We start from the raw sequence: 56,492 nt of genomic DNA, 5'->3' as shown, positions 1-56,492 counted from the left end.
TGAGGATAGGCCCCGGGTACGCGTTGCGGTGCATCCGGGGCTTCCGGCCACGCAGACACAACACGCAGACACAAAAAGGGCCCGGCACCGCGTGAGCGGGCCGGGCCCTTTTTCGCCCGGGATCAGGCAATCGTGCCGGGAGGCGCGATTACTTGATCTTGGCTTCCTTGTACATCACGTGCTTGCGGACGACGGGATCGAACTTCTTGATCTCCATCTTCTCGGGCATGTTCCGCTTGTTCTTGGACGTGGTGTAGAAGTGGCCGGTGCCGGCGGAGGACACCAGGCGGATCTTATCGCGTGCGGACTTGGCAGCCATCGTGAAGCCTCCTTAGACCTTTTCACCGCGGGCACGGCAGTCCGCCAGGACCGCGTCGATGCCGCGCTTGTCGATAATGCGCATGCCCTTGCTGCTGACGCGCAGGCGTACGAAACGGTTCTCGCTCTCCACCCAGAAACGGTGGGAGTGCAGATTGGGCAGGAAGCGCCGCCGCGTCTTGCGGTGGGCGTGCGAAACGTTGTTACCGGTCGCCGGGCGCTTGCCGGTCACCTGACATACTCGGGCCATCGGGGGACTCCGGAATTTGGGTCTACCAGAAAGACGGCGGACTATAGCGCAGCCCCGGGGCCGGTGCAAGGGAAAACCGGGTCTGCCGCGGCGCGCTCAGTTGGCCCCGGGGGCGCAGTGGGCCCGGACCCGGGGCGCCACGCCGCATTCGCGGGCCCAGGCCAGCGTCGCATCCAGCGGCATCGGCCGGGCGATGCCGAAGCCCTGGGCCGCGTCGCAGCCCCATTGTTGCAGGGTGTCCAGGGTGGCGGCGTCCTCGGCCCCCTCGGCCACCACCTTCAGCCCGAGATCGCGGGCCAGGCTGATGCTGGCACGGGTGATCTGGGCATCCACCGCGTGTTCCAGCATCTGGCGCACGAAGGCCTGATCGATCTTGAGGGTGGTGACCGGCATCCGCTTGAGATAGGCCAGCGAGGAGTAGCCGGTGCCGAAGTCGTCGATGGCGAGCGCGAGCCCGGCGGCGGTCAGGCGGTTGAGGGCGGTGATCACCTCGTCCGGATCGGCCATCAGGGCGGTCTCGGTGAACTCGAGTTCCAGGGCGCAGGGGGGCAGGCCGGAGGCGTGTACCTGTTCCAGCAGATGATCGGCGAACGCCGGGTCGAGGAAATTGCGTGCGGAGATGTTCACGCTGACCGGCATGGCCAGGCCGTGCTCGCGCAGGGTGGCGAGGTCCGCGAGGGCCAGGCGCAGGACGCGGCGCGTCAGCTCGTGGATCAGTCCGGTGCGCTCGGCCTGCGGGATGAAGTCGCCCGGCGAGATGCGGCCGCGCGTGGGGTGTTCCCAGCGCAGCAGGGCCTCCAGCCCGATCAGCTGCCGGGTCTCCAGGTCCACCTTGGGCTGGTAGTGCAGGTGCAGCTGGCCGTCGTCCAGGGCGCCCTGAAGCTCGCCGAGGAGCTCGACCGTATGCAGGCTGTGGTCGTCACTGCGCCGGTCGTAGCTGCGGTAGCGCCGGCCCGAGTGGCTCGCCTGGTGCATGGCCATCCAGGCCTTGGTCAGCAGCCGGGTCGGCTCGTCCTGCTCGTGGAAGGGGAAGGAGGAGAGCCCCGCGTGGGCCCCGAGATAGACCGGGATGTCGAAGACCTCGAAGGGGGCCTGCAGGGCGTCGATCACGGCCTGGGTCACCGCCAGGGCCTCCTTGCGCCCGCGGTGCGGCAGGATCAGGGCGAAGTGGTCGTCGTGGATATGAAACACGTCGGCCCCGGCAGGACCGGCCACGCCCTGCATGCGGTCGGCAATGCCGCGCAGCAGGGGGCGCTCGGCGGTCAGGCCGAGGGCGCTGATGCTGTCCTGGTAGTTGTCCATTTGCAGGCTGATCACGAACACCCGTGTGGCGGCGGCCTGCGGGGCCTCGGCCTGGCGCATCAGCTGCCGGACGTACTGTTCCAGCGACTCGCGGTTGGGCAGGTTGGTTACCGGGTTGGTGTAGGCCTGCTCCAGCAGGCGGGCGGAGTGCCGCCGCAGGGTGTCGAAGAGCCAGCCGGAGAAACCGCCCAGCACCACGTAGATACCCGTGCGCGTAAGCCAGTTCAGGGCAGGCTGGGCCGCCCCGGTGGCGGTGTCCAGGGGCATGAAGGGCCCGAGGAGCAGGCCGGCCAGCAGCCCGAAGGCCAGCCCGCCCCACAGGCCGAACAGGGCCGCCCCCAGCAGCACCGGGATCAGGATGAAGTTGAGGTAGGCGGTGGAGGTGCCGCCGGTCTGATAGACCAGCAGGGTCACCAGTGCCATCAGGAGCGCGGCGGCGGCCGCCCCGGCGATCCTCCAGCGTTTGTGGATGCCTTGCGAGCGCCCATGCGACCAGGCGTGGTACGGGGATGCCCCCATTCCGGTTCCTTCGGCTTGCGCCATGATGTCGTGATCCCCTTATAGACGTTTCTCGCGCGGGCGGGGGCATAATCCGGGCCGATGCATCCGGGCGGCGGGTCGCTGTTGCCCGTCGCGGGGGCTTGGTAGCATCCGGGGATGGTACGGACTTTATTCTCCAGGACGGGGCGGCATGGCTGATCGGCGGTTGCAGGTCTTTCTAACGGTGGCGCGGCTGTTGTCCTTCACCCGCGCCGCCGAGGTGCTGCACATGACGCAGCCGGCGGTGACCTTTCAGGTGCGGCAGCTGGAGGAACAGCTGGATACCCGGTTGTTCGATCGCAATCACAATCGGGTGACACTGACCGATGCCGGGCGGCTCGTGCAACGCTATGCCGAACGCATCTTCGATACCTACGGCGAGCTGGAAGCCGCCCTGCGCGAGCTGAAGGGCGCGAATGGCGGGGCGCTGGTGATCGGGGCCAGTACCACGGTGGCGGAATACATGCTGCCGGCCCTTCTGGGGGCCTTTCGTCGCGAGCATCCGGATATCGGCATCCGCCTGCGGGTGGGCAATACCGAGAGCGTGGTGCTCATGGTCGAGGAGGGCAGCGTGGATCTCGGTATTGTCGAGGCCCCGGTGACCCACCGCAGCCTGCAGGTGCAGCCCTGCCTGGTCGATCAGTTGCGCCTGATCGTGCCGCCGGATCACGAACTGGCCACGCGCGAAAGCGTTCGCGTCGCGGACTTCATCGAGCGTCCATTCATATGCCGCGAGGAGGGTTCCGGGACCCGCGAGGTCATCATGGAGTACCTTGGGCGCGCCGGGTACGACCGCAGCAGCCTGCGGGGTTGCATGGAGCTGGGCAGTTCGGAGGCGATCAAGGGCGCGGTGGTGGCCCGTATGGGGCTCTCGGTGCTGTCCGAGGCGGTGGTGGCCAAGGAGCTGGAACTGGGCGAACTGGTGGCACTGCCACTGTCACCGCCGCTGGAACGGCCGATCTCCCTGGTGCACGCGCGGCAGAAGTTTCGCGTGCCCACGCTGGAGGTGTTGATGCAGTTCCTGCGCGGATACTGCACGGCAGAGGAAAACAGGGGCTGAAGTACGCGGTGCGGTCCGCGATACCGGGCGACCGCGCCGCCGTCATGGGTCCTGTTCGCCGGTCGGAGTGACGCCGCCGCGAGCCGGCCCCGATCCGTGTTTTCCTCACCCGGACCCGAATACAAAATCAGGATTGACGCGACATGAAGAACTACTGCGTAGTGCAGCATACCTATTCCGAGTTTCTCGGACTGATCGAGTCACAACTGGAAAAACGCGATATCGGTTTTTCCTACTATCGGCCGTTCGTGGGGCAGGACCTGCCCGGTTCCGCGGCCCAGTTCGACGGGCTGTGGCTGCTGGGCGGCGCCTGGCCGACCGCGGATCACGAGGAGAACCCGCAGGTCCCGGACGAGCTGTCGCTGATCGACATCTTCCGCCGTTCGAAGCGCCCGGTGGTCGGGATCGGCATGGGCGGTTTGCTGGTGGCCGAGCAGGCCGGTGGTACCGCGCACGAGGACCCGATGTATCGTGCGCGCTTCGTGACCGCGCACAAGACCGCGGCGGGCGAGGGCGACGAACTCGCCGAGGCCCTGGATGGCCGACGGGTACTGCAACTGGTCAATGGCCGGGTCGACCTGCCGGACGGCGTGCAGCCGGTACTGGTGGACGACGACGGCGACTGGCTGGCGATCCGCCCGGATGAACTGACCTATGGCATGCTGTTTCGGCCCGAGATGAAGCCCGGGATGCTCGAGGACATCATCATGGAGGCGCGCCACAACCCGCCCCCGAATATGGGCGAACTCCTGGGCGAGGCGCGCATGGAATGGGGCGAGATGCAGAAGGTGACCGAGGACGTGATCGTGGCCCTGGTGAAGGCGCTGGGCCTGATGCAGGAACGCCGCAAGATGCCGGTGTTCAGCCTGAAGATCGAGGACGAGGGATGATTCCACCGCTCGGCACGGGCAACGAAGGGGGCCTGCCCGGTGGGGATCTCGGGTCGGTGCTTGGCGGCGCACGCAAGAAGGGCCGTGAGGACCCGGCGCGGGCGATCGCCGAGATCGCCGCGCGGCTGTCGCCCGAGGACCAGGCCAGCCTGCTGAAGTTTGCCCGTTTTCTGGAGCAGGAATCGCCGGCCCCCGCACCGGAGCCGGTGCCCGAGCCGGAGCCCATTCCGCGGCCGGAAAACGAGTCGGTGATCAAGGCCATGCGCCGCCTGTCGGCGACCTACCACATGCTGGATCGCTCCAAGCTGCTGAACGAGACCTCGGCCCTGATGGGACAGCACGTGATGCAGGGGCGCCCGGCGGTGGAGGTGATCGACGAGCTGGAGGTCGTCTTCCGTACCCATTACGAGAAGGCGGTGGCCCAGGATCCGACCCGTTCCGCGGACGGGGATGACCCGGAGGCGGGGGGCGCGTCGCGATGATCGACATCCTGCGTCAGTGGTACCAGCGTCATTTCACCGATCCGCAGGTGGTGATCCTGGCGTTTCTGCTGCTCGCGGGATTCCTGGTCATCATCTTTGCCGGGCGCATCCTGGCGCCGCTGCTGGCCTCGCTGATTATTGCCTACCTGCTGGAGGGGGCGGTGCGGAGACTGGTCCTCTGGCACATCCCGCGTATCCTCGCGGTCACCTGCGTGCTGCTGGCCTTCCTGGCACTGACCGTAGCGGCGCTGTTCAGTGTGGTGCCGCTGATGTCGGCCCAGGTCACCCAGCTGGTGCGCGAACTGCCGGGCATGATCTCGGAGGGCCAGAACCTGCTGCTGCAACTGCCCGAGCGCTACCCGCAACTGATCACCGACGAACAGGTCCTCGAGCTGATGGGGGCCATCCGCGCCGAGGCGACCCTGCTGGGGCAGCGCGTGGTGTCCTTCTCGCTGTCCTCGGCGCGGCACATCGTGGACGTGGTGATCTACCTGATCGTGGTCCCGCTGATGGTGTTCTTCATGCTGAAGGACCGTGACCTGATCCTCGGTTGGGTGCGCGGGTTCATGCCCCGGGATACCCATCTGGCCAGTCAGGTGTGGCGGGAGGTGAACCTGAAGATCGCCAGCTATGTGCGCGGCAAGTTCATCGAGATCGTGATCGTCTGGGCGGTCACCTTCCTGACCTTCAACTGGTTCGGGCTGGAATACGCGGTGCTGCTGTCGTTCATGGTGGGCATCTCGGTCATCATTCCCTATATCGGCGCGGCCGTGGTGACCATCCCGGTGGCCGCGGTCGCCTATTTCCAGTTCGGCCTGAGTTCCGAGTTCGCCTGGGTACTGATCGCCTACGGGGTGATCCAGTTCCTCGACGGTAACGTGCTGGTGCCGTTGCTGTTCTCGGAGGTGGTCAACCTGCACCCGGTGGCGATTATCGCCGCGGTGTTCGTGTTCGGCGGCATCTGGGGGCTCTGGGGGGTGTTCTTCGCCATCCCGCTGGCGACCCTGGTGCATGCGGTGATCAAGTCCTGGCCACGGGCCCAGCAGCCGCCGCCCGAAACCCCGACGGACGGCGAGGTCGGTTCGGCCGAAGCCGTCACCAAGTAGCCTGAAATCCCGGACCTCCGCCGCGCCCGCCCGCGGGCCCGGCGGCTGGTTGGTCCCCATTCGATAACAAGAAGAACGCATGACCGGAACCGAGATCCTGATGAACGTGACGCCCCAGGAGAGCCGTGTGGCCCTGGTGGAGAACGGCGTCCTGACCGAACTGCACCTGGAACGCACCCGTCGCCGCGGGATCGTGGGCAACATCTACAAGGGCCGGGTGGTGCGCGTGCTGCCGGGCATGGACGCGGCCTTTGTCGACATCGGCCTGGAGCGCACGGCCTTCCTGCACGCCTCCGACGTGGCGCCGGTGGAGCGCGAGGAACTCAACGGCCATGCGCTGTCGGGCGGGGAGGCCCCGGCGGCCGCCGCGGGCAACGGGACCGCCAATGGCGGCGCGGCGCCGGCGCGCGAGGGCATCCGCGAACTGCTGCGCGAGGGGCAGGACGTCCTGGTCCAGGCGGTCAAGGACCCGCTGGGGTCCAAGGGCGCGCGCCTGACCACCTACATCACGCTGCCGTCGCGCAACCTGGTGCTGATGCCGAACCAGTCGAATGTCGGGGTGAGCACGCGCATCGAGGACGAGGGCGTGCGCGCGCGGCTGCGCGAGTCCATCGAGCAGCTGCGTGACGAGCTGGCCCCGCAGCACGGCTTCATCGTGCGCACCGCCGCGGAGCTGGCCGACTACGAGGCCCTGTACAACGATACCGCCTTCCTGAAGAAGGTCTGGGACAGCCTGCAGGAGCAGGCCGCCAGCGCGCCGCCGGGGACCGAGGTCTACGCCGACCTGCCGCTGGTCGAGCGCATCCTGCGCGACATGGTGGGAGTGGATATCGAGCGCATCCGTATCGACTCGCGCGAGACCTATCAGAAGGTCTGCAGCTTCGTCGAACGCTACCTGCCGGAACTGATCGGGCACATCGAGCATTACCCCGGCGAGCGCCCGATCTTCGACCTGTTCAACGTCGAGGAGGAGATCCACCGCGCCCTGGAGCGCAAGGTGGAGCTGAAGTCCGGTGGCTACCTGATCTTCGACCAGACCGAGGCGATGACCACGGTCGACATCAACACCGGCGGCTTTGTCGGTCATCGCAAGCTCGAGGAGACGATCTTCAAGACCAACCTGGAGGCGGCCCAGGCCATCGGGCGCCAGCTGCGCCTGCGCAATCTCGGCGGGATCATCATCATCGATTTCATCGACATGCAGGACGACGAGCACAAGCGCCAGGTAATCCGCGCGCTGGAAAAGGCGCTGGAACGGGATCACGTGAAGACGCAGATCTGCGACGTCTCGCCACTGGGGCTGGTGGAGATGACCCGCAAGCGTACCCGCGAGAGCCTGGAGCACCAGATGTGCGAGCCCTGCCAGGTCTGTGGCGGGCGCGGCTACCTCAAATCGGCGGAGACCGTCTGCTACGAGTTGTTCCGCGAGATCCTGCGCGAGGTGCGCCAGTACGACGCGCGCGAGCTGCGGGTCCTGGCGTCGCAGAACGTGATCGACCTGCTGCTGGACGAGGAATCCGCCGCGCTGGCGGAGCTGCAGAGCTTTGTCGGCATCCCCATCCGCTTCCAGGTGGAGACGCTCTACACCCAGGAACAGTTCGACGTGGTCTTCGTCTGAGCTATACCTAATCTAGATGCTCGCCCGGTGCGGGCGATCGTCGCCAGCGGGGAGGGAGAGACACCAAGGTGAAGCACGCGTGCGGACCCAGCATGGATCGGGGTCCCGGTCGGCCGGGCAGGCCGCGTTTTGATCGGGTGGGTGAAAAATGAGCATCCGTTCACAAAGTGTACGGGTGGCCCTGGGGATCCTGCTGGCCCTGGTGCTGGCGCTGGTGATCGCCATCCTGGCATTGCGCCTGGCGTTGCCGCACTGGGACGGCCTGCACGCCTGGGTGGAGACGACCGTCAGCGAGCAACTGGAGCGCGAGGTCTCCGCCGCGGGCATCGAACTGGGCTGGGCCGGCTGGTCCCCGGCGCTGGTGGCGCGGGAGGTCCGGGTGGCGATGCCCGAGGGCGAGCCGGTTGCCATCGAGCGCCTCGGGATATCGCTGAGTGCCGGGGCCAGCCTGCGCAGCCGGCATCCGGCGCTGGCGGTGCGGGTCGAGGGGATGGACCTGCGCCTGGTGCGCCATGCCGATGGCCGGTTTTCCCTCCACGGGCGCGAGATCGGCATGGGCGAGGGGCGGCTGCTCACCATCCCGGTGGCGCAGTGGCCCGATGTCGAGGCGGAGGCGATCCGGCTGATATGGGAGGACCGCGGCGCGGGCCTGGAGTCCGCCGCGCGGCTGGACCGGGCGGCCCTGCGCACGGCGCACGACGGCTCGCTGCGGCTGTTTCTCGACGGGGCCCTGGACGCGCCGGACGCGGGCGGGCATTTCGTGCTCGGGTTGCAGGCGCCGGCGGCCGATCTGCGCGATGCGCGTTTCTTCCTCGAAGCGGATGCGGTGGACCTGACCGCCTGGCAGCCGTGGCTGGCCTACCTGGGCTGGCCCGCGCCCGAGGGCACCGCGACACTGCGCCTGTGGGGTGCGCTCGACGATGGCCGCATGGCCTGGCTGCGCGGGGATCACGAGACGACTCTTAGCCTGGCCGGGGAACCGGACGGTCCGGCCATCGGCCATCGATTCGACTGGCGGGTCCGGGACGGTCGGCACCGGTCGTCCTGGAGCGGGACGCGGCCGGGTTCCGGGGACCTGCGCCTGGCCTACCGCCTGGAGGGCGAGCCCCGCGAGCTGGTGGTGGATGCGGTGGAGCTGGCGGCCCGCGATGTCGACGTCGAGCCCTACGCGCCCCTGCTCACCCTGCTGCGCCAGGCGGCGCCCGAGCTGGCCGAGCGTATCGCCGACCTCCATCCGCGCGGAACACTGGACCTGGCCCGGTTCGAGGCACGCCGCGAGTCGGACCGGCTGCAGCCGGTCTGGGCCGAGGCCGATGTGCGGGATCTCGGCTGGCGCGCCGCCGGGCACGGGCTCGGGGTGCAGGGGGCGGCGGGCTACCTGCAGTGGCGTCGCGGCGGCGTGGAACTGCTGCTGGACAGCCGCGACCTGGAGATCGATCTGCCGCGGGTACTGGCCGAGCCGGTGGTGCTGGACACCGCCCGTGGCCGCCTGCGCGCCGAGCGTGACGACTCCGGGCACTGGCATCTGGCGGGCGAGGGCCTGAATGCCGCGAATGCCGACGCCGCGGTACGCGGGCGCATGCGGATGCGGCTGGACGGGCACGCGGCCGGCCCGCGGGTCGATATCGCCATGGACATCCTGCGTGCCAACGGCGACCGTACCGCGCGCTACCTGCCGCTGTATCACCTGCCGGAGAACACCTATCAGTGGCTGGTGGACAGCATCGTGACCGGGGTCTCCACGGGGGGCGGCATGGCCTACCGGGGACGCGGAGAGGACTTCCCGTTTGCCGACGGCGAGGGGGTGTTCGACCTGTGGGCGGATGTCGAGGCGGGCATCCTCGACTACCAGGAGGGCTGGCCCAGGGCCGAGGGCGTCGGCGGGCGGCTGCTGTTCCACAACGCGGGCTTCCGCGCCGAGGACGCGCGGGGCCGCATCCTCGACACCGAGGTGCATGCCACCCGGATCGGGATCGAGGATATGGAGAACGCGGTCCTCGAACTGGAGGGCACGGCCGACGGTGATGCCGCCGATCTGCTGACCTATCTGCGTCAGGCCGACCTGCTGGACGAGGCGGCGGAACTGCGCGATCAGGCGCGCCTGACGGGCCCGACCCGGCTGGGGCTCTCCCTGACCCTGCCGTTGCAGGAGGGGCGCATGGACCAGACGCGGGTCGCCGGCACGCTGGATCTCCAGGGCACGCGCGCCGAGGTCCCGGGCTGGCCCGCGGTGCTGGAGGCCGTCGAGGGCCAGGTCCGGTTCGATACCGCCGATCGCATCGCGGCGGAGGATGTGACCGCGCGTGTCCATGACGAGACCGTCACCCTGGGGGCGGACTGGCCCCTGGGTGGCGAGACCGCACGGCTCACGGCGCGCGGGAGACAACCCCTGGGGCCCTGGCTGGAGGATTTTCCGGAGCTGGCCCCCTACCTGGAGGGTGCGGCGCTTTGGGAGGCGCAACTGCGCCTTGGCCAGGCGGTGGATGGCGTGCGTCTGGATCTGAGCTCGGATCTGGTGGGTGTGGCGATCGACTGGCCGGAGCCGATCGGCAAGCCGGCGGAGGAGGCCCGCCCGCTGGAACTGACGCTGCCCTTGGGGCATGACGGCGCGGGCATTGGCCACCTGACACTGGGCTCGGTCCTGCGGGCCCACCTGCGTCTCTCCCCGACTGCCGCCCCCGAGGATCCGGCCGTGCGCGGCGCCGAGCCCCGCACGGCGGCGCGCGGGGTTGCCCTGCAGGCCCTGGCGCTGGAGATCGGCGCTCCCCGGGCCAGCGCCCTGGCCCTGCCGGGGGCGGGTGTGTCGGTGCGTGCCCGCCTGCCACGGCTGGAGGTGGACCCGTGGCTCGAGGCCCTGGGCGAGGCCCCCTGGGGCGGTGCGGTGGATCTGGGCGCGGCCGGCGACGATGCCGAGGAGGCGGCGCAGGCCGTGGCGCTGACGCGCCTGGAACTGGATATCCGCGACCGTATCCGCTGGAGCGGGCGGGACCTGCCCGGGCTGCGCTTTCTGGGCCGGCGCGGGGACGCGGGCTGGGATCTGGAGGTGGCGTCCGACTGGCTGGCCGGCGAGGCCCGCTGGCGCCCGATGGCCGCTGGCGGGCGTGATCGCTGGGAGGCGCATCTGCGTCACCTGATTCTGGACGATCTCGAGTGGACCGGCGCTGGCGAAGAGGCCGAAGCGGAGGTGCAGCCCGTCACAGCCGGGAGTTTCGAGGATCCGCGGGCCTGGCCGGCGGTGGACCTGACGCTCGACAGCCTGGCGCTGGGCGATTACCGTTTCGCGGATATCGAACTGGGCCTGGAGCCGCAGTCCAGCGGTCTGGTGATCCGGGACCTGGAGGTCCGTGCCCCGGAAGGCGATCTCCACGCCGACGCCGTCGGCATCTGGCGGGTGTCCGGGGAGGGTCTGCCGGAGACACGCCTGGATGCGACCCTGTCCGGTGACGACTGGGGCGCGGCCCTGCGGTCGGCGGGGCTGTCGCGGGCCCTGGTCGGGGGCGCCGGCGACGGGTCGCTGTCGCTCGTCTGGCCGGGGCCGCTGTACGCCCCGAGCCTGGCGCAGCTGACAGGGTCCGTGGAGCTGTCGCTGTCCGACGGGCGCCTGGCGGATGTCGAGCCGGGGGCGGGTCGCCTGCTGGGGCTGGTCAGCCTGGACGTACTGCCGCGGCGGTTGCGGCTGGATTTCCGCGACGTGTTCACCGAGGGTTTGACCTTCAGCGAGCTGACCGCGGACGCCGTGCTGCGCGACGGGGACCTGCATGTGCCCGACCTGCGCCTGGAGGGACCCTCGGCCAAGGTGCGTCTGAGCGGCCGCACCGGGCTGGTGGCACGTGACTATGATCACGAGATCGTGGTCGTGCCGAGCCTGCGCACCGCGCTCCCGATCGTCGGGGCCCTGGTGGGCGGCCCCGTGACCGGGGTTGTGGTGCTTCTTGCGGAACGCGTGCTGGGGATCGGGGATCAGATAGAAGAGGCGGCCCGCGTCGAGTACGCGGTGACGGGCCCCTGGGACGACCCGCAGGTACGCGTGCTGGTGGAGCCGGCAGCGGAGACCGACGGGGCCGACAACGACTGATACCGGCGCGGGCAGTGGCGCCCCGACCGGTCTCGCAACGGACAAGCGGAGCAACATGACTCAGGTAGCGGCCATCCAGATGGCCTCCGGACCCCAGCCCCAGGCGAACCTCCTGGAGGCCAAGCGACTGCTGCAGGAGGCGGCCGACAAGGGCGCGCGCCTGGCGGTGTTGCCGGAGAACTTCGCCTTCATGGGCATGCAGGAGACCGATGTCCTCGGCATCGCCGAGGTCGCCGACGGGGCCGGTCCGCTGCAGGCCTTTCTCGCCGAGCAGGCTCGGCGCCTCGGGCTTTGGATCGTCGGCGGGACTATCCCGCTGCAGACCGCGGGCGGCGACCGGGTGCGGTCCGCCTGCCTGGTGTTCGACGATCAGGGGCAGCAGGTGGCGCGCTACGACAAGATCCACCTGTTCGACGTGCGCCTGCCGGACAGCAGCGAGGCCTATACCGAATCGAAGGTCTTCGAGCGCGGCGACCAGGTGGTGGTCGTGGATACGCCGGCCGGCCGCATGGGCCTGGCGATCTGCTACGACCTGCGCTTCCCCGAGCTGTTCCGGGCCCTGCTGGATCAGGGGGCGGAATGGGTCGCCCTGCCGGCGGCCTTCACTGCGCAGACGGGGCAGGCGCACTGGGACGTGCTGCTGCGGGCGCGCGCCATCGAGAACCAGTGCTACATGCTGTCGGCGGCTCAGGGCGGGTTCCATGTGAACGGCCGCGAAACCTATGGCCACAGCGCCCTGGTGGATCCGTGGGGCCGGATCGTCGGCCAGCTCCAGCGCAACCCGGGCGTGCTGCTGGCCGATCTGGACCGGGCCCAGGCCGCGCGCATCCGCAACAGCTTCCCGGCCGTGGAGCATCGCCGCCTGCCGTGCCCCGGGACCACCTGATCCGGCGACATAAACCCGCAACGCCGGCGCGCTTGAAAGCGCGGGCGGTGCCCCAAGCTCCATACTGAACCGACAAGTGCTGCCCCGCCTGCAAGTGCGGCGGGGCAGCCGATCTCCGAACCCGAGAGGACTGCATGATCGACCGTCTTGCGCAACAGACCCTGCTCGACCCCGCCGGTCTCGGCGACAGCGAGCTGAGCACCCTTCTGGGTACCACCTTCGGTCACGGCATCGACGGGGGCGACTGCTACTTCCAGTTCGCCAGCCAGGAGGGGTGGTCGCTGGAGGATGGCATCGTGAAGTCCGCCAGCTTCAATATCGAGCGCGGGGTCGGCATCCGCGTGGTGCGTGGCGAGCAGACCGGGTTCGCCTATTCCGACGACATCGCGATGCCGGCCATGCTGGAGGCCGCGAAGACCGCGCGCAGCATCGCGAGCGCCGGTCAGAGCGGGCGCATCGCTGTGGCCTCGCGGTCGCCGTCGCGCCCGGCGCTGTACGCCCCCGACAACCCGCTGGATTCGCTGGACGAACAGACCAAGATCGACCTCCTCAAGGAGGTGGATGCTGTGGCCCGCGCCGAGGATTCGCGCGTCACCCAGGTGATGTGTTCCCTGGCCGGGGTGCACGAGGTCGTGCTGGTGCTCAACGCCCGCGGCGAGCTGACGACCGACGTGCGCCCGCTGGTGCGCCTGAACGTGCAGGTCATCGTCGAACAGGGAGGGCGTCGCGAATCCGGGACCTCGGGCGGCGGCGGACGCTTCGGCTACCAGTACTTCCGCGAGTCGGACCGGGCCGCCGGCTATGCCCGCGAGGCCGTGCGCCAGGCGCTGGTCAACCTGGAGGCCCGCGAGGCCCCGGCCGGGACCATGAAGGTGGTGCTCGGCCCCGGCTGGCCGGGCGTGCTGCTGCACGAGGCGATCGGCCACGGGCTGGAGGGCGACTTCAACCGCAAGGGCACCTCGGCGTTCTCCGGGCGCGTCGGCGAGCAGGTCGCGGCGAAGGGCATCACCATCGTCGATGACGGCACCCTGGAGGGGCGGCGCGGCTCGCTGAACGTCGACGACGAGGGCAACCCCACCCAGCAGACCGTGCTCATCGAAGACGGCGTACTGCGCGGCTACATGCAGGACGAGATGAACGCCCGCCTGATGGGCACGCGCTCCACCGGCAACGGCCGCCGCGAGTCCTATGCCCGGCTGCCGATGCCGCGCATGACCAATACCTACATGCTCGGCGGCGACGCCGACCCGGAGGAGATCCTGGCCTCGGTGGACGACGGCCTGTACGCAGTCAATTTCGGCGGCGGCCAGGTGGACATCACCTCCGGCAAGTTCGTGTTCTCCGCCTCCGAGGCCTATCGGGTGGAGAAGGGCAAGGTGACGTACCCGGTCAAGGGTGCGACCCTGATCGGGAATGGCCCGGATGTGCTGACGCGGGTATCGATGATCGGCAACGACATGAAGCTCGATTCCGGTATCGGGACCTGCGGCAAGGAGGGCCAGGGCGTGCCGGTTGGCGTGGGTCAACCCACGCTGCGGATCGATGGCATGACCGTGGGCGGTACCCAGGCGGCGTGAGCGCTGCGGGACCGGAGAATCGGCGTCGAAACGGCGACAAGGAGGCAACAGATGAATCTCGATTTCCTCGAACAGGAACGTTCCCTGCCGGAAGGGCATGGCCACGACCAGATCGTGCAGTGGCATGTGTTCCGCGCGCGCGACAAGGCCGAGCAGTTTGCCCACCACGTCGAGCTGGGCGAGGGCCAGGACCTGGTCGGCGGCTGGACCCGCGACAGCGTCGGCATGCTGTACTGGGTCGGCGTGCATGTCGACGACCTTGAGCGCTGGGGTAACGCCGGCGCGGTCCACAAGCACGGCGCCCGGGTGGACTAGATCGCCCGGCACCGCTCGCGGTCCCGGGTTGAATGGCCCGGGGCCGTTTCCCTGTTTCTGTATCCCTGACGGATATCCCCGACTCGTCCCTTTATAGCGGAACCCTGCATGAGTACATCTCCCGAACGTGTGAGCCCGGAATCCCTGTCCCAGGACGGCGAGGTCCAGGCCCTGTCCCATTCGCCGGAATCCCTCCAGGCACGGGTCCAGCGCACGCTGGAGGCCGCGCGCGAGCGCGGGGCCTCGGACGCCCAGGCGGTGGTCAGCCACAGCGTCGGGCTGGAGCTGGGTGTGCGCAAGGGGGAGATCGAGAGCCTGGAGCACGAGCGCGACCAGAGCCTGTCGCTGATCGTCTACTTCGGCCAGTCCAAGGGGGCGGCCTCCACCACGGACTTCAGCGACCAGGCCCTGATCGACACCGTCGAGGCCGCCTGCCGCATCGCCCGCTACACCGAGCCGGATCCGTATGCCGGGATGCCGGACCCCGCGTTCAAGGCGAGCGACTGGGAGGACCTCGACCTTGACCACCCCTGGGGCTGCAGCGCCACTGAGGCGACCGAACTGGCCCGCGCGATCGAGGCCGCGGGCTTCGCGGCCGACGACCGGATCGAGAACTCCGAGGGCGCCAGCGTCAGTACGCGGCGCGCCATGGCCTTTCTCGGCGACAGCCAGGGCTTCATGGGGGGCTATCGCAGCACCCGGCACTCGCTGTCCTGCGCCTTGGTGGCGCGCGACGCGGCCGGCATGCAGCGCGACTATGCCTACACCGTGGCCCGCCACGCGGGCGACCTGACCGCCGCCGAGGCGATCGGGCGCGAGGCGGCCGAGCGCACCGTGCGCCGGCTGGGCGGGCGCAAGCTCTCCACCCGCACCTGCCCGGTGCTGTTCGCGCCGGAGATGGCGCGTACCCTGATCGGCAGCTTCACCCGCGCGATCTCCGGGCCGGCCCAGTACCGCGAAAGTTCGTTCCTGTTGAATGCCGTGGGCGAGACCGTGTTCCCCGCCTGGATGCAGATCGAGGAACGCCCGCTGACCCCGCGCGCGCTGGGCAGCGCACCCTTCGACGGCGAGGGGGTGCGCACCCGCAACCGGCCGCTGATCGCCGATGGCGTCCTGCAGAGCTATACCCTGGACAGTTACGCTGCGCGTCGGCTGGGGCTGGAGACCACCGGCAACGCCGGTGGCGCGCGCAATGTGACCGTGGCCCCGGGGGACAAGGACTTTGACGCCCTGCTGTCCGAGATGGGTACCGGCTTCCTGGTGACCGAGCTGATCGGGCAGGGCGTGAACATGGTGACCGGCGACTACTCCCGCGGGGCTGCCGGGTTCTGGGTCGAGAACGGCGAGCTGCAGTACCCGGTGGAGGAGATCACCATCGCCGGCAACCTGAAGGACATGTTCCGGCGCATGGCGGCCGTGGGCACCGATGTCGACCGCCGCGGCAACATCCACACCGGCTCCATCCTGATCGAGTCGATGACCGTCGCCGGCGACTGAGCCGCCCTCGCGGCGCGCGCCCGGCAGTGGGCGTGCGCGGCGCATTCCCCGGTACCCTCCACGCTGCTACGCTCGTCGTGTGGCTGCATGGCCGTGACCGCCCGACCCCGCGAGGCGGCGGCCTAGGGAGACGCTGATTGAATCGCACGTCCGCGTTGGTGCCCCCCAGTTTTTCGAAACAAAGCGCTCCGAGACAAGGCGCGTCGTGCAGCGGGTAGTGGTTCTACCCGCCCGTTTCTGATGGATTGGGGCGCAACGCAGGATCGGGGAACAGGGGGCACCAACCCGACAAGTGATTGAAAGAGCGGGCTCGGCCGCCCGTTGTTGATCGAAAACGGGCGCGCGCACGGCGTTGCGGCTCCCTTGTGCAGAATGACTGCACGGCAGTCACCGCGCATTAAACGCACGCAAAAGTGACTCGAGCGCGGACGTGCGATTCAATCAGTGTCTCCCTAGCGCGGGCGAGGGACAGCCATGAACTTTTTCGAACAGCAGGACCAGGTGCAGCGCAGGACCCGCTGGTTGCTGGTTCTGTTCGCCCTGGCGGTGCTGGCGGTTGTCGGAGTGCTGGGCATTGCGGTCTGGCTCATGGGCGGCGGCGGTGCGGCGATTGCCTGGACCATGGGGATCACGGCGGGGCTGATCGTGCTCGCGAGCCTGTACCGGGCCTGGCAGCTGCGGGCCGGGGGTGGCGGCCTGATCGCGCAGGAGATGGGCGGCGTGCGCATCGCGGGCAACCCCGCCGACCCCCAGTGGCAGCGGCTGCGCAACGTGGTCGAGGAGATGGCGATTGCCTCCGGGATGCCGGTGCCCGAGGTCTACGTGCTGGAACAGGACCTGGGCATCAACGCCTTCGCGGCCGGGTTTGCCCCGAATGACGCGGTGATCGCGGTCACCCGCGGCGCCCTGGACAGCCTGGAGCGGGCCGAGCTGAAGGGGGTGGTCGCGCACGAGTTCGGACATATCCTCAATGGCGACATGCGCCTCAACATGCGCCTGGTCGGCATCCTCTACGGCATCGAGGTCCTGGCGCTGCTGGGCCAGGGCGGGCTGGCGCGCCGGCGCCGCCGCCACAAGGGGGATGTCGCGGATACCGGGGTCGGGGTGCTCAGTGTCACGCTGATCGTGGTCGGCTATGCGGGGCTGGCGCTGGCGCGCTGGATCCGCGCGGGCATCTCGCGCCAGCGCGAATACCTGGCGGATGCCCACGCGGTGCAGTTTACCCGCGAGCCGGACGGCCTGGCCGGCGCCCTGAAAAAGGTGGCGGCGCGCTATGCCGGTCTCAACGGCAATACCGAGGAGATCACCCATATGCTGTTTGCCAGCGACGCGATCGGGCAGCTCTTCGAGACCCATCCGCCGCTGCTGGAGCGTGTACGCATCCTGCAGCCGCAATTCGATCCGGAGGAGCTCAAGGGCCTGCGCGAGCGGCTCAATGCCCGCGTGCGCGAACGGGCGCGCGAGCGCGCGGTGGACGGCATGCAGCGCGAGCGCGAGGGGCGTCTGTCCGGGGCGGAGGCCGTGGAGGACGCCTTGGGTGGCCATCCGGCCCTGACCCACATCCTGGGGGCGGGGATGCTGCTGGCCGCCATCCCGGGGCCGCTGGCCTGGGCCGCGCGCTCGGAGGCGCGGGCGATCGAGGTGGTGCTGTATCTGCTTCTGAACCCGGACCCGGAGGTACGCGAACGGCAGCTGGCGGTGATCGGCGAGGCGCTGGGTGGTGACCTCCAGGAGGCCGTGCGTCGCCTGCAGACAGCGGAACCCGAGCTGCGGGACGATCTGCGCCTGCCCTTGCTGGAGCTCGGATTCCCGGCCCTGCGGCGCCTGGACGCGGACGACAGGGCACGCCTGCGGTCCCTGGTCGATCGCCTGATCCATGCCGACGGGCGAGTGGCGGTCTTCGAATACGCGCTGGGGCGTCTTCTTGACCGGCAGCTCGGGGACATTCAGGACCCGGCCGCCGCGTCCCGGCCGCGCCACGCTGCCCTGGAGGACCACCAGGAGGGCGCGCATTTCCTGCTGGCGGTGCTTGCCCATCACGGTCACGCGGCCGATCCGGCCGCGGCGCGCGCGGCGCTGACGGCCGGCGTGGGTGTCCTGACCGGCGCCCTGCCGCTGACAGTCGAGCTTCCAGAGGCCCTGACCGGTCCCTCCGGCGCCCGCGCCTGGGCCAGTGTGCTGGACCGTGTGCTGGAGCAACTGGATGGCCTGCGCATGCGCGACAAGGACCAGCTGATCCAGGCCATGGTCACCACCGCGAGCCATGGCGGGCAGGTGGTGACCGCCGAGGTCGAACTGATGCGGGTGATGGCGGCCGCGCTGCATGTCCCGTTGCCGCTGGCCGTGGACGACTGGGCTGGATCCCAGCCGACCGGCGAGGGCGGCGTCTGAACGCGATGCCGGCAGAATCGCGGGTTTTGCGCTCGGTTGCCGCAGGGACGGTCTGGCCCGTGTGCGAGCCGAAAAATAAATTCGCTGGCAAGTCACGGATCCCAAAGGGGTTTCGGGCCGGCGCCCGAGAAAACCCGAAAAAACACTATCAATGCACCGCGGTTTGGGCGGACAATGGCCGCGAGGTAACGGTAACAGGCTCCATGCAGCACCAGGCGACACCCCGCAAGGGGCGTTCAGATTCGCAGTTCCGGTCCCGGTTGGGGCCGCAGAGAATCACGATCAATCTTCACCGTCGTTCGGTTGCCCTCCAGTCTCTCCCCCCTCGAAATCCCAATCCAGTACGTACAAAACAGAGGTAACCGAAATGGCTACAGGTACAGTGAAGTGGTTCTCCGACGAAAAAGGCTTTGGCTTTATTACCCCGACCGATGGCTCCAAGGACGTGTTCGTCCATCACAGCGCCATCCAGGGTAGTGGCTTCAAGTCCCTGGCCGAAGGCCAGAGCGTCTCGTTCGACGTCGAGCAGGGCCAGAAGGGTCCGGCTGCCGCGAACGTCGAAGCGCAGTAAGACAACCCCGGCGCGCAAGCGCCAGGTTGTTGAAGAGCCCCGCCTTGTGCGGGGCTTTTTCGTGTGGGGCCGGGTGCGCGGGGGAGGGCTGATGCGGGCCGTGCCTGCACGGATCTGCCCCGAAACGGCCGCATTTTCGCGTGGTTCGGGACGCGGACCGTGCTACCGTTCGCGCATGAATGCTGTATTTCACCAGGCCCTTTTCCGGCCCCGCCGCGGATCGCTCGTCCGGGTGGGGCTGGTGGTCCTGTGCCAGCTGTTATTCGCGCAGCAGGCGGCGGCCCAGGGGCCCTACCGCGCGCCGGAGATGATCCCGGGCAGTCAGACCATCGAGGCCGCCGAGGCCTGGGCGCTGTTCCGCGCGGGGGTGCCGTTTGTCGACACCCGGTTGCGTGCGGACTACGAGGCGGGGCGGGTGCCCGAGGCGCGCAATCTGACCATCATGCGCGACCGGGACGACGAGCGGAATCGCTTCACCCGCGAGAACCTGCTGGAGTTCATCGGCGATGTCGACGCGCCGGTGGTAATGTACTGCAACGAGCGGGACTGCTGGCGTACCGAGGCGGCCACCCGCCGCGCCCTGGAATGGGGCTTTACGAACCTCTACTACTTCCCCGGCGGCTTCCCGGAGTGGATCCGTTCGGGCTATCCGTTTGAATAGTCGCGTGGTGTCCGCAGGCTCACCGACCGGGCGGCGAATCCGGCTCCAGACGATCCTGGCCGGGGTCATGTTCGCCGGGCTCCTGGTGCTGGGCGTGACGCTGGCCACCGGCACTCATCTCGCCGTGGGTCAGGCCGAGCAGCGCCTGGACCGGCTGGGCGTGGAGGGCCAGTCGGCCGCCTGGCGCCAGACGCTGGCGAACGAATGGCAGCGGATGCGCGCCGAGGCGACGGCCGTGACCCGCAACGAGGCGCTGATCGGCGCGCTGCGCGACGATGCCGGCATCCGGACCTATGCCGACCCCCTGTACAACCGGCTGCGCGCCGGGGGTATCGCGGACCGGATCGTGGTCGTCGATGCCCAGGGGGGCGTGCGCTACGACTCCGCGGACAACCACGGCGAACGCGTCCCGCTGGCGCGCGCGGCGCTGGAGGACGGGCGCTTCCACGAGGGGCTGCATCATGTACCCGGGGAGCGGGTCTATGCCGGGCTGGCGATCCCGGTCTATCGAGGGGGCAATCCGATCGGTGCAGTCGTGCAGTTGCGCGACCTGTCGACCTCCGCGCTCGAGTCCATGGCCGAAGCCAGCGGGGGACGCGCCGCGCTGCTGGACGAGCGCGGGCCGCTGGCGCTGACCGCGCCGTTCCTGATGGCGCTCGCGCCGGACGAGCGACTGCACCAGCAGGCGGCGGCGGGCTGCGTTGAAGCGGATGGCCGGCATTCCCAGCTGGTCTACCTGCCGCTGGTCCCGTTTGGTGGCGAAGAGGCGACGGCCACGGTGGTCCTGGCGCGGGATCTGACCGAATCGGTGGCGACCCAGAACCTGATCAATGCCACGACCTACGTCGCCGCCTTCGGGATGCTCGTGCTGATTGCCGGCGGGCTGTACCTGTGGCTGGGGCGCACCCTGCGCCCGATGCGGCGGGCCATGGATACGCTGGACCGGATCGGTCACGGGGACTTCGAGACCGATCTGCAAGCCGACTCGCGCGTGGCCGAGATCGCCCGCCTGCAGGAGGTGACCCGGACCATGGCCGGCCGCCTGGGGCATATCGTGGAGATCGAGGAAGAGAATGCCCGGCTTGCCTTTCGTGATGCCCTCACCGACCTGCCGAACCGGCGGCTGCTGCTGGAGCACCTGGAGCACGCCATCCACACGGTCAATCGCACCCGGCGCCACGCGGCACTGCTGCTGATCGACCTGGACAACTTCAAGACGCTCAACGACACCTGCGGCCATTCCGCCGGCGACCGCCTGCTGCAGGCCCTCGCGCAGCGGTTTACCGCGCGCCTGCGCGATCAGGATATCGTGGCCCGCCTGGGCGGGGACGAATTCGTGGCCCTTCTGGAGGAACTGAGCCCGGATCGCTCGCAGGCCGGCGCGGACGCCCAGCGCATCGCGGGCGAGTTGCTGAAGGCCATGCGCGAGCCGGTGCGCATCGACGATATCGAGCACGTGATGTCCGGGAGCATCGGTATCACGCTGTTCCCGCGTGGCTTTGACACCCCGGAGGAGCTGCTCAAGCAGGCCGATTTCGCGATGTACCAGGCCAAGCAGCAGGGGCGCAACGGGGTGCGCTTCTATGATCCCGCCATGCAGCGCACGCTGCTGCGCGAGGCGGAACTCGAGCGCAAGCTGCGCCGGGCCCTGCAGGGCGAGGAACTGGTGATCCACCTGCAGCCCCAGGTCGACCCGGAGGGGCGGATCCTCGGGGCGGAGGCCCTGATGCGCTGGCCGCAGCCCGATGGCAGCTGGATCTCGCCCGGTGAATTCATCCCGGTGGCCGAACACACCGGCCAGATCCTCGAGGTTGGGCGCCTGGCGCTGCAGCAGGCCTGCCACACCCTGCGGGCCTGGCAGGGGCGCCCGGTTCTGGACAGGCTGCCGATCTCGGTGAACCTGTCCCCGCATCATTTGCGCCAGCCCCGGCTCATGGAGGAGGTGACCGCCATCCTGGACGAGACCGGGGCCGCCGCGCAGCGGCTGCATATCGAGGTTACCGAGAGCGTGATGGCGGATGCCTCGCAGCCCCTGATTGCCAACCTGGAGGCTCTGCGGGCCCGGGGCGTCGCCCTGGCGCTGGACGACTTCGGGACCGGCTACTCGTCCCTTGGCTACCTCAAGCGCCTGCCGCTGGACGTGCTGAAGATCGACCGTTCCTTTGTCCAGGACATCGAACACGACGCCGATGACGCCAATATCGTCGCGACCATCGCCGCCATTGCCCACAACATGGGGCTCAGCCTGATCGCGGAGGGGGTCGAGAACGAGGCCCAGCGGGACTTCCTGGTGCGCCACGGCTGCCATCGTTTCCAGGGCTATCTGTACCACCACGCGATGCCGGTGGCCGATTTCGAGGCACTGGTTGCGGCCGGAACGGACGCCGCCGATCACGGGACGATTGATACCCAAGGAGAGCAGGAATGATTCGGATACGGCAGGGCAGGTGGCGGTCGCGGGTGCTTGCCGGATTGTGGATTGGGCTCCTGGCCGTTCCGGCCGCCCTGGTTCACGCGGAGGAGACCCCGGCACCCTGGGGAAGCGCCGCGCCGGTGGAGCAGGACTATGCGGGCCTGAAGGCCGTCTATGATGTGACGGCCGGTACCCCGGAGGCCCTGGAGGACGTGCTGGATCACGCCGCCTACCTGAGCCGCATGACGGGTGACGATCCGTTCGACAGTCACATCGTGCTGGTCATCCACGGGGACGCACTGGACCTGTTCGCGCGTGAACACTTTGCCGAACATGAAACCCTGATGACCCGCGCCCGCGGGCTCACGCTGAATGGCGTCATCGAGTACCGAATCTGCCAGGCCGGCGCCGCCCGCCGTGGCTATGGACCGGAGGACTTCCACGGCTTCGCCAGCGTGGTCCCGATGGCCGATGCCGAGATCGTGCGCTTGCAGCAACAGGACGGCTACGGTTACATGCGCTGAGCCCGGGGCTGCCGGGCACGCAACCCGGACCCAGAGGGATCGAACGCATGACGGACCGCCAGCAACCGGGATTTCTGGAAGCCATCGAGCAGGCGGGCCTGCTGGTGGAGATCTGGGAGCACTTCCCGGAGAACATGTTCCTGATCCGGGTCGAGGGGCCGGACTTCCTGGTCGAGGCGGCCAACCCGAAGATGACGGAACTGTTTGGGCAGGACTGCAGCGGCAAGCGCCTGCACGACTTCCTGCCCTGGTCGGTCGCGGAGGAGGTGGTGGCGCACTACCGCGAGTGTCTGCGCCAGGATGCCCCTCTGCGCTACGAGGAACACGCAACCTTTCACGATGCCCGTGGCCAGGAACGCGAGGGGCACTGGCTGACCCTGCTGGTGCCCGTACACGACCCGAACGGGACCATCACGCACCTGTTCGGGGTCTCCCAGAATGTCACCGAGCTGCGGCTGGCGCGCGCGAGCCTGGAGCGCTACAACCGCGACCTCGAGGCCGTGGTCGACGAGCGCACACGGGCCCTGAACTCGGTGAACCAGCAGCTCCAGGAGGCGAACCGGCAACTGGAGGCGCTCGCCTCGAGCGATACCCTTACGGGGGTGGGCAACCGCCGGCATTTCCAGGCGGGGGCCGAGCGCGAGATGGAACGCGCGCGACGGCATGGTGGCGCCTTGTCCCTGCTCATGTTCGACCTCGACGGCTTCAAGAGCATCAACGACCAGGACGGTCACGCGGCGGGCGACGCCGTGTTGAGAAAGGTAGCGGCGAGCGTGCAGACGACCCTGCGCGCGAATGACCTGTTTGCCCGCTATGGCGGGGATGAGTTCGTGCTGCTCCTCCCCGATACGCCCCTCGCGGCCGCGCGCCAGATGGGCGAGCGCCTGCGTACTCAGGTGCAGGAGGACGCGGGTGTGGCCCTGAGCCTTGGGGTCGCCGGTTTCGAGGCCGCCGATACGCAGCTCGAGATGCTCGTACAACGCGCCGACGCCGAGGTCCTCGCGGCCAAGCGCGCCCGCAAGGCAAAGTAGAGCCCGGCCCGGCCCCCCGGATCACCCGCGGCGGCGGTCCTGCCGGCCGCACACGGGCCGGTGGTTCAGAGGCCGAAGATCTCGGACTTGAGGTTCCACTTGGAGGCCAAGGTCTCGGTGGCGTTGAGGAACTCCTCGGCGCGGGCCGGGTGGTTCCACTGGCCCTGGGCGATCCAGGCCAGCGCGGTGTCGCGGTCGGGGGCCAGAGACAGGATGTGGATCAGCTCGCCGGCATCACTGCCGATGACCTCGCCGCCCAGCAGGGCGCCGGTGTCCATGTCGCCGATCAGGCGGACGAAGCCCTCGGGCTCGTCCTGGCCCAGCGCGCGCGGGGAGGTCTCGAAGGCGGCGAAGCCGACCGCCGGTTCCAGTTCCTCGTCCTCGGCGTCGTCCTCGTCCATGCCAAGGCGCGCCATCTCCACCGCGGAGTAGATCGCGATCGGCACGAAGCGCTCGTCCTGCTCGCGGGTGTTGCCGTTCTGAATGTTCTCCACCGCGATGGTGGCGTCCGCCAGGGCGTGGTTCGCGGTCTGCCATTCGCTCGCGACATCGCCGATGGCGTAGATAGTGTCGACATCGGTCTGCAGCGTGGGGCGGCGCTTCACGAAGCCGCGGGCGTCGGTCTTCACCCCGATGGCGTCGAGGTTCAGGCCCTCGGTGTGCGGGGTGCGTCCGGTGCCGAGCAGGACCCAGTCGACCTCGAAGCTGTTGCCTTCGCTGTCGGTGATGGTGACGCCGTCATCCGAGGTCTCGACGCTTTCGTAGCCCTTGACCCGCACCGGCTCGATGCCGTCCGCGGCCAGCTGTTCCTTCAGCGTGCCCAGTGCCTGCGGGCTGAACTTCTGGTTGGACAGCGGCTTGGAGCGCGACAGCCAGGTCACCTGCTTGCCGAGATGATGGAAGATCCAGGCGAACTCGGTGGCGACAACGCCGGAGCCGATGATCGCGACTCGCGCGCCCGTAGGCGGTTTGTCGTCGAACAGCATGTCGGTGGTCAGTACGCGCCCGGGTTCGGCCGTGAACGGGGCCGGAACGGTGGCGGTGGCGCCGGTGGCGATGATGGTGTGGCGGGCGCTGACGGTCTCGGTGCCGTCGTCGGTGACGACCTCCAGGATCTCGGCGTCGCGGAAGCTCGCAGTGCCGTGGCGGTACTGGATCTTCAGGTGCTTCATGTAGCCGAGGTAGGAGTTGCGCACCTCGGTGACCACGTCCTTCTGGTGGTCCCAGGCGCGATCCATGTCGGCCGTGAGGCTGCCGCTGATGCCGCGGCCCTCGAAGTGGCGCTGCGCGGCGACGGTGCGGGCGGTGTGGTACCAGTCCTTCTTGGGTACGCAGCCGCGGTTGAGGCAGCAGCCGCCCCAGTCGCCCTTCTCGATGATGACGACGCTCAGTCCGCGCAGGGCGCCCAGAACGGCGGCACGATAGCCCCCGGGGCCACTGCCGATGATGGCCAGGTCAAAGGTCTCGCTCATGGTGTCTACTCGGTCAGGTCAATGATCGGGTCGTGCCATTCCAGCTGCGTGAGGTTCAGCTCGAACACGCGGCCGTCGGCCTCGTAGTCGAAACGCACCGGGACGTGGCGCAGCTCGCGCGCAAACCAGGCGGACAGCGCAACGTCGCTGTCCTTGCTGCGGCGGTCGATGCGGATGGTCTCCACGCGGCCGATCGGGGAGTCCATGGTCTCGCGTCCGACGACCTCGAACTCGTATTCGCGCAGGCGGTCGCGTTCCAGCGCCTGGATGGTCTCGCGGTCCCCCGCGGCGGCCAGTTCGCCGGTCTCCAGGCGCTGCATCATCAGGTACAGCGAGCCGAGGAAGTCCAGGGTCTGTTCCGGGACCTCGAGATCGAAGCGCTCGCTATTGATGGTGCCGATCGCGCGGTTGCTCTCCCAGTCGAAACGCGTCTCGACCTTGCGCTCGCGGCGCGGGGTGATCTGCTGGCTGCGCGACTGCACCAGCTGGAGGTCGCCGTTGCGGCTGTTCATCAGGGCCTCGCGGCTCAGCTCGAAGCGCCCGAGGATGCGCAGGAAGCCGGAGACGTGGGCATCCATCGCCATGCGGGTCTGCACGTCCTCGTGGTTGAGGGTGATGCGCGCCTTGAGCGTATTGCCCATGGCGCTGGCCTCGTAGCTGGCGGTGTAGGGCGGGATCGGGCGCAGGTCGCGGTCCGCGGCTGCCGGGGTGGCCAGCAGGGCCAGCACCAGGGCCAGCATTATGGAAACAGCACGCCGGGTCATCGCGCGGCTAGCGCCGGTCGTCGGGGCCTGAACGTTCATGGGTGTCCTCGTCGAGTTGCAGCGGTGCCTCAAGCGGCCTGCCGTCGTCTTGCAGGATCCGCCCGCACCACTGAATTTCGCCTGAACACACGCGCCGGACGACCTCGGGGTACAGCCGGTGCTCGGCCCGTTGCACGCGGGCGGCCAGGGTGTCGGCCGTATCGTCGGGCGCCACCGGCACGCGTGCCTGCATGATCACCGGTCCGCCGTCCAGCTCCGGGGTGACAAAGTGGACGCTGGCGCCGTGCTCGGTCTCGCCATCGGCCAGGGCGCGGGCGTGGGTGTCCAGGCCGCGATACTTGGGCAGCAGCGAGGGATGAATGTTCAGCATGCGGCCGGTGAATCGGTCCACAAAACCGGGGGTCAGGATGCGCATGAAGCCGGCCAGGATGACCAGGTCCGGGGCATAGTCCTCGATGGCGGCGGCCAGGTCGGCGTCGAAGGCCTCGCGCGAGGGGTAGTCGCGATGGTTCAGCACGCGGTGGGGGATGCCGTGGCGTTCCGCGAACTCCAGCCCGCCGGCATCCGGCCGGTTGCTGATGACCCCGACCACTCGCCCCGGGATGCGCCCCTGTTCGCAGGCCTCGATCAGGGCGCCGAGGTTACTGCCGCGCCCGGAGATCAGGACGACCAGGCGGCGCGGGGCCGCGGTCGATTGCCCGGCGGGTCCGCTCATGCGGCGGCGTAGGTGACGCCGGGCTGGTACTCGTCGCGTTCGCGGATCACGCCGATCGGCCAGCTGCGGATGCCGGCCCGCGCGAGCTGCGTGCTGGCGGCCTCGGCCCGGTCCTCGGGGAGGATGACGGTCATGCCGATGCCGCAGTTGAAGGTGCGCAGCATCTCCTCGTCGGCGATGTCGCCGGCCTGCTGCAGCCAGTCGAACACCGGCGGCCGCGCCCAGCTGTCGGGGTCGATGCGTGCGCCCAGGGTGTCGGGCAGCACGCGCGGGAGGTTCTCGGTCAGGCCGCCGCCGGTGATGTGGGCCATGGCGTGCACCGGGAACTGCTCCAGCAGTTCCAGCAACGGGCGCACGTAGATCCGGGTGGGGGCCATCAGGGCCTCGCCCAGCGTGACGCCGTCGGCGCCCGGCAGCGGTGCGTCGAGGCGCGTGCCGGCGTGCTCCAGCACGCGCCGGATCAGGGAGTAGCCATTGGAATGAGGGCCGCTGGCCTCCAGGCCGAGGACGACATCCCCGGCGGCGACTCGGCTGCCGTCGATCAGGGCGTCCTTCTCGGCGATGCCGACAGCGAAGCCGGCCACGTCGTAGTCCTCGCCCTGGTACATCCCGGGCATCTCGGCGGTCTCGCCACCGATCAGGGCGCAGCCCGCCTGTTCGCAGCCCTCGGCGATGCCGGTCACCACGTCCGCGGCGATGTCCACGTCCAGATGGCCGGTGGCGTAGTAGTCAAGGAAGAACAGCGGTTCGGCCCCTTGGACGACGATGTCGTTGACGCACATCGCGACCAGGTCGATGCCGATGCGGTCATGCCGGCCGGTCTCCTGCGCCAGGCGCAGCTTGGTACCGACGCCGTCCGTGCCGGATACCAGGACCGGCTGCCGGTAGCGATCCATCGGCAGTTCGAACAGGGCCCCGAAGCCACCCAGGCCGGCCATCACGCCGGGGCGTCGGGTGCGCGCCGCATGCGGCTTGATACGTTCGACCAGCTCGGCGCCGGCCTCGATGTCGACACCGGCATCGCGGTAGGTCAGGCCTGAACGGGATTCGGACATGGGTTCCCCGATGTTGAATGAGCGCGGGTGGAGGCCGCGCGCTGCGGCGGTCTCGCAGAACCCGGCATGGTAGCGAGCCGGGTGCGGGGGTGCAAAGCCGGGAAGCGTTTCGCGGCGAAGAAGGCGGGTGCGAACGGGCGGCGCTGGCGAGCCTTCTCCGGCGATGCCGGGGCGCATGCCTGTGGTATTTTGTGGCGCCTGTCGAACAACCGATCATGACCATGCCCCTGCATCCTCGAGCGCATTCCCGCCTGGCCTTCCTGCTGGGCCTCCTTTTCCTGGTGCTGACCCCGGCCGGGGCCGCCGATGACGCGCTGGTGGTGACGGTCACCGCCGAGGACGAGGCCCGGGCCCTGGAGCAGGGGCTGGAACAGGCGCTGGTAAGGCTGGCGGGGCTGCGTTCGGGCCCGGTGCTGGATTTGGCGGGTGAACTGCTCGAAGGCCGCGACGACGAGGGCTGGATCGCGGCGCTGGAGCGGCGGCAACAGGTCGAAGAAGATCGCTACCGCCTGGAGTTCGACCCGTTTCGTCTGCGCACCGCGCTGCGAGACGCGGGTGTGCCGGCCTTGCTGGGCGAGCGTCCGGCGCTGCTGGTATGGGCCGTACATGATGCCGGCGGGCAGCGTGACCTGCTCGGGGATGCGGTGGACGGCCCGGGGATCCTCGCGGCGCTGGACGAGCTGGCCGAGGCCCGGGACATGCCGTTGCTGTTCCCGCTCGGCGATCTGGAGGACCGCCGGTCCGCCCAGCCCTCCGATATCGTGGGCGGTGTGAGCGAGCCGCTGGTTGCGGCCGCGCGCCGATACGAGGCCGACGGGGTTCTGCTGCTGCACGTGCGCGAGACCGCGAGCGGGGCCGAGGCGCGGGTGGTCGCGGTGCACGACACCCGTGAATACCGCAGTTCCGCCAGTGGGGACAGCCCCGCAGTGGCGGCCCGCGAGGCGGTGGCGCGGGCGCTGGACCGGGTGGCCGAGCCCCTGGCACGGGTCGCGGCCGAGCCGGAATGGCTGCGCCTGGGGTTTGCCGGGATCCAGGGCTTTGCGGCCTTCGAGCGCCTGCGCGCGGAATTGGCGCGGCTGCAGGCGGTGGAGGCGGCGCGTCTGGATGCGCTGGCCGGCGACAGCGTGGTGCTGCAGGTGCGCACCGGCCTTGATCGCGATGACCTGGTCGACCTGCTGCGCGGCTCCGGCTTTGCCCGGGCCGAGGCGCCGGATGCGGCACCCGAGGCCGATGCCTGGCTGGATCGGCGCTGATTGCTGTCACGGCGAACCGGATGCTGCCCCGCCACCAGATCCCCAATGCCGTCACGATCGGCCGGATCCTGCTGATCCCGCCGATTGTCGTGCTGCTGGCGCTGGAGCACTACCTGTTGGCGGTGGTGCTGCTGGCAATCGCCGGACTGAGTGACGCCCTGGACGGCTGGCTGGTCCGGCGTTACGGCTGGCATACGCCGCTGGGTGCCTGGCTGGATCCGGCGGCGGACAAGCTGCTGATGCTGGGGATCTATGTGGCCGTGACCCTGTCCGGACTGCTGCCCCTCTGGCTGCTGTTGCTGGTGGTGGGGCGGGATGTCTGGCTGACCCTTGGCTCCGCGTTGTACCGGGTGTTTGTCGGGCCCCTGGCCATTCGGCCGTTGCTGATCAGCAAGGTGAACACCTTCCTGCAGATCGCGCTGGTGCTGGTGGCCATCGTGAAGGTCGGTCTGCTGGCACTGGACCCGATCTGGGTGCAGCTGCTGATTATTGTCGTGGCCTTCACGACCCTGGCCAGCGGTCTGGCCTATACCGTGCAGTGGGGCCTGTATGCGTGGCGTTACCTGCGCGGCCAGGGCGGGTCGGACGCGGCGAACGGGAGGGCGTCATGAGCACGGGGGTCGAGTTGCGCGAGCGCGTCGGGCCGGTCTCGGCCGCGACCCTGGCTGCCCTGGTCGGATTGCTGGTACTGGGCGGGGCGCTGTACCTGCTCGCGCCAATCCTCACCCCCTTCGTCGTGGCGCTGCTGATCGGTTATCTGTTCAATCCGCTGGTGACGCGTCTGGCGGCGCGCACCGGGCGTTCGCGCACCCTGGCCACGGTGGTCATCTTCCTGCTGGTGATGCTCGGGCTGGCCGCGCTGATCCTGATCCTGATCCCGCTGGCCATCGCCCAGTTCGAACGACTCACGCTGGCGCTACCGCAGATCCTCGGCTGGTTCGATGCGCAGGTGCGGCCTTGGCTGGAGGAACTGGCCGGGGACGGCCTGCCGCCGCTGGACGCCGGTGCGCTGCAGGGGCTGGTCACCGAGCACTGGCGCGAGGCCGGCGGGCTGGCCGGGGGTGTACTGCAGTGGATCGGCAGCTCCACCGGCGCGCTGGTGCTGGGGGTATTGAACCTGGTGCTCATCCCGGTGGTGAGTTTCTATCTGCTGCGCGACTGGCCGCGCCTGCTGGACGGATTGCGCGACCTGCTGCCGCGGGCCTGGCGTCCGGCGGTGATGACCTTCGCTGCGGAGTCGGACGAAACGCTGGGGGCCTTTCTGCGCGGACAGATGCTGGTGATGCTGGCGCTGGGCCTGTTCTATGCGGTCACCCTGACCGTGGCCGGGGTCGAGATGGGTCTGGCGATTGGCCTGATCGCCGGGCTGGTCAGCTTTATCCCCTATGTTGGCGTGATCGTCGGGGTGCTGCTCGCCAGCGCCGCCGCGCTGGTGCAGGGCGACGGCTGGACCCTGCTGCTGATCGTGCTGGCGATCTTCGCCGTGGCCCAGGTGCTGGAGTCCATGGTGCTGACGCCCTGGCTGGTGGGCGACCGCACCGGGCTGCATCCGGTCGCGGTGATCTTTGCCGTGCTGGCCGGCGGACAGCTGTTCGGCTTTTTCGGCGTGCTGCTGGCGCTGCCGGTGGCGGCGGTGCTGGCTGTCGGCGTGCGCCACCTGCTGGTGCACTACCGGCGCCTGAATGCCGGGGAAGCGCCCTCGGAGCCGGGAGCCCGCCGGGAATGACTGCCGGCCAGGGTCGCGAGGCTGCCCCGCAGCGCCAGCTGCCGCTGGACCTGCGCCTGCGGGATACGTCGCGCTTTGCCGGCTTCTATCCCGGCGGCAATCCGCTCGCCCGGGATGCCGTCGAGGCGCTGGCCGTCGGGGTCGGCATGAGCGAGCCACAGATCCTGCTGCACGGGCCGTCCGGCGTCGGCAAGACCCACCTGCTGCAGGCGGCCTGTCATCAGGGCCATGAACGTGGCGAGCCGGTGGCCTACCTGCCGCTGGGCGAGGTCGCATCCGCCCCGCCGCTGGCGGTGCTGGACGGCCTGGAGCGCGCCCGCCTGGTGGCGCTGGACGATCTCGACGAGGTGGTCGGGCAGGGCGACTGGGACGAAGCCCTGTTCGGGCTGCTCAACCGCCTGCGCGACAGCGGCTGCCGGGTGCTGCTGGCGGCGACCCATGCGCCGGACGGGCTGGGCAGCCGCCTGCCGGACCTGACCTCGCGCCTGGCTTGGGGACCGGTGTTCCGGATGCAGGCACCGGAGGAAGACGACCTCAAGCGCATCCTCGCCCAGCGCGCCGCACTGCGCGGGCTGGAGCTGCCGGAGGCGGTGGCCGACTACCTGCTGCGCCACTACCGCCGTGATCTGGTGGCCCTGCTGGCCCTGCTGGACCGCCTGGACCTGGCCGCCCTGGCCGAACAGCGGCGTCTGACCATCCCCTTCGTCCGCGACCAGCTCGCGCGTTCCTGATCTTCACCACGAAGCACACGAAGCACACGAAGGCACGAAGAAGGGCCAGGTCAAGGGCGTTTAACAGGAAGACGGGAAGGACGGAAGATTCTGGATGGGGCGTACCGGGAGGCGGTCCTCGGCCCGGGGATGCTGGCTGGGCGCCTCGCTCCGGCCGAAGCGTGGGTACATTGCGCACCGGAAAGGACTTTCCCGCAACCTCCTGTAAACAAAATGCCCTCTTCCAGCCTTCCCGTCTTCCTGTGAACGGGTTTTGACCTTCTTCGTGTCTTCGTGCGCTTCGTGGTGAATATCAGGAAGTAAGCTTGCGAGCGCGGCGGGCGTCGAGTTTGACGTAGAGCAGGCAGCCGGCGAACCAGGCGAGGCTGGCGGCGGTCATCAGCAGCCCGTACAGGCGCGCATCGGCCGCCGCGGCCAGCGTGATCCCCAAGGTCACGTAGGCCAGCGCCAGCAGGCTGGACCAGGCGTGGGTGTAGCGGCGCCCGTGCAGCATCCCGCGCAGCGGGAACAGCAGCGGCAGGACCAGGATCACCAGCGCCAAAGAGACCGGCACGATCTCCGGCCGGTCGATCCAGGTGGTCCAGACCAGGATCAGGCCGATCAGGGCCAGATAGGCGACCAGCGCCAGCGCGCGCGCCGCGAGGATCATGCCGATTCCCCGTTCTGCAGGCGGCGCGTGATCCGCCCGACCCGCTCGCCCAGGGCCGTGGCGATGCGCTGCTCCTCGCGGGTCACCGGGTGCTCGCCCTGGCCACCGGCGACATGGCTGGCGCCGTAGGGCGAGCCCCCGGAGGTCGTGGTGCTCAGTTCCGGCACGGTGTAGGGCACGCCGACCCAGAGCATCCCCTGGTGGATCAGGGGCAGGGCCATGGTCAGCAGGGTGGTTTCCTGCCCGCCGTGCTGGGTGGCGGTGCTGGTGAACAGCCCGAACGGGCGATCGACCAGGCCGCCGCTGGCCCACAGGCCGCTGGTGCCGTCGAGGAAGTGCTTCAGCGGCGCGGCCATGTTGCCGAAGCGCGTGGGCGAGCCCATGACCAGCCCGGCGCATTCCTCCAGGTCGCGGGTCTCCGCGTAGGGCGGGCCGTCGGCGGGAACCGCCGGCGCCTCGCCGGTGATGTTGGTGCTCACCGGCGGCACGGTGCGCACGCGGGCGACGGCGCCGGCCCGCTCCACGCCGCTGGCGACGTGACGGGCCAGCTCGGCGGTCGCGCCGTAGCGGCTGTAGTACAGCACCAGGACCTCGGGGGCCGCGCTCATGACAGGATCTCCAGCACCTGCTCGGGCGGACGCCCGATGCGGGCGCGGTCACCCATGACCAGGATCGGGCGTTCGATCAGTTTCGGGTGCTGCACCATGGTCTGGATCAGCGCCTCGTCGTCCAGCTCGGCATCCTTCAGGCCCAGTTCGCGGTACTCCGCCTCGCCGGTGCGCAGGAGATCGCGCGGGGCGATGCCCAGCCGGTCGACGATGGCGCGCAGGGTGGCGGCATCCGGCGGCGTCTTCAGATATTCGACAATCTGCGGCTCCACGCCCTGCTCGCGCAGCAGTGCCAGGGTCGCGCGCGACTTGCTGCAGCGCGGGTTGTGGTACAGCGTAGGGGCATCGGACATGAATCCACTCCGGAGGACGAAAAATGACGGAGGCCAATGATAACCATGCCCGCCGCTGGCGTGTCAGCGGTCAGGTGCAGGGGGTGTTCTTCCGCGCCTCTACCCGCGACGAGGCCCGGCGGCTCGGGTTGACCGGTTATGCCCGTAATGAGCCGGACGGCAGCGTCGAGGTGCTGGCCGTGGGCCCGCGCAGGGCGCTGGACACGCTGGAGGAGTGGCTGGCCGACGGGCCGCGCATGGCGCGGGTGGATGCGGTGGAGGCCGAGGAGCTGGAACCCCCGGAGCCGGCGCCGCGCGAGTTCTCCACGGGCTGACTCGGCGGTGCCTCAGTAGCGCCGCAGCGGGCGACCCGGTGGCGGAATGACCTGGACGAAGGCACGCACGTCGCGCAGCCGGTGCGGACCTTCCGACCGGATGCGGGTCTCGGCCCCCTGCATCCAGGCGCCGTCCCAGGCGAGGCGGGCCGCCCCGGTGCGCGAATGGCGCGGCAGGTCGATCAGCAAGAGGCCGTCTTCATAGGCGACCTCGAGCTCACTGCGGTAGCGCTCGGCGTGTACCTCGATGCTGCGGCTCTCGCCACTGGCGAGGGTAAAGGCCGTTGGCTCCAGCGCGCGTTCGCGACCGCCGATCCGCAGCGTGCCGCCGCTGAGACTGACGCGGATCAGGTCTCCGGGCAGGCCGGCCTGGCCACTGCGGATGGCCGCGACCCGCTCGGCGCGTTCGGCTGCCCGTGCCGCCTCCTGCTCGGCTTCGGCCTGCAGCCGGGCCTCGCGGGCCTTCTGCACCGATTCCCAGGCGCGGATGGCCTCGACCCGTTCGGCCTCGCCCATGGCGTCCCATTGTTCTTCGCTTACCCCGTAGATCCGCGGGCTGCAGGCGGCCAGCAGCAGTGCCAGGGCTGCCAGGACCGGGTACAGACGAAGCGTTGCGGGCATGCGCGATTTCCGTGTGGGTTTGTAGCCGAGTCTGTCCGAGTAGCCTGTACCGGCCCTGAACCGGGCTGAGGGAAACACTGTTTCCCTCAGAACAGCAGGTTGATGACGAGCAGCGAGACGACCATGAACAGCAGGGTCACACCGGCGCCGGCGCGCAGGTAGTCGGCCACGCGGTACCCGCCGGGATCCATGATCAGGGCATTGACCTGGTGGGTGGGCAGGATGAAGGAGTTGGATGCGGCGATCGCGACGATCAGCGCGAACACGCGCGGGTCGGCGTCGATCCCCATGCCCTGGGCGACGCTCGCGAAGCTGACCGCCAGCGGGACCAGCAGAACCGTTGCCCCGACGTTGGACATCACCAGCGTGAAGAAGGTGGTCAGCAGGAACACCGCGACCTGCAGCACCCAGACCGGCATCCCTTCCAGTTGCTGCATGCCGTTGGTCGCGATCCACTCACCGGCGCCGGAGTTCTCCACCGCCAGCCCCAGCGGGATCAGCGAGGCGAGCAGGAAGACGGTCTTCCAGCTGATGCCGCGATAGGCCTCGTCCATCGTGATCACGCCGGTGAAGATCATCCCCAGGGCCCCGCCCAGCAGGGCCAGTGCCAGCGGCAGGTCGGTGAACAGCACCAGCCCCAGCCCCAGCGCCAGGGAGCCGAGCGCGGCCAGCGGCCGGTGGGTCTTTGAGGCCCCCTGCTTGCGTCGTGGATAGCGGCTGGTGACCACGACGAAGTCGCGGTCGTCCTCCAGCGCCTGCAGGTTCTCCCACGGGGTATGCACGACCAGGGTGTCGCCGGCCTTCAGTGGGGTATCCGGGACCTCGTCGACGATCAGGTCATCACCGCGCTGGATGCGCAGCACCGAGATGCCGTAGCTGCGGCGCATGCCCTTGTCGCGCACGGTCTGGCCGATCAGGTCGGAGCCGGGCGGGATAATCACCTCCGCGATGCCGCCGTGGCGAGCGGACAGGGCGCGGGCGAACACGTCCAGTTCGTCCTTCAGCAAGGTGCCGGTGTGGTCGCAGGTCGTCTCGATGGTGGTGACCGGGCCGAGGATGGCGAGGTGTGCCCCGCGCTCCAGCTCCACGTCCCGGTTGGGTTCGATGCGGGTCTCGTCGCCCGTGGTGACGCCCACGACGTGCACCCCGAAGGCCGCCTCGAAATCGCCCACACGCATTCCGGCCAGGGAGCTGTCCTCGTCCAGGCGTGCCTCGCGCACGCCGAAATCCATGCCGTAGACATCGCGGAACCAGGCCGAGGTCGTCTGCACCCGGCTCTCGTCCGGGTCCTCGGTCTGGGGATCGCGGGCCGGCAGGACCCAGCGTCCGAACAGCGCGAAGTAGAGGATCAGCGTACCCAGCAGGGCGAGTCCGATCGGGGTGACGTCGAACAGCCCGAAGCCCTCGACATCCCGCGGCAGCAGGTCGTTGAGCAGGATCAGCGGGCTGGAGGCCACCAGCGTCAGGGTGCCGCCGACGATCGCGGCAAAGCCCATCGGCATCAGCAGGCGCGAGCGCGGGATGCGCGCGGCGGCCCCGATGCGGTTGATCACCGGCATGAACAGGGCGGCGGCACCGATGTTCTGCATGAAGCTGGTGATGATGCCGACGGCCCCCGAGGTGGTGGCCATCACGCGGCGCTCGGTCTGCCCGCCAAAGCGCAGGATCAGGTCCGCCAGGCGGTTCATGACCCCGGAGCGGTCCAGCCCCTTGCCGATGATCATCACCGCGATGATCGCGATCACCGCGTTCGACGCGAAGCCGGAGAACAGCGCCTCGCCCTCGACGATCGGCGCCACCCCCGGCACCAGCGCGACCATGCCGAGCAGGAACAGCACGCTCAGCGCCGCCAGGTCGATCCGGATCACCTCCGTCACGAACAGCAGGATCGTCAGCCCCAGCAGGCCGAACACGATCCCCATCTCCAGGGTAAAGGCGACCGACCCCATCAGAAGCGGCCCTGTTTGCGGGGATCGGTTGCGGCGGGGCAGTCGATGAGGGGGCCGCGTGAATCAGGCAACGCGCGGATGTACTTCTTGTTCAAGCCGAGGCCCCAGGGACTGGCGGGCCTGCTCGAGCTCGAAGTGATCCTGGAGGTTCATCCAGAACTCGGGCGAGGTGCGGAAATAACGGCCCAGGCGAAGCGCCGTATCCGCCGTGATCGCGCGCTTGCCCTGCACGATCTCGTTGATTCGGCGGGGGGGCACGCTGATGTCGTGCGCCAGGCGGTACTGGCTGATGCCTGCCTCCTCGATGAATTCGGCCAGGTGCTGGCCCGGATGGATCGGGGCCTCGATATCCTGTGCTGTCATCGTTGCCTCCCTGGTGGTCGTCGGATCAGTGGTAATCCACGATCTCGACGTTGTAGGCGTGACCGTCTCGCCATTCGAAACAGATGCGCCACTGGTCGTTGATCCTGATGCTGTATTGACCCGCGCGGTCGCCTTTCAGTGCCTCCAGTCGATGCGAGGGAGGCTGGCGCAGATCCTCGAGGCGGGTGGCAGCGTGGATGCGCGCCAGACGCATTCGTGCCCGGCGCGTTACCTCGTCGGGCAGGCGGCGTGCCCTCTCGCCCCGGGCCAGCCGCGCGGCTTCCTTGCCGCGGTAGCTCTGGATCATGGATAAATGTTAACGCGCTGCGTTATTAGCGCGCAAACGGTTGTCGAACCGGACTCTCCCGGGAAATACCGGTCCCGAATACGCCCGTCACTTCGGCGCTGTTTTCTGCGGGCGAGGCACGGTGACCGCCGAGCCCTTATTGCAGGCGTTGGCGCAGGGCGTCGAGCAGGCCATCCATCGGGAGGTGTTCGGCCTCGGTGGCCGTGCGTGCCTGGTATTCGAGTTCGCCGGCGTCGAGGCCGCGCTCGCCGATGACCAGGCGGTGCGGGATTCCGATCAGCTCCATGTCGGCGAACATCACGCCGGGGCGCTGTTCGCGGTCATCCAGCAGGACCTGGAAGCCGGCGGCCTCCAGCTCGTCGTGCAGCTTCTCGGCCGCCTCGCGCACGCGCTGGGACTTCTTGGCGCCGATCGGGCACAGGGCGATGTCGAAGGGGGCGATGGCGGTGGGCCAGCAGATGCCGCGCTCGTCGGAGTTCTGCTCGATCGCGGCGGCGACCACGCGCGAGACGCCGATGCCGTAGCAGCCCATGGTCACCACCTGTTCGCGGCCGTCCTCGTCCAGTACGCGGGCGCCCAGGGCCTGGCTGTACTTGTCTCCCAGCTGGAAGATATGGCCGACCTCGATGCCGCGGCGGATCTCGATCGCCCCGGAACCGTCCGGGGCCGGCTCGCCCTCGAGGATGTTGCGCAGGTCGGCGGTCTCCGGCTGCGGCAGGTCGCGGCCCCAGTTCACGCCGGTCAGGTGGTAGCCGTCCTCGTTGGCGCCGACCACGAAGTCCGCCATGCCCAGCATGGCCTGATCGGCGAGAACCGGAATCGGGCTGTCCACCGGCCCCAGCGAGCCGGGGTCGGCGCCGAATGCGGCCCGGATCTCGGCGGCTTCGGCCATGCGCAGCGGCTCGGCGACCCAGGGGTGCTTCTCGGCCTTCACCGCGTTCAGTTCGTGGTCGCCGCGCAGCACGATGGCGACCAGGTCGGCGTCGATCGCGTCGGAGGCGGCCACCACCAGGGTCTTCACCGTCCGCTCGGTCGGGATGTCCAGGAATTTCGCGAGCTCGTCGATGGTGTGCACGTCGGGCGTGGCGATCTTCTCCAGCGCCGCGCCGGGGGCCGGGGCCGGCGCGGGCACCGGGCAGGGGGCCAGTTCGACGTTGGCGGCGAACCCGGCCGGGGAGAACGCGATGGCGTCCTCGCCGGAGCTGGCCAGCACGTGGAACTCGTGCGAGGTGTTGCCCCCGATGGCGCCGGTGTCGGCCTCCACCGCGCGGAAGTCCAGACCGCAGCGTTCGAAGATGCGGGTGTAGGCCGCGTGCATCTGCTGGTAGGTGTCGCCCAGGGAGTCGGCGTCGATATGGAAGGAGTAGGCGTCCTTCATCAGGAATTCGCGGGCGCGCATCACGCCGAAGCGCGGGCGGCGCTCGTCGCGGAATTTGGTCTGGATCTGGTAGTAGTTGACCGGCAGCTGGCGGTAGCTGCGGACTTCGCGGCGTACCAGGTCGGTGATCACCTCCTCGTGCGTCGGGCCGAAGCAGAAGTCGCGGTCATGGCGATCCTTGATGCGCAGCAGTTCGGCGCCGTAGAAGTCCCAGCGCCCGGACTCCTGCCACAGCTCGGCCGGCTGCACCGCCGGCATCAGCACCTCCAGGGCGCCGGCGCGGTTCATCTCCTCGCGTACGATGTTTTCCACACGGCGCAGCACCCGCAGGCCCAGTGGCAGCCAGGTGTACAGCCCGGAGGCCAGCCGGCGGATGTAGCCGGCGCGCAGCATCAGCTGGTGGGAGATGATCTCGGCGTCGGCCGGGGTTTCCTTCAGGGTGTTCAGCGGGAATTGCGAGACGCGCATCGGGGGCAGTCCGTGGTTGATGGCTGGAAAGGGTTCAGAACGTGGTGCCGTTGGTGCCCCAGAAGTGGCGCGGGGCGTCGGCGAATTCGATGTAGACGCGGGCCGGCTCGATGCCCAGTTCCGCCTGCAGGCTGTCGCACAGCTTGCGCGACAGCTCGCGGGTCAGGCCCTCGGGCAGGCCGATGCTCTTCAGCTCGCAGTACGCGAGCGGATCGGTGCGCCCGCCAAAGCACATGGCCGGGTTGTGGCGGCAGGCGACCATCACGTAGCCCTCGGGCTTGCCCAGCCAGTCGGCGACCGCGGCGGACAGACGCTGGCACAACGTGGCGGTGTCGTCGGGCAGGGCGGCATTGGTCTCGACTTGCAGCAGCGGCATGGCATCCTCCGGGGCGTTGCGGCGAAAGGTCGCCATGATACGGGGAGCGCGGGGTCGGTGCAGCGCTCGCGTCTCCCTAGCGGGTGAAACCCTTGTCAGGGTGGCTATACTCGCTGCGAGGGAGACGAACGCGGCGGGGCCGGACGGCCGGATTGCGTTCAACATCAGGAAATAATAAATTAGAAAAATCTAATATATGGTCCCGGGCCCGGTGCGCGCCTGCGCACCCCCGACGACCTCTTCGAGCAAGGACAGACGCCTCATGACACGAAACCGGATGCGCCACACCCTGTGGGCCCTGCTGCTGTTGCCGTTTGCGGCCCAGGCGGAGTTGCCGTTCGAGACGGCCACCGCCGAACGCCAGACGATCACCCAGGAACGGATCCTGGATGGCCGCGTCGAGGCAGTGCAGCGGTCCACGATCTCGGCGCAGACCTCCGGGCGGATCCGCGAGATCTACGTGGATGTCGACGACTTCGTCGAGGCCGATGAATTGCTGGTCCGGGTCAGCGACACCGAGCAGCAGGCCCGTGTAAGCCAGGCCGAGGGCGATCTGGCCGAGGCCCGCGCCCGCTTCAACGAGGCCCGTTCGGAGTTCGAGCGCATTCGCGATGTGTTCGATCGCGGGGTGGTGTCGCGCTCCGAGTTCGATCGCGCCGAGGCCGCGCTGGAGTCGGCGCGTGCCCGCCTGCGCTCGGCCGAGGGTCGGGTCGAGGAGGCCCGTGAACAACTGGGCTACACCGAGGTGTACGCGCCCTATTCGGGGATCGTGACCGAGCGCCATGTAGAGGTCGGCGAGTCGGTCAGCCCGGGGTCGCCGCTGCTGTCCGGGATCAGCCTGGACCAGTTGCGGGTGGCGGTGGATGTGCCGCAGCGTCTGATTCACAGCGTGCGTGAGCGGCGCAGTGCCGAGGTCCTGCTGAACGGAGACCGGGTGGCGGCCGAAAGCCTGACCATCTTCCCCTACGCCGATCCCGCCAGCTCGACCTTCCGCATCCGCGTGAACCTGCCGGAGCAGCAGGATCTGGGCCTGTTCCCCGGCATGTTCGTGAAGACCGCCTTCGTCGTGGACGCGGTGGAGCGCCTGGTGGTGCCGACCGAGGCCGTGGTCTATCGCAGCGAGGTCATCGCCGTCTATGTGGTGGATGCGGACGACCGGGTGGCGTTCCGCCAGGTACGGGTCGGGCGTCAGCATGACGGCCTGATCGAGATCCACGGCGGTCTGGAGGCCGGCGAGCGCGTGGCGCTGGATCCGGTCCACGCGCAGATCTGGCTGAAGGAACATCAGCAGGTGAACCCATGAGCGATGCCACCACGGAGGGGGCGTCCGAGCGGATGGGGATCTCCGGGCGCATCGCGCAGGCCTTCCTGACCACCCAGATCACCCCGTTGCTGGCCCTGCTGGGGCTGCTGCTGGGGCTGTTCGCGATTCTGGTGACCCCGCGCGAGGAAGAGCCGCAGATCAACGTGACCATGGCCGACGTGTTCATCCCGTTCCCCGGGGCGAGCGCGCAGGAGGTGGCGCAACTGGTCGCCACGCCGGCCGAGCAGGTGCTCTCGGAGATCGAGGGCATCGATGACATCTATTCCGTCTCGCGCCCGAACATGGCGCAGATCACCATTCAGTTCGAGGTCGGCGAGGACCGCACCGCGGCGCTGGTGCGCTTGTACAACCAGGTGTTCTCCAACCAGGACTGGCTGCCGCCGGGGCTGGGGGTCGGCGAGCCGATCATCAAGCCGATGGGCATCGACGACGTGCCGATCGTCAACGTGACCCTGTGGACCGAGGACCCCGAGCGCGGCGGGCACGATCTGCTGCGCGTGGCGCACGGGATCGAGGCCGAGCTCAAGCGGGTCCCGGGTACCCGTGATATCTACACGGTCGGCGGCCCGGACCACGTGGTGCACGTGCGCTTCAAGCCGGAGACGCTCGCTGCCTACAACCTGTCGGTGGATGACCTGCGCACCAGCCTGCAGGCCTCCAACTTCTCGCGCGACGCCGGTCAGCTCTATCAGGACGATGAAGAGATCCTCGTCCAGGCTGGCGACTTCATTACCGAACCCGAGGCTTTCGCCAGTCTGGTGGTCGGCATGCACGACGGCCGTCCGATCTACCTCGAGGACGTTGCCGAGGTGGTGCAGGGCCCGGCCTATGCCACCGAGCACGTGCGCTTTGCCCATGGCGCGGCCGCCGGCGATCGAGCGCGCGCGGGCGAGAGCCACCCGGCGGTCACCGTGGCGATTGCCAAGCAACCGGGGACCAACGCCCCGGATATCGCCGACGCCCTGGTCGAGCGCCTGGAACAGCTGCGCGGGACCTATATCCCTGACGGTATCGAGACGACTATCACCCGGAATTACGGCGAGACTGCGGACGACAAGGCCAATACCCTGATCCAGAAGCTGATCCTGGCAACCGCGTCGGTGGTGATCCTGGTCTGGATCGCACTGGGCTGGCGCGAGGCCTTCATCGTCGGTGTGGCCGTGGTGATCACGCTCGCGATCACCCTGTTCGCCTCCTGGGCCTATGGCTTCACCCTCAACCGCGTGTCGCTGTTCGCGCTGATCTTCTCCATCGGGATCCTGGTGGACGATGCCATCGTAGTGGTGGAGAACATCCACCGGCACATGGCCAAGGGCGGCAGGAAATTCCTCGAGGCTATCCCGCTCGCGGTGGACGAGGTCGGCGGACCGACCATCCTCGCGACCTTCACCGTGATCGCGGCCCTGCTGCCGATGGCCTTCGTGACCGGGCTGATGGGGCCCTACATGAGCCCGATCCCGATCAACGCCTCGATGGGGATGATCATCTCGCTGGCGGTGGCCTACGTGGTCACGCCCTGGCTGACGTACAAGGTGCTGCGCCGCCAGGCCGAGCAGCACGCGCATGCCGCACCGGCCGGCGGCGGGCACGGCGCGGAAGGCGAGAGCGCCTCCGCTGGGCTGATGAAGATCTTCAACCGCCTGCTGCTGCCGTTTCTCGGGACCTCCGGGCGCAAGAAGACCAACCGCCTGGTGCTGTGGGTCGGGACCCTGGTGCTGATCCTCGGCTCGGTGTCACTGGCCTACTTCCAGCTGGTGGTCATGAAGATGCTGCCGTTCGACGACAAGTCGGAGTTCCAGGTGGTGCTGGATATGCCGGAGGGCACCAGCCTGGAGCGTACCTCCCGCGTGCTGGCGGAGATGGGCGACTATCTGAAGACCGTGCCCGAGGTGCACAACGTGCAGACCTACGCGGGTACCGCGGCGCCGATCAACTTTAACGGCCTGGTGCGGCAGTACTACCTGCGTGAGGGCTCGCACGTCGGCGACATCCAGGTGAATCTGGTGGATGCCTCCGAGCGCTCGCGCCAGAGCCATGCGGTGGCGCTCGGTGTGCGCGAGGCAATCAACGAGATCGCCGATCGTCACGGTGCCGCGGTGAAGGTGGTCGAGGTGCCGCCGGGGCCGCCGGTGATGTCGCCGATCGTGGCCGAGATCTACGGGCCGGACTACGACGGTCAGATCGAGATCGCCCGCCAGGTGCGCGAGCGCTTCGAGAACACCGACGGCATTACCGATATCGACGACTCGGTGGAATATCCGGGGCAGAAGAAGATCCTGCAGGTGGACCGCGAGCGGGCCGCGCGCCTGGGCGTGTCGCAGCAGGCGGTGGTGCAGGCGATCGAGACCGCGCTGTCCGGCGAGGACGTGACCTACCTCTACGGCTCCAACGTGAAGTACGCGGTGCCCGTGCGGCTCGAGTTCGAGCAGGCCGAGAAGGGCAGCCTGGACCCGGTGCTGGGGCTCAAGGTGCGCTCGCGCGACGGCACGCTGGTGCCGCTGTCCGAGGTGGTCAATGTGGTGGACTCGACCCTGGAGCATTCGATCCATCACAAGAACCTGCTGCCGGTCGTCTACGTGATGGGCGACCTGGCCGGTGGTCTGGACAGCCCGCTATACGGCATGTTCGACATGTTCTTCGGCCTGCGCGATCAGCCGATGGCCTATGGCGAGCCGCTGGAGCAGCTGTTCATCAGCCAGCCGGACAACCCGTACAACTTCTCCCTGAAGTGGGACGGCGAATGGCAGGTGACCTACGAGACCTTCCGCGACATGGGCATCGCCTATTCGGTGGGGCTGATCCTGATCTACCTGCTGGTGGTCGCGCAGTTCCGCTCGTACATGGTGCCGCTGATCATCATGGCGCCGATCCCGCTGACCGTGATCGGGGTGATGCCGGGGCATGCCTTCATGGATGCCTTCTTCATGGACGCCAAGTTCACCGCGACCTCGATGATCGGGATGATCGCGCTGGCCGGGATCATCGTGCGCAACTCGATCCTGCTGGTGGACTTCATCAACGAGGAGATCCGCCGCGGCGTGGAGGTGATCGAGGCGGTGGTGCACGCGGGTGCAGTGCGCGCCAAGCCGATCATCCTGACCGGGCTGGCGGCGATGGTCGGCGCCGGGTTTATCCTGGATGACCCGATCTTCTCCGGCCTGGCGATCTCGCTGATCTTCGGCGTGTTTGTCTCCACGCTGCTGACGCTGGTGATCATCCCGGTGCTGTACTACCTGTACGTGCGCAACCGGGTCGAGCTGATCCGCGCCCAGGCGGCGTAACGCCACGACCCTGTCATAGCGAAGCCCTGCAAGGGGTCGTGGCACGAGCGCCGTGCCGGGCACCGTCATTGCGAGGAGCCGAAGGCGACGCGGCAACCTCCTGAAGCTGGCAGAGTGCCAGTGTCAGCGATCCGGTGGTTCCGGGCGGGGATTGCTTCGTCGCTGCGCTCCTCGCAATGACGTTGTGGGGGGCGGGCGCTGCCTCGCTCCAACACGTGGGGCCTGGCAATGACAGGATCCCGTTCCGGTGTTTTCGCCGTGTGCCGGCATGCGGCTACAATCGGTGCCACTTAACCGAACCGGAGACGCTCGATGGATGTCGAGATGGGAGAAGAGGGCCTGAACGTCCTCGGAATCAGCCGCGAACAGTGCGCCACCCTGGTCGAGACGCTGAAGGCCAGCGAGGACCAGCGCTTCATGGATGACCCCGAACTGCGCAAGCTGTTCAAGCTGCTGGCCGTGCTGCAGAGCGATCTGTGGGACGACATGACCGCCGGGCAGTTCGACTTCGCCCCCTACAAGAAGCAATAGCCCTGCCCGGTGCCGTCCCTGGCACCCGTACCGGAGTGCTCCATGCCCGACAATGATTCCCGCCGGCCGTCCAATTTCGTGATCGGCAACATCTTCCTTGGCGCCGCCGCCATCATGCTGTTCTTCTTCGTGACGCTCTGGGAGATCCTCGGGGTGTTTGCACTGCTGATGTGGATGGGCCTGGCGGCGATTGGGGTCTACTTCATCGTCAAGGACAAGGACATCAATCCGGGCGGCCCGCCGAACTGATTCGGTGCATCCGTCACGTACGCCTCTCGTGACACCAGCCCCGGCATCGCCGGGGCTAGCGCGCCTGCGGGGCGAATTCCTCGAGTCACTGGGGCAGCGGGTCGCGGATCTGGAGGCCCTGTCCGGTCAGCTCGACGGCACGTTTGCGGATGGCGAACGCCTGATCACCCTGTACCGCGAGGCCCAGGCGCTGGCGCAGTCGGGGCAGGTCTTCGATGTCGGCTTGATCCGCGGCGCGGCGGAATCCCTGCGGGCCGCCGTGGCCGGCGTACGCCGGGCCCCGCCCGGACCGGATCGTGACCTGATTGTCGCGGGGGTGCGCCGCCTGGCCACGGCCGTGGAGGCCTATCGGCAGCGGGCGCGGCCGGCGGCGCAGGCGCGCATGCAGCCTGTGGGGGGGCGTCCGGCGGAGTCACGAGTCCGCCTGATCGACGACGGCGGCGCGGTCGGCGAGGCGGTGGCCCGCATGCTGGCCGACCAGGGTTTTCGTGTAACCCGGGGCGAGGTTGCCGTGGCCGACGACGAGCCGCTTTCCGCAGTGGTGCTGTGTGCCGACGTGGTCGCGGCGGACGGGGGCGGCTTGCCGGGGCTGGCGTCTGCGCTGGCCAGCGGGCTTCCGGTGCTGGCCGTCGCTCAGGCCTGGAGTCCCGGCGCCCGCCTCGAATGCGTGCGCCAGGGGGTGACGCGCTGCCTCGATCACCCCCTGGTAACCGACACCCTGGTCGAGCAGCTGATGCAGATCGGCGGCGTAATCGTGGAGTCGGATTATCGCGTGCTGCTGGTCGCCGGGGAGGCGGACAGCGAACTCGCTCATCATCTGGCCGCTTCCGGGCTGGAGGTATCGACGGTGTCCGACCCGGAGGATGCGCGCCTCCGGCTGGGCGAGATCGGCGCCGATGTGGTGGTCCTCGATCTGCAGGGGCTGGACGAACCGGCGGAATCGTTTGTCGCGCTGCTGCGTACTCGGGACAACGGGGGGGCGGTTCCGCTGCTGTTCCTGACCGAGGACCCCGGACGGATCAACGCCCTGATGACGGTGCACCCCGGTGTGGCGGGGGTGTTTCTGAAGCCCGTGGAGCCAGCCCGTATCCAGGCCGCGATTGCCGCGCGGGCGCGCCAGATGCGCCAGATCGACGGGGTCAGCCAGTCCTATCGCGATGCCCTGTACGAGCGCGAGCGCGAGCATGTGGCCGTCAACGAACATGCCCTGGTCAGTATCGCGGACGTGGCCGGCAACATCGTCTACGCCAACGAGCGCTTTTCCCGGATCAGCGGCTATGCGGTGTCCGAGCTGATAGGCCGCAATCACCGCATCCTGAAGTCCGGCCAGCATCCACCGGAATTCTATGCCGAGCTCTGGTCCACCATCGCGTCCGGGCGCGTCTGGCAGGGCGAAATGTGCAATCGTTCGCGCGACGGCTCGCTGTACTGGGTGGAGACCACCATCGTCCCGTATCTCGGGAGCAACGGGCGCCCCTACCAGTACGTGTCGATCCGCACCGAGATCACCCACGTGAAGCATCAGGAGCACCGCCTGCGCTCCAGCCAGATCTTCGCCAACATGGGGACCTGGGAATGGGCGCCGAACCGCGAGGCGCTGGGCTGGTCGGAGCGCATCCCGCCGCTTCTGGGCTATCCCGAGGGCGGGCTGGAACCCACGGTCGCCAATTTCGTGCAGGCGGTGCACCCCGACGATCGCGTCCGGGTGCGCAATGCGATCGCCAGCAGTCTGCGTCGCGGGTCCTATCTTGAACTGGAGCATCGCGTCATCTGGCCCGACGGCTCGGAGCACTGGCTGCTCGAGCGCGGCGACGTGGTCCGGGATCAGGACGGCGAGGTTCTGTACATGCTGGGTGTGATGCAGGACATCACCAAGCGCAAGACCTCGGAACTGGCATTGTCCCAGCTGTCTACCCGGCTGCTGGAATCGCAGCGCCTGGCGCGCATCGGCAACTGGGATATGGACCCGCAAAGCGGGGCGATCACATGGTCGCGGGTCATCCACGAGATCTTCGAGGCGGATGCGGGGGATGCGTCCTTCGGGCGCGACGCATACCTGGCGCTGGTGCACCCGGAGGATCGCGAGCCGGTGACGGCCTTTCTGCAGGGCCTGAATGCGGCCGGACACCACGAACTCGGTCACCGGGTGCAATTCCGGGACGGGCGGACCCGCTTTGTCCACGTCATCGCCAGTGTCAGCCTGGATGCAGAGGGCCGACCCGCGCACATCGCCGGGAGCCTGCAGGACATCACCGAACTGCACGAGGCCCAGGAACATCTGGCCCTGTTCCAGCGCATCTTCGAGTCCTCCGGGCAGGGCATCGCGGTAGTGGACCGTGCGGGCCGCTTCGTCTACGTGAATGCCGCCGCGCGCGAGATGGTGGGCTACGAGTCGAGCGAGATGCTGGGCCGGAGCTTCCGCGAGATGGATATCATCCCCGAGGACTCCGAAGAGGAGGCGCGGGAGATCGACCGGGTGCTTTCCGAAGGCGGTTCCTGGGCCGGAAAGCTACCCCACCGCTGCGCCAATGGGGCGGTGTTTATCACCGTCAGCAACATCGGGGTCGTCCTCGACGATCGCGGCGAACCGCAATACGGCTTCAATATCTTCAGCGACTTCACCGACGAGCTGCGTCGTCGCGCCGAGCTGCACCGTGCGCGCGAGGCGGCCGAGGCGGCCAACCGGGCCAAGTCGGATTTTCTGTCCAACATGAGCCACGAGCTGCGCACGCCGATGAACGCGGTTCTCGGGTTTGCCCAGCTGCTGGAGCGCGATCCGGCTCTGGATGAACACCAGCGCGGCCATCTCGATGAAATCATGCGCGCCGGGCGCCATCTGCTGGACCTGATCAACGAGATCCTGGACCTGGCGCGGATCGAGGCGGGGCGCATGCAGGTGGAGCCGGAACCAGTCGCCGTGGACCCGCTACTGGATGAATGCCTGTCCCTGCTGGAGCCCCTGGCGCGCGAGCATCGCGTGGTGCTCGCAGCGGAGCCCCTGCCGACGGTGATGGTGCAGGCCGACCCCCGGCGTTTGAGGCAGGTACTCCTGAACCTGTTGTCCAACGCGGTCAAGTACAACCGGCCGGACGGGCGCGTGCGCGTGACCTGCGAACACGAGGGCTCCGGCGTGCGGATCGCGGTGCACGACGACGGGCCGGGGCTGACGCCGGAGCAGTGCCAGCGGCTGTTCCAGCCCTTCGAGCGCCTGGTGGCCGAGGAGCAGGGAATCGAGGGGAGCGGGGTGGGCCTTGCGGTGACCCGCAACCTGGTGGAGCTGATGGACGGCGAGATCGGCGTCGACAGCATACCGGGTACGGGCAGCACCTTCTGGTTCCGTCTGCCCGCGGCGCAGGAGCACCTCCCGCCCGCGGCCGGAGAGGACGTGGGCGCAGCCTCGGACGTTGCGATCCGGGACGGTTGCCGGGTGCTCTGCATCGAGGATCATGCCGCCAATCAGCGTCTGCTGCGCGAGATGCTGAGGCAGCAGGGGGTGAGCGACTGCCGGGTGGCGGACTCCGCCGTGGCGGGCCTGGACATGGCCCTGCGGGACCCGCCGGGGCTTGTCCTGCTCGATCTGAATCTGCCGGTGATGGACGGCTTTCAGGTGCTGCGCGCGCTGCGCGCCGAGGCGGCGCTGGCGGCGATCCCGGTGATCGCGGTGACGGCCGATGCCACCGAGGCCACGCGCGAGCGGGTGGCGGCGGCCGGCTTCGATGCTCTGCTCACCAAGCCGATCGGGGCGAGCGATCTGCTGGGCGCGCTGCAGCGCTGTGCCGCGGGTCGCGCGAGCGGCTGAGCCGCCGCGCGCGTCGGCGATTCTCAAAGAAAGAGGAATGCGACGATCGCGATCGCCGCGGCCACGGCGACGGCGTCCGCGGTCAGCGCGGCCGCCAGAGTGTGGCGCACGCGCTTGATGCCGATTGCGCCGAAGTACACCGCGAGCACGTAGAAGGTGGTCTCGGTCGAGCCCTGCAGGGTGGAGACCAGGATGCCGACGTGGGTGTCCGGCCCGGTGGCCGGGTCCTGCATGATGCCGGCCATGATGCCATAGGCGCCGGAGCCGGACAGCGGGCGCAGCAGGGCCATCGGCAGGGCCTCGGCCGGCAGGCCGAAGGGCGTGGTCAGCGGCCCGACCAGCCCGACGAACATGCCCAAAGCACCGCTCTCGCGCAGCATCCCCACCGCGACCAGGATCGCCACCAGGTAGGGGATGATGCGCAGGGCCACGTTGAAGCCCTCCTTGGCCCCTTCGACGAAGACCTCGTAGACCGGCACGCCGCGGATCACCCCGTAGGACAGGAAGCCGACCACCAGCCCCGGGATGATCCAGGGGGCGATCGCCTGGCCGTAGAGGATGGTCAGCGGGATGATCGCGAGCACTCCGGCCAGTACCGTCAGCGAGACCCAGGCCGGGTAGCCCTCGGTGGGCACCTCGATGTTCATCGGTTGCTGCTCCGGGGCGGGTTCTTCGGTCGCGCCCGCTTCGGCGTCGGACGGAGCGCTGCGGGACTCGGTCTCGCGAACCGTGTCGTCCAGGTCCGTGGCGCCGTCGCGATCGGTGGCGTTCGGGTCGATCGAGCGGGTCGGCGCCGGGCTGCGGAAATAGCGCTGCAGGATCAGGGCGCTGGTGATGCCGGCGATGGTCGCGAACAGCGTGGCGAACAGCGTGGTCGGCAGGATCGCCGCCGGGGCCTCGGAGCCGAGCGAGGCGCGCAGCGCGATCACCCCGGTGGGCAGCAATGTGATGCTGGAGGTGTTGATCGCCAGGAACAGGGCCATCGCATTGGTGGCGGTGCCCGGGTGCGGGTTCAGCTTCTCCAGTTCCTGCATCGCGCGGATGCCGAACGGCGTCGCGGCATTGCCCAACCCCAGGATGTTGGCGGAGAAGTTCAGGATCATCGCGCCCATCGCCGGGTGCTCCGGCGGGACCGACGGGAACAGGCGGGTCATCAGCGGGCGCAGCAGGCGGGCCAGTACGGTCAGCAGGCCGCCAGCCTCGGCGATCTTCATCAGGCCCAGGAACAGCGCCATTACCCCGACCAGACCCAGCGCCAGTTCCACCGCGGAACCGGCTGCCTCGATCGCGCCCTCGGACAGCGCCTGCATCGGCTGCTCGTCCGGGTCGGTGGAGCGGATCTCGCGGATCGCGGCCGTGGCCACGGCGATCACGATCAGGGCGAGAAAGATCAGGTTCATGCGGCGCAGTTTGCCACGGTCAGCGGTTCTCTCCGCGTGATACACCGCGCAGCACAGCATCCAGCGCCCGCGCCGGCAGCAGCCACTTGAGGAAGGCGAACAACCGGGTGGGGAAGGTCACGTGATAACGCACCCGCGGCCGGCGAGCCTCCAGGGCGTGCACCACGCAGCGCGCGACCGCCTCGGGCCCCAGTGTGAACGGCGCATCGGACTCGGCGTCCGCCATGCGGGCCTCGGCGGCACGGTAGGTCTCCTGCCACGGGCTGTGCTCGCGCTGGATGTGGTAGCGGAAGGCCTTCAGGGCGTTGGCGCGGAATTCGCTGCGGATCGGGCCCGGCTCGATCAGCGAGACATGGATACCCGTGCCGTGCAGTTCCTGGCGCAGGGTGTCGCTCATGCCCTCGATCGCGAACTTGGAGGTCACGTAGGCGCCGCGCAGGCGCAGGGCGACCAGCCCAAGGACCGAGCTGTTCTGGATGATGCGGCCCTCGCCGGCGCGGCGCATGGCGGGCAGCACGGTATTCGTCAGCTCCAGCCAGCCAAGCACGTTGGTCTCCAGCTGTGCGCGCAGGGTGGCGCGATTGAGGTCCTCCACCGCGCCGGGCTGACCATAGGCGCCGTTATTGAACAGGCCGTAGAGGTGGCCGTCGGTGCGGTGCAGAATCTCGGTGACTGCGCTGTGGATGCTGGCGGAGTCATCCAGGTCCAGCTGCAATGCCTCGAAGCCGTCCTTCTTCAGCCGCGCGACATCCTCGCTGCGCCGGGCGGTGGCGAAGACCCGGTAGCCGCGTTCGCGCAGCATGCCCGCGGTGCAGGCCCCGATGCCGCTGGAGCAGCCGGTGATCAGGACCGCGCGCTGGGAGGGTTCGCTCATGGCGGCCGGATCAGTAGGTGAGGGTGGCGACGCCGTCCTCAACGACCTCGCCGATGAAGGCGCCGCCGCCGCGCATCCCGTCCAGTTCCGGGACCGCGTTGTCCAGGGTCAGTCCGTTTTCGTCCATTGCACCGGCGCAGGCGTAGAAGGCGCAGCCGGCCTCGTGGGCGTCCTGCATGAAGCTGTAGACGGATTTCTCCTTCGCCTCGCCGGGGTAGATCTGGTCCGCCACGCCCGCGCGCAGCAGGCGCGTGGTGCCGGCGGCGAAGTAGATCTCGACCTCGAGATCCATCGCGGCGGCGACGGTGGCCTGGAAGAACGGGGCGCCCAGGGTGCCGGGGCGGTCGAGGTCCAGATTGAGCAGCATGATCACGATCTTTTCGGCCATGGCAGGTCCTTGCGGGCAGTACATTCGGGTATGGGGCGAATCATCCGCGCTGCGGCCGCGCGGCGCAAACACCGCCTGTCGGTGCGGAAGGCCTTTTATTCCCGGCGAACGGCCGCATAATACGCCTCAACCCGTGTTTTCGCGGATGTGTTCCGAGGATTCCAGCCATGCCCATCTATGAATACCAGTGCAAGGATTGCGGCGAGATCTCCGAGATCCTGCAGAAGATCTCCGACCCGCCCGCCACCACCTGCCCCGAGTGCGGTGCCGAGGCCCTGACCAAGCAGGTCTCCGCCGCCGGTTTCCGCCTGGCCGGGGGCGGCTGGTACGAGACCGATTTCAAGAAGGACGGCAAGCGCAACCTGAAGGATTCGGGCGGTGGCGCCGGCAAGTCCGATACCTCCACGAGCAAGGCCGCGGCCAGCACCTGACCCATGCTGGTCTCCCTGCGCCGCTACCTGATTGCAGGGCTGCTGGTCTGGCTGCCACTGATCGTCACCGGCTTCATTATCAAGCTGCTGGTCGACCTGCTGGACTTCACCATCCTCCTCCTGCCGCCGGGCTGGCGGCCGGAGGCGCTGCTGGGCTTTTCCATCCCGGGCGTGGGGATCGTGGTCGCGATCGTCGTGGTGTTCGTCACCGGGGTGATCGTGGCCAACATCGTCGGGCGCAAGCTGGTCGCGCTGGGCGAGTCCATCGTGCACCGCATCCCGCTGGTTAACTCGATCTACGGGGCGGTGAAGAAGGTGACCGAGACGGTACTGGCGGATGGCGGCCAGGCCTTCCGCAAGGTGATGCTGATCGAATACCCGCGCCGCGGCCTGTGGTCGGTCGGGTTCATGACCGGCGTCGGCACCGGCGAGGTGCAGGAGCGTACCGAGCACGAGGTAATCACCGTATTCGTCCCGACGACCCCCAACCCGACCTCGGGCTTCGTGCTGATGGTCCCGCGCGAAGAGGCGATTGAACTCGACATGACGGTGGAGGACGGCCTCAAGTTCGTGATGTCCATGGGGGTCGTCACGCCCCTGAAAGGACCTGAAGAGGCCCCGGCTCCGGTTGCGCAAGGGCAGGGCAAATCGTAAGATTTCCGGCCTTTTCGCGGGTGCGGACGTCGCGTGCGCCCCGTTTTCCCGACTAACCATGCAGGCCTCTCAGGAACCACCGATCCCTGGCGGGCGTGCCCTTCGGCTGGAACAGCGCAATGCGAACTCATCTGTGTGGACGTGTCACCGAGAACGAACTCGACTCGGAGGTGACCCTTTGCGGCTGGGTGAATCGCCGGCGTGACCACGGGGGCGTGATCTTCGTCGATCTGCGCGACCATACGGGTCGGGTGCAGGTCGTGTTCGACCCCGACCGCGAGGACGTCTTCGCCCGCGCCGAGCAGCTGCGCAGCGAGTACGTGATCCGCATGACCGGTCGTGTGCGCCGCCGTCCCGAGGGGACCGAAAACCCGGACCTGTCCACCGGTGCGGTGGAGATCCTGGGTCTGGAACTGGAGGTCCTGAACGCCGCGAAGACCCCGCCGTTCCCGCTGGACGACGAGGACGTCGGCGAGGACACCCGCCTGCGCTATCGCTACGTGGACCTGCGCCGCCCGGTGATGCAGGAGCGCCTGCGTCTGCGCGCAATGGTCTCCGCGGCCATGCGCCGCTTCCTCGAGGAACGCGATTTCCTCGACCTCGAGACCCCGATGCTGACCAAGGCCACGCCGGAGGGCGCGCGCGACTACCTGGTGCCCAGCCGCACGCATCCGGGCAGCTTCTTTGCCCTGCCGCAGTCGCCGCAGCTGTTCAAGCAGCTGTTGATGATGTCCGGCATGGACCGCTACTACCAGATCACCCGCTGCTTCCGCGACGAGGACCTGCGCGCCGATCGCCAGCCGGAGTTCACCCAGCTGGACATGGAGATGGCCTTCGTCGACGAGGCCGACGTGATGGACGTGACCGAGGGCCTGATCCGGCACCTGTTCCGCGAGGTACAGGGTGTCGAGCTGCCCGACCCGTTCCCGCGCATGGCCTACGCCGAGGCGATGGCCCGTTTCGGCTCGGACAAGCCCGATCTGCGCATCCCGCTGGAGTTCACCGAGCTGACCGAGGTGATGCAGGCGGTGGAGTTCAAGGTCTTCAACGGCCCGGCGAACGACCCCGAGGGCCGCGTGGCCGCGCTGCGCGTGCCGGGCGGAGCCAAGCTCACGCGCAAGGAGATCGACGTCTACACCGAGTACGTCGGCCGCTACGGCGCGAAGGGCCTGGCCTACATCAAGGTCAACGACCCGGCGGATATCGAGGGCGGGCTGCAGTCGCCGATCCTGAAATTCCTGCCGGAGGACGTGACCCGGCAGATCCTGGAAAAGACCGCGGCCGCCGCCGGCGACCTGATCTTCTTCGGTGCGGACAAGGCCTCTGTGGTCAACGAGGCGATCGGCGCGCTGCGGGTGAAGCTCGGCCACGACCTCGACCTGGTCGAGGCGGGCTGGCAGCCGCTGTGGGTCGTCGACTTCCCGATGTTCGAGTACGACGACCAGGACAAGCGCCTGTACGCCCTGCATCACCCGTTCACTGCCCCGGCGGTGGACAGCCCGGACGCGCTGCGCAATAACCCGCGCGAGGCCCTGTCCCGTGCCTACGACATGGTGCTCAACGGCACCGAAGTGGGCGGTGGCTCCATCCGTATCCACAACCCCGAGATGCAGCAGGCTGCGTTCGAGGCCCTGGGTATCGGCGAGGACGAGGCCCGCGAGAAATTCGGCTTCCTGCTGGATGCGCTGGAGTTCGGTGCCCCGCCGCACGGCGGCCTGGCCTTCGGCCTGGACCGCCTGGTGATGCTGATGAGCGGCGCCCACTCCATTCGCGACGTAATGGCCTTCCCCAAGACCCAGACGGCCGCCTGCCTGCTGACCGACGCCCCGGCGCCGGTCGGCGAGAAGCAGCTGCGCGAGCTGGGCATCCGCCTGCGCGCCAGCGCTACGCAACAGGCCGGGTAGGCAACGGGCCGGTCGTTCACCATGGCCGGCATGCGTACCAGTGTGGTTACGGTCCATGGCTGGCATATGTCCGGCCTGGAGATGGCCCTGCTCGCCCGGCGCCTGCGCGCGGCCGGTCACGCGGTTCACCCCTTCCGCTACGCCTCGCGGCGCCAGACGCCGGAGCAGGCGGGGCGCGCGCTGGCGGCCTTTCTCGACGACGTCCCCGGCGACCTCGTGCACCTGGTCGCTCACAGCCTGGGCGGCGTGGTGGTGCGCCACCTGTTCGAGGTCGCGCCCGTGCAGCGTCCCGGCCGCATCGTGATGCTGGGTTCGCCCCTGGCCGGCAGCCGCGTGGCGGCCCGGCTGGCGCGCAACCGGGCCGGGCGCTGGTGGCTGGGCGCGCCCCTGGAACGCGGCCTGCTCGGTGGGAGCCCGATCCTGCGCGGGCGCGACATCGGCATGCTGGCCGGCAGCCGGCCGTTCGGGCCGGGCCCGCTGATTGCGCGCCTGCCGCATCCCCATGATGGCCTGGTCGCGGTGGACGAGACGCGGGGCCCCGACGTCTCGCGTCACCTGACCCTGCCGGTGACGCATATGGGCATGCTATTCGACACCGTCGTGGCGCGCGAGACCCTGCACTTCCTGGAGGCGGGCGAGTTTCTGCCCTGACGCCGGACGGGCCCGTCAAGCCCGACCACCGCGGTCATCGCGAGGCGCGGAGCGCCGTGGCGATCTCCGTGGCTGGCCCCGGCGCTGGCCCGGGCGGGCGTCGGGGGTTCGGTCCGGAGGTTATTCGCTGCGCGCGCCCTTCGAGCCGGCCTGCGGCCGTTCACCGCCCCTGCCCGGCCTCGCAATGACGAAGGGACCACGGCAGGGGCATGCCGCCCGCATTCGTGATTAGCGCGGCCCCAGCGATTAGACTGTGCGCATTCCGGTGCCCGGCGGCATGCCGGGTCGGCATAACCGAACCCAACTCAAGGAGTCGTGACCGAATGGCAGGCCACAGCAAGTGGGCGAATATCCAGCATCGCAAGAACGCCCAGGACGCCAAGCGCGGCAAACTCTTCACCAAGCTGATCCGCGAGATCACCGTGGCAGCCCGACAGGGCGGCTCGGACCCGGAGACCAACCCGCGCCTGCGCCTGGCGATCGACAAGGCGCTGGGTGCCAACATGACCCGCGACACCATCGAGCGGGCCGCCAAGCGTGGCGCCGGCGAGACCGATGGCGACAACGTCGAGGAGATCCGCTACGAGGGCTATGGGCCTGGCGGTGCGGCCATCCTGGTCGACTGCATGACTGACAACCGCAACCGCACGGTCGCCGAGGTCCGGCACGCCTTCTCCAAGATGGGCGGCAACCTCGGCACCGACGGCTCGGTCGCCTACCTGTTCCAGAACAAGGGCGTGATCCGTTTCGCCCCGGGCCTGGATGACGAAGTGGTGATGGAGGCCGCGCTGGAGGGTGGGGCCGAGGACGTCCAGGTCGAGGACGACGGCGCCATCGAGGTGATCACCGAGCCGGAGACCTATCAGGACGTGCGCGCCGCGCTGACCGAGCGCGGTCTGGAGCCGGAAAACGCCGAGGTGACCTGGCGGCCGGAGACCCTTGCGCCGCTGGATGCGGAGACCGCCGAGTCGGTCCTGAAGTTGCTGGACATGCTGGATGATCTGGACGACGTGCAGAACGTCTATACCAACGCCGACTTCCCCGAAGAAGTCAGCGGTGACTGATCCGGCCGCGGCGTGAGCGGCGTGCGCATCCTCGGGATCGACCCCGGCTCCCGCGTGACCGGCTTTGCGGTCATCGAGTTTGATCGCAGTCGTGGCCGTTCCTGCGGCCACGGCGTGATCCGGCCGAAGGCGAAGGCCTTCCCCGAGCGCCTGGGCGAGATCTTCGCCGGCGTAGTCGAGGTGATCGACGAGCTGAAGCCCGACGTACTGGCCATCGAGTCGGTGTTCGTCGCCCGCAATGCCCAGTCCGCGATCAAGCTGGGGCACGCCCGTGGCGCGGCCATCTGCGCCGCCACCCAGGCCGGTCTGCCGGTACACGAATACGCCCCGCGCGCGATCAAGCTGGCCGTGGTCGGTGTCGGTGGCGCGGACAAGGAGCAGGTCCAGCACATGATGCAGCAACTGTTACGCCTGGCCGAACCGGCCAGCAGCGACGCCGCCGATGCCCTGGCCGTCGCGCTCTGCCACGCCCACACCCGGCAGAACGAGGCGCGCCTGCAGGGCTCGGCTGCTGCGATGATCGGGGGGCGCCCATGATCGCTCGGCTGGAGGGGCGGCTGATCAGTCGCGAGGTGAACGGCGTGGTGATCGACGCCGGCGGGGTTGGTTACGAGGTGGATGTCCCGCTGTCCACGCTGGCGGCCCTGCCGGAACCCGGCGAGACGGTCGTGCTGGCGACCCACCTGGTGGTGCGCGAGGATGCCCACCAGCTCTTCGGATTCCTGAACAAGCGCGACCGCGACCTCTTCCGCCGTCTGATCCGCGTCAACGGTATCGGTGCCAAACTGGCGCTGGCCATGCTCTCGACCTACGCCGGCGACGAGCTGGCGTGCCTGATCAGTGGTGGCGACGTGACGGGCCTGGCCAAGGTGCCGGGCATTGGCAAGCGCACCGCCGAACGGGTGGTGCTCGAGCTGGGCGAGCGCCTGGCCGAGATGGGCTTTGCCGCCGCGCCCGCCGGGGCGGCGGCGGGCAGCGAGCCCACGCCGGCGGCCGCGATGGAGGGCGAGGCCCTGGCCGCGCTGGAGTCTCTCGGCTATCCGCGGGCCAGCGCCGAGAAGATGGTCGCGGCGGTCCGTGACCAGGCCGACTCGGTGGAGACGCTGGTGCGTCTCGCGCTGCGCTCTACCGTCAAGCGCTAGCGCGCGAACCCGCGGTGATCCTGGCAGGGGCCGCGTGGTCGTCAGCGTTTATGTGCTTTCGGTCCGCCGCCTGACTCGTGGTGGCTGGTCCTGGTTCGGCATCCGGTGTTTACGGTGCCTTCGGTCCGCATACTGCCTGGCGCTGACTCGCCAGCGCGCCCCGAGTGACTTCTTTGCTCGTGCAAAGAAGT

53 protein-coding genes (1 of these 53 running past the window's edge) are annotated in these 56,492 nt (G+C 68.8%); 34 read left to right on the top strand and 19 right to left on the bottom strand.

Going from position 1 to position 56,492, the window contains the following annotated elements; all coding sequences use genetic code 11:
- Positions 1-3, top strand: the 3' end of a protein-coding gene (locus D106_RS0109190; RefSeq protein WP_018867485.1) for a hypothetical protein. It extends 228 nt beyond the left edge of the window; 3 of the gene's 231 nt are visible here — the last part of the coding sequence; its start codon lies beyond the left edge, outside the window; the stop codon is at positions 1-3.
- Positions 4-148: 145 nt separating this feature from the next.
- On the opposite strand, the gene rpmG is transcribed toward D106_RS0109190, so the two are convergent.
- The 3 genes from rpmG to D106_RS0109175 form a co-directional block, all read right to left on the bottom strand.
- On the bottom strand, positions 149-319 hold the full coding sequence (rpmG, locus tag D106_RS0109185) for a 50S ribosomal protein L33 (RefSeq protein ID WP_017941410.1): 171 nt from the start codon (positions 317-319) through the stop codon (positions 149-151).
- Between the two features lie 12 nt (positions 320-331).
- Entirely contained in the window at positions 332-568 is a 237-nt protein-coding gene (rpmB, locus tag D106_RS0109180; protein ID WP_017941409.1) for a 50S ribosomal protein L28, read from the bottom strand.
- A 96-nt stretch (positions 569-664) separates the two neighbouring features.
- Positions 665-2,389 carry a bifunctional diguanylate cyclase/phosphodiesterase gene (locus D106_RS0109175; RefSeq protein WP_018879867.1) on the bottom strand — a complete coding sequence of 575 codons (1,725 nt, stop codon included), beginning with the start codon at positions 2,387-2,389 and terminating at the stop codon, positions 665-667.
- Between the two features lie 172 nt (positions 2,390-2,561).
- Between D106_RS0109175 and D106_RS0109170 the strand changes: the two genes are divergently transcribed.
- The 16 genes from D106_RS0109170 to D106_RS0109095 all read left to right on the top strand — a co-directional run bounded on the left by D106_RS0109170 (position 2,562) and on the right by D106_RS0109095 (position 23,507).
- A complete protein-coding gene (locus D106_RS0109170) occupies positions 2,562-3,470 on the top strand; it encodes a LysR family transcriptional regulator (RefSeq protein ID WP_018879866.1) in 909 nt (302 codons plus the stop codon).
- A gap of 143 nt (positions 3,471-3,613) precedes the next feature.
- Positions 3,614-4,360, top strand: a complete 747-nt coding sequence (locus D106_RS0109165) for a type 1 glutamine amidotransferase (RefSeq protein ID WP_018877133.1) — start codon at positions 3,614-3,616, stop codon at positions 4,358-4,360.
- Complete coding sequence (locus D106_RS0109160) at positions 4,357-4,842, top strand: hypothetical protein (RefSeq protein ID WP_018879865.1); 486 nt, start codon at positions 4,357-4,359, stop codon at positions 4,840-4,842. Before D106_RS0109165 ends, D106_RS0109160 begins: the two co-directional genes overlap by 4 nt.
- Positions 4,839-5,948, top strand: coding sequence for an AI-2E family transporter (locus D106_RS0109155; RefSeq protein ID WP_018879864.1), 1,110 nt, complete (start codon positions 4,839-4,841; stop codon positions 5,946-5,948). Before D106_RS0109160 ends, D106_RS0109155 begins: the two co-directional genes overlap by 4 nt.
- A 79-nt stretch (positions 5,949-6,027) precedes the next feature.
- Entirely contained in the window at positions 6,028-7,566 is a 1,539-nt protein-coding gene (rng, locus tag D106_RS0109150) for a ribonuclease G (RefSeq protein ID WP_018879863.1), read from the top strand.
- 148 nt (positions 7,567-7,714) lie between these two features.
- A complete protein-coding gene (locus D106_RS0109145; protein ID WP_038045804.1) occupies positions 7,715-11,641 on the top strand; it encodes a YhdP family protein in 3,927 nt (1,308 codons plus the stop codon).
- Between the two features lie 55 nt (positions 11,642-11,696).
- Positions 11,697-12,527, top strand: a complete 831-nt coding sequence (locus tag D106_RS0109140) for a carbon-nitrogen hydrolase family protein (protein WP_018867476.1) — start codon at positions 11,697-11,699, stop codon at positions 12,525-12,527.
- Between the two features lie 134 nt (positions 12,528-12,661).
- Positions 12,662-14,104: a metalloprotease TldD gene (tldD, locus tag D106_RS0109135; RefSeq protein ID WP_018867475.1), complete on the top strand. Its 1,443-nt coding sequence runs from the start codon at positions 12,662-12,664 to the stop codon at positions 14,102-14,104.
- A gap of 51 nt (positions 14,105-14,155) precedes the next feature.
- Positions 14,156-14,419 carry a hypothetical protein gene (locus tag D106_RS0109130; RefSeq protein WP_018867474.1) on the top strand — a complete coding sequence of 88 codons (264 nt, stop codon included), beginning with the start codon at positions 14,156-14,158 and terminating at the stop codon, positions 14,417-14,419.
- A gap of 108 nt (positions 14,420-14,527) precedes the next feature.
- Entirely contained in the window at positions 14,528-15,916 is a 1,389-nt protein-coding gene (gene pmbA / locus D106_RS0109125; RefSeq protein ID WP_026280355.1) for a metalloprotease PmbA, read from the top strand.
- Between the two features lie 474 nt (positions 15,917-16,390).
- A complete protein-coding gene (locus D106_RS0109120; protein ID WP_018879861.1) occupies positions 16,391-18,307 on the top strand; it encodes a M48 family metalloprotease in 1,917 nt (638 codons plus the stop codon).
- 367 nt (positions 18,308-18,674) lie between these two features.
- Positions 18,675-18,878 carry a cold-shock protein gene (locus tag D106_RS0109115; RefSeq protein ID WP_018140642.1) on the top strand — a complete coding sequence of 68 codons (204 nt, stop codon included), beginning with the start codon at positions 18,675-18,677 and terminating at the stop codon, positions 18,876-18,878.
- Positions 18,879-19,110: 232 nt separating this feature from the next.
- A complete protein-coding gene (locus D106_RS0109110; protein WP_018879860.1) occupies positions 19,111-19,539 on the top strand; it encodes a rhodanese-like domain-containing protein in 429 nt (142 codons plus the stop codon).
- A 67-nt stretch (positions 19,540-19,606) separates the two neighbouring features.
- Positions 19,607-21,967 carry a bifunctional diguanylate cyclase/phosphodiesterase gene (locus D106_RS0109105; protein ID WP_018879859.1) on the top strand — a complete coding sequence of 787 codons (2,361 nt, stop codon included), beginning with the start codon at positions 19,607-19,609 and terminating at the stop codon, positions 21,965-21,967.
- Positions 21,968-22,011: 44 nt separating this feature from the next.
- The gene (locus tag D106_RS0109100) at positions 22,012-22,476 is read left to right on the top strand and encodes a DsrE family protein (RefSeq protein WP_018867469.1); all 465 of its coding nucleotides are present in this window, start codon (positions 22,012-22,014) and stop codon (positions 22,474-22,476) included.
- A gap of 47 nt (positions 22,477-22,523) precedes the next feature.
- The gene (locus D106_RS0109095) at positions 22,524-23,507 is read left to right on the top strand and encodes a GGDEF domain-containing protein (RefSeq protein ID WP_018879858.1); all 984 of its coding nucleotides are present in this window, start codon (positions 22,524-22,526) and stop codon (positions 23,505-23,507) included.
- A gap of 65 nt (positions 23,508-23,572) precedes the next feature.
- Here D106_RS0109095 and D106_RS0109090 read toward each other — a convergent pair whose 3' ends face one another.
- From D106_RS0109090 to purM, 4 genes are read right to left on the bottom strand one after another with little or no spacing between them, the layout of a single operon-like run.
- On the bottom strand, positions 23,573-24,979 hold the full coding sequence (locus D106_RS0109090) for an NAD(P)/FAD-dependent oxidoreductase (RefSeq protein ID WP_018879857.1): 1,407 nt from the start codon (positions 24,977-24,979) through the stop codon (positions 23,573-23,575).
- Between the two features lie 5 nt (positions 24,980-24,984).
- A complete protein-coding gene (locus D106_RS0109085; RefSeq protein WP_018867466.1) occupies positions 24,985-25,719 on the bottom strand; it encodes a DUF3108 domain-containing protein in 735 nt (244 codons plus the stop codon).
- 31 nt (positions 25,720-25,750) lie between these two features.
- On the bottom strand, positions 25,751-26,458 hold the full coding sequence (gene purN / locus D106_RS0109080) for a phosphoribosylglycinamide formyltransferase (RefSeq protein ID WP_018879856.1): 708 nt from the start codon (positions 26,456-26,458) through the stop codon (positions 25,751-25,753).
- Positions 26,455-27,513, bottom strand: coding sequence for a phosphoribosylformylglycinamidine cyclo-ligase (gene purM, locus D106_RS0109075; RefSeq protein WP_018879855.1), 1,059 nt, complete (start codon positions 27,511-27,513; stop codon positions 26,455-26,457). Before purM ends, purN begins: the two co-directional genes overlap by 4 nt.
- A gap of 221 nt (positions 27,514-27,734) precedes the next feature.
- Between purM and D106_RS0109070 the strand changes: the two genes are divergently transcribed.
- From D106_RS0109070 to hda, 4 genes are read left to right on the top strand one after another with little or no spacing between them, the layout of a single operon-like run.
- Positions 27,735-28,766 carry a DUF2066 domain-containing protein gene (locus D106_RS0109070; RefSeq protein WP_018867463.1) on the top strand — a complete coding sequence of 344 codons (1,032 nt, stop codon included), beginning with the start codon at positions 27,735-27,737 and terminating at the stop codon, positions 28,764-28,766.
- Positions 28,767-28,786: 20 nt separating this feature from the next.
- Positions 28,787-29,377 carry a CDP-alcohol phosphatidyltransferase family protein gene (locus D106_RS0109065; RefSeq protein WP_018879854.1) on the top strand — a complete coding sequence of 197 codons (591 nt, stop codon included), beginning with the start codon at positions 28,787-28,789 and terminating at the stop codon, positions 29,375-29,377.
- A complete protein-coding gene (locus D106_RS0109060) occupies positions 29,374-30,492 on the top strand; it encodes an AI-2E family transporter (RefSeq protein WP_018879853.1) in 1,119 nt (372 codons plus the stop codon). The genes D106_RS0109065 and D106_RS0109060 overlap by 4 nt, the downstream gene beginning before the upstream one ends.
- Complete coding sequence (hda, locus tag D106_RS0109055; RefSeq protein WP_018867460.1) at positions 30,489-31,223, top strand: DnaA regulatory inactivator Hda; 735 nt, start codon at positions 30,489-30,491, stop codon at positions 31,221-31,223. The genes D106_RS0109060 and hda overlap by 4 nt, the downstream gene beginning before the upstream one ends.
- 292 nt (positions 31,224-31,515) lie before the next feature.
- On the opposite strand, the gene D106_RS0109050 is transcribed toward hda, so the two are convergent.
- From D106_RS0109050 to arsC, 3 genes are read right to left on the bottom strand one after another with little or no spacing between them, the layout of a single operon-like run.
- Positions 31,516-31,872: a DUF2069 domain-containing protein gene (locus D106_RS0109050; RefSeq protein WP_018867459.1), complete on the bottom strand. Its 357-nt coding sequence runs from the start codon at positions 31,870-31,872 to the stop codon at positions 31,516-31,518.
- On the bottom strand, positions 31,869-32,480 hold the full coding sequence (gene wrbA / locus D106_RS0109045; RefSeq protein ID WP_018867458.1) for an NAD(P)H:quinone oxidoreductase: 612 nt from the start codon (positions 32,478-32,480) through the stop codon (positions 31,869-31,871). The genes D106_RS0109050 and wrbA overlap by 4 nt, the downstream gene beginning before the upstream one ends.
- Entirely contained in the window at positions 32,477-32,833 is a 357-nt protein-coding gene (gene arsC, locus D106_RS0109040; RefSeq protein ID WP_018867457.1) for an arsenate reductase (glutaredoxin), read from the bottom strand. Before arsC ends, wrbA begins: the two co-directional genes overlap by 4 nt.
- A gap of 23 nt (positions 32,834-32,856) precedes the next feature.
- Here arsC and yccX point away from each other — a divergent pair, with 23 nt between their 5' ends.
- Positions 32,857-33,147: an acylphosphatase gene (gene yccX, locus D106_RS0109035; protein ID WP_018867456.1), complete on the top strand. Its 291-nt coding sequence runs from the start codon at positions 32,857-32,859 to the stop codon at positions 33,145-33,147.
- Positions 33,148-33,159: 12 nt separating this feature from the next.
- On the opposite strand, the gene D106_RS0109030 is transcribed toward yccX, so the two are convergent.
- The 6 genes from D106_RS0109030 to D106_RS0109005 all read right to left on the bottom strand — a co-directional run bounded on the left by D106_RS0109030 (position 33,160) and on the right by D106_RS0109005 (position 38,609).
- Positions 33,160-33,768 carry an Hsp20/alpha crystallin family protein gene (locus D106_RS0109030; RefSeq protein WP_018867455.1) on the bottom strand — a complete coding sequence of 203 codons (609 nt, stop codon included), beginning with the start codon at positions 33,766-33,768 and terminating at the stop codon, positions 33,160-33,162.
- Positions 33,769-33,854: 86 nt separating this feature from the next.
- On the bottom strand, positions 33,855-35,717 hold the full coding sequence (locus D106_RS0109025; protein WP_018879852.1) for an SLC13 family permease: 1,863 nt from the start codon (positions 35,715-35,717) through the stop codon (positions 33,855-33,857).
- Between the two features lie 63 nt (positions 35,718-35,780).
- Positions 35,781-36,080 carry a HigA family addiction module antitoxin gene (locus D106_RS0109020; RefSeq protein WP_018867453.1) on the bottom strand — a complete coding sequence of 100 codons (300 nt, stop codon included), beginning with the start codon at positions 36,078-36,080 and terminating at the stop codon, positions 35,781-35,783.
- A 25-nt stretch (positions 36,081-36,105) separates the two neighbouring features.
- On the bottom strand, positions 36,106-36,387 hold the full coding sequence (locus tag D106_RS0109015; protein ID WP_018867452.1) for a type II toxin-antitoxin system RelE/ParE family toxin: 282 nt from the start codon (positions 36,385-36,387) through the stop codon (positions 36,106-36,108).
- A 136-nt stretch (positions 36,388-36,523) separates the two neighbouring features.
- Positions 36,524-38,233, bottom strand: a complete 1,710-nt coding sequence (locus D106_RS0109010; RefSeq protein ID WP_018879851.1) for a proline--tRNA ligase — start codon at positions 38,231-38,233, stop codon at positions 36,524-36,526.
- A gap of 34 nt (positions 38,234-38,267) precedes the next feature.
- The gene (locus D106_RS0109005) at positions 38,268-38,609 is read right to left on the bottom strand and encodes a phenylpyruvate tautomerase MIF-related protein (protein ID WP_026279294.1); all 342 of its coding nucleotides are present in this window, start codon (positions 38,607-38,609) and stop codon (positions 38,268-38,270) included.
- 277 nt (positions 38,610-38,886) lie between these two features.
- Between D106_RS0109005 and D106_RS0109000 the strand changes: the two genes are divergently transcribed.
- The 5 genes from D106_RS0109000 to D106_RS0108980 all read left to right on the top strand — a co-directional run bounded on the left by D106_RS0109000 (position 38,887) and on the right by D106_RS0108980 (position 47,793).
- The gene (locus D106_RS0109000; protein ID WP_018867449.1) at positions 38,887-39,912 is read left to right on the top strand and encodes an efflux RND transporter periplasmic adaptor subunit; all 1,026 of its coding nucleotides are present in this window, start codon (positions 38,887-38,889) and stop codon (positions 39,910-39,912) included.
- On the top strand, positions 39,909-43,214 hold the full coding sequence (locus D106_RS0108995; RefSeq protein WP_018877152.1) for an efflux RND transporter permease subunit: 3,306 nt from the start codon (positions 39,909-39,911) through the stop codon (positions 43,212-43,214). Before D106_RS0109000 ends, D106_RS0108995 begins: the two co-directional genes overlap by 4 nt.
- 312 nt (positions 43,215-43,526) lie before the next feature.
- Entirely contained in the window at positions 43,527-43,745 is a 219-nt protein-coding gene (locus D106_RS0108990) for a hypothetical protein (protein ID WP_018867447.1), read from the top strand.
- A 42-nt stretch (positions 43,746-43,787) separates the two neighbouring features.
- Positions 43,788-43,994 (top strand): hypothetical protein, encoded by a 207-nt coding sequence (locus tag D106_RS0108985; protein ID WP_017941374.1) that lies wholly within the window; start codon positions 43,788-43,790, stop codon positions 43,992-43,994.
- A 28-nt stretch (positions 43,995-44,022) separates the two neighbouring features.
- On the top strand, positions 44,023-47,793 hold the full coding sequence (locus tag D106_RS0108980; protein WP_018879850.1) for a PAS domain-containing protein: 3,771 nt from the start codon (positions 44,023-44,025) through the stop codon (positions 47,791-47,793).
- A gap of 23 nt (positions 47,794-47,816) precedes the next feature.
- Here the strand turns inward: D106_RS0108980 and D106_RS0108975 are convergent, their stop codons facing one another.
- From D106_RS0108975 to D106_RS0108965, 3 genes are read right to left on the bottom strand one after another with little or no spacing between them, the layout of a single operon-like run.
- Entirely contained in the window at positions 47,817-49,193 is a 1,377-nt protein-coding gene (locus D106_RS0108975) for a nucleoside recognition domain-containing protein (RefSeq protein WP_018879849.1), read from the bottom strand.
- 19 nt (positions 49,194-49,212) lie between these two features.
- Positions 49,213-50,067, bottom strand: a complete 855-nt coding sequence (locus tag D106_RS0108970; protein ID WP_018879848.1) for an SDR family oxidoreductase — start codon at positions 50,065-50,067, stop codon at positions 49,213-49,215.
- Between the two features lie 10 nt (positions 50,068-50,077).
- A complete protein-coding gene (locus D106_RS0108965) occupies positions 50,078-50,455 on the bottom strand; it encodes a DsrE family protein (RefSeq protein ID WP_018867443.1) in 378 nt (125 codons plus the stop codon).
- Positions 50,456-50,622: 167 nt separating this feature from the next.
- Between D106_RS0108965 and D106_RS0108960 the strand changes: the two genes are divergently transcribed.
- The 7 genes from D106_RS0108960 to ruvA all read left to right on the top strand — a co-directional run bounded on the left by D106_RS0108960 (position 50,623) and on the right by ruvA (position 56,301).
- The gene (locus D106_RS0108960; protein ID WP_018867442.1) at positions 50,623-50,886 is read left to right on the top strand and encodes an FmdB family zinc ribbon protein; all 264 of its coding nucleotides are present in this window, start codon (positions 50,623-50,625) and stop codon (positions 50,884-50,886) included.
- Positions 50,887-50,889: 3 nt separating this feature from the next.
- A complete protein-coding gene (locus D106_RS0108955; protein WP_018867441.1) occupies positions 50,890-51,540 on the top strand; it encodes a DUF502 domain-containing protein in 651 nt (216 codons plus the stop codon).
- Positions 51,541-51,659: 119 nt separating this feature from the next.
- Entirely contained in the window at positions 51,660-53,444 is a 1,785-nt protein-coding gene (gene aspS, locus D106_RS0108950) for an aspartate--tRNA ligase (protein ID WP_018877155.1), read from the top strand.
- 21 nt (positions 53,445-53,465) lie between these two features.
- On the top strand, positions 53,466-54,095 hold the full coding sequence (locus D106_RS0108945) for a triacylglycerol lipase (protein WP_018867439.1): 630 nt from the start codon (positions 53,466-53,468) through the stop codon (positions 54,093-54,095).
- A 323-nt stretch (positions 54,096-54,418) separates the two neighbouring features.
- Entirely contained in the window at positions 54,419-55,159 is a 741-nt protein-coding gene (locus D106_RS0108940; protein ID WP_018867438.1) for a YebC/PmpR family DNA-binding transcriptional regulator, read from the top strand.
- A 21-nt stretch (positions 55,160-55,180) separates the two neighbouring features.
- Positions 55,181-55,696, top strand: coding sequence for a crossover junction endodeoxyribonuclease RuvC (ruvC, locus tag D106_RS0108935; protein WP_026279293.1), 516 nt, complete (start codon positions 55,181-55,183; stop codon positions 55,694-55,696).
- Entirely contained in the window at positions 55,693-56,301 is a 609-nt protein-coding gene (ruvA, locus tag D106_RS0108930) for a Holliday junction branch migration protein RuvA (RefSeq protein ID WP_018879847.1), read from the top strand. Before ruvC ends, ruvA begins: the two co-directional genes overlap by 4 nt.
- The last annotated feature ends 191 nt before the right edge of the window (positions 56,302-56,492 follow it).

The organism is Thioalkalivibrio sp. ALE9, assembly GCF_000377445.1.
Lineage (GTDB): Bacteria > Pseudomonadota > Gammaproteobacteria > Ectothiorhodospirales > Ectothiorhodospiraceae > Thioalkalivibrio.
This window is presented reverse-complemented; position numbering and strand designations above follow the sequence as displayed.

Coding starts and splice junctions, on each gene's coding strand:
- D106_RS0109105 (WP_018879859.1), top strand. CDS start 19,607: ATGTTCGCCGGGCTCCTGGTGCTGGGCGTGACGCTGGCCACCGGCACT.
- tldD (WP_018867475.1), top strand. CDS start 12,662: ATGATCGACCGTCTTGCGCAACAGACCCTGCTCGACCCCGCCGGTCTC.
- D106_RS0109065 (WP_018879854.1), top strand. CDS start 28,787: ATGCTGCCCCGCCACCAGATCCCCAATGCCGTCACGATCGGCCGGATC.
- D106_RS0109175 (WP_018879867.1), bottom strand. CDS start 2,389: ATGGGGGCATCCCCGTACCACGCCTGGTCGCATGGGCGCTCGCAAGGC.
- aspS (WP_018877155.1), top strand. CDS start 51,660: ATGCGAACTCATCTGTGTGGACGTGTCACCGAGAACGAACTCGACTCG.
- rpmB (WP_017941409.1), bottom strand. CDS start 568: ATGGCCCGAGTATGTCAGGTGACCGGCAAGCGCCCGGCGACCGGTAAC.
- D106_RS0108975 (WP_018879849.1), bottom strand. CDS start 49,193: ATGAACCTGATCTTTCTCGCCCTGATCGTGATCGCCGTGGCCACGGCC.
- rpmG (WP_017941410.1), bottom strand. CDS start 319: ATGGCTGCCAAGTCCGCACGCGATAAGATCCGCCTGGTGTCCTCCGCC.
- D106_RS0109165 (WP_018877133.1), top strand. CDS start 3,614: ATGAAGAACTACTGCGTAGTGCAGCATACCTATTCCGAGTTTCTCGGA.
- D106_RS0108965 (WP_018867443.1), bottom strand. CDS start 50,455: ATGGCCGAAAAGATCGTGATCATGCTGCTCAATCTGGACCTCGACCGC.
- D106_RS0109050 (WP_018867459.1), bottom strand. CDS start 31,872: ATGATCCTCGCGGCGCGCGCGCTGGCGCTGGTCGCCTATCTGGCCCTG.
- D106_RS0109005 (WP_026279294.1), bottom strand. CDS start 38,609: ATGCCGCTGCTGCAAGTCGAGACCAATGCCGCCCTGCCCGACGACACC.
- D106_RS0109130 (WP_018867474.1), top strand. CDS start 14,156: ATGAATCTCGATTTCCTCGAACAGGAACGTTCCCTGCCGGAAGGGCAT.
- D106_RS0109145 (WP_038045804.1), top strand. CDS start 7,715: ATGAGCATCCGTTCACAAAGTGTACGGGTGGCCCTGGGGATCCTGCTG.
- D106_RS0109030 (WP_018867455.1), bottom strand. CDS start 33,768: ATGCCCGCAACGCTTCGTCTGTACCCGGTCCTGGCAGCCCTGGCACTG.
- D106_RS0109160 (WP_018879865.1), top strand. CDS start 4,357: ATGATTCCACCGCTCGGCACGGGCAACGAAGGGGGCCTGCCCGGTGGG.
- D106_RS0109000 (WP_018867449.1), top strand. CDS start 38,887: ATGCGCCACACCCTGTGGGCCCTGCTGCTGTTGCCGTTTGCGGCCCAG.
- D106_RS0109115 (WP_018140642.1), top strand. CDS start 18,675: ATGGCTACAGGTACAGTGAAGTGGTTCTCCGACGAAAAAGGCTTTGGC.
- D106_RS0109070 (WP_018867463.1), top strand. CDS start 27,735: ATGCCCCTGCATCCTCGAGCGCATTCCCGCCTGGCCTTCCTGCTGGGC.
- D106_RS0109060 (WP_018879853.1), top strand. CDS start 29,374: ATGAGCACGGGGGTCGAGTTGCGCGAGCGCGTCGGGCCGGTCTCGGCC.
- hda (WP_018867460.1), top strand. CDS start 30,489: ATGACTGCCGGCCAGGGTCGCGAGGCTGCCCCGCAGCGCCAGCTGCCG.
- D106_RS0109090 (WP_018879857.1), bottom strand. CDS start 24,979: ATGAGCGAGACCTTTGACCTGGCCATCATCGGCAGTGGCCCCGGGGGC.
- D106_RS0109020 (WP_018867453.1), bottom strand. CDS start 36,080: ATGACAGCACAGGATATCGAGGCCCCGATCCATCCGGGCCAGCACCTG.
- pmbA (WP_026280355.1), top strand. CDS start 14,528: ATGAGTACATCTCCCGAACGTGTGAGCCCGGAATCCCTGTCCCAGGAC.
- D106_RS0109140 (WP_018867476.1), top strand. CDS start 11,697: ATGACTCAGGTAGCGGCCATCCAGATGGCCTCCGGACCCCAGCCCCAG.
- D106_RS0108945 (WP_018867439.1), top strand. CDS start 53,466: ATGGCCGGCATGCGTACCAGTGTGGTTACGGTCCATGGCTGGCATATG.
- ruvA (WP_018879847.1), top strand. CDS start 55,693: ATGATCGCTCGGCTGGAGGGGCGGCTGATCAGTCGCGAGGTGAACGGC.
- D106_RS0108985 (WP_017941374.1), top strand. CDS start 43,788: ATGCCCGACAATGATTCCCGCCGGCCGTCCAATTTCGTGATCGGCAAC.
- arsC (WP_018867457.1), bottom strand. CDS start 32,833: ATGTCCGATGCCCCTACGCTGTACCACAACCCGCGCTGCAGCAAGTCG.
- D106_RS0108970 (WP_018879848.1), bottom strand. CDS start 50,067: ATGAGCGAACCCTCCCAGCGCGCGGTCCTGATCACCGGCTGCTCCAGC.
- D106_RS0109155 (WP_018879864.1), top strand. CDS start 4,839: ATGATCGACATCCTGCGTCAGTGGTACCAGCGTCATTTCACCGATCCG.
- D106_RS0109120 (WP_018879861.1), top strand. CDS start 16,391: ATGAACTTTTTCGAACAGCAGGACCAGGTGCAGCGCAGGACCCGCTGG.
- D106_RS0108990 (WP_018867447.1), top strand. CDS start 43,527: ATGGATGTCGAGATGGGAGAAGAGGGCCTGAACGTCCTCGGAATCAGC.
- purN (WP_018879856.1), bottom strand. CDS start 26,458: ATGAGCGGACCCGCCGGGCAATCGACCGCGGCCCCGCGCCGCCTGGTC.
- D106_RS0109025 (WP_018879852.1), bottom strand. CDS start 35,717: ATGGGGTCGGTCGCCTTTACCCTGGAGATGGGGATCGTGTTCGGCCTG.
- purM (WP_018879855.1), bottom strand. CDS start 27,513: ATGTCCGAATCCCGTTCAGGCCTGACCTACCGCGATGCCGGTGTCGAC.
- D106_RS0108960 (WP_018867442.1), top strand. CDS start 50,623: ATGCCCATCTATGAATACCAGTGCAAGGATTGCGGCGAGATCTCCGAG.
- D106_RS0108995 (WP_018877152.1), top strand. CDS start 39,909: ATGAGCGATGCCACCACGGAGGGGGCGTCCGAGCGGATGGGGATCTCC.
- D106_RS0109170 (WP_018879866.1), top strand. CDS start 2,562: ATGGCTGATCGGCGGTTGCAGGTCTTTCTAACGGTGGCGCGGCTGTTG.
- rng (WP_018879863.1), top strand. CDS start 6,028: ATGACCGGAACCGAGATCCTGATGAACGTGACGCCCCAGGAGAGCCGT.
- D106_RS0109015 (WP_018867452.1), bottom strand. CDS start 36,387: ATGATCCAGAGCTACCGCGGCAAGGAAGCCGCGCGGCTGGCCCGGGGC.
- yccX (WP_018867456.1), top strand. CDS start 32,857: ATGACGGAGGCCAATGATAACCATGCCCGCCGCTGGCGTGTCAGCGGT.
- wrbA (WP_018867458.1), bottom strand. CDS start 32,480: ATGAGCGCGGCCCCCGAGGTCCTGGTGCTGTACTACAGCCGCTACGGC.
- D106_RS0108955 (WP_018867441.1), top strand. CDS start 50,890: ATGCTGGTCTCCCTGCGCCGCTACCTGATTGCAGGGCTGCTGGTCTGG.
- D106_RS0109095 (WP_018879858.1), top strand. CDS start 22,524: ATGACGGACCGCCAGCAACCGGGATTTCTGGAAGCCATCGAGCAGGCG.
- D106_RS0108940 (WP_018867438.1), top strand. CDS start 54,419: ATGGCAGGCCACAGCAAGTGGGCGAATATCCAGCATCGCAAGAACGCC.
- D106_RS0109010 (WP_018879851.1), bottom strand. CDS start 38,233: ATGCGCGTCTCGCAATTCCCGCTGAACACCCTGAAGGAAACCCCGGCC.
- D106_RS0109085 (WP_018867466.1), bottom strand. CDS start 25,719: ATGCTGGCCCTGGTGCTGGCCCTGCTGGCCACCCCGGCAGCCGCGGAC.